Genomic DNA, 56456 nt, shown 5'->3' on the forward strand with positions numbered 1-56456 from the left:
CCCAGGCGAAACACCCCCCCGTGTGCGGGCCATCGTCGGGGACCAGTCCCCGAACCCCTGCGCCTCAAACGCCGGCGAGGCTGGATTTTGCCGGGTAATCGTCGGCGAGGCTGGATTTGTGCGGCCTGTCCCGGGTGCGGGTGTGGTGCGGGTTGGCGGGGGCCTCCGGGCTCACCTCCTCGGGGTCGGCGGACCGAAGGCCTGCGGTCAGCGCGAGCGGGACTTACCGCCGATCCCCTGCGGGGGCGACCCTGCACCCCCCACCCACGCAGCCAGCCAAGGCGGCCGGTACCCCGAGCCGGGGGAAAAGAAGGGTGCGGGACCCCGTACCGACACGGGTGGGCCACCGGAACCCCGGGCGAGCGCACCGCACACGTACCGACGCTGGCGGACTGCGCAAGGCCGAACCCGTACCCGGCCCGGGTGGGGAGGGGTCAGCCCGCCTGGCCCACCAGTTCCGAGAGGACGTCCTCCATCGTCGCGAACCCGATCACGCCACTCTTCTCCCCGGTCACGGCCGCCAAATGCGTCCCATGCGCCCGCATCGCGGTCAGCGCGTCGTCGAGCGGCGTGTCGATGCGTACGGGCACCACCCGGTGCAGTGCCGAACGCGGGTAGGGGGTGTCCCGTTCCGCGATGCCGAGGGCGTCCTTGATGTGCAGGTAGCCGAGGACGGCGCCGCCGGAGCCGAGGACGGGCAGCCGGGAGTATCCGGCGGCGGTCGCGGTCCGCTCCAGCAGGGCGGGGGTGACGTCCTCACCGACGGTGACCATCCGGTCGAGCGGAACCAGGATCTCGCCGACCGGCCGCGTACCGAGTTCCAGGGCGTCCCGCAGCCGTTCCCCGTCGGCGGGGTCGAGCAGCCCGGCCTGGCTGGAGTCGGCGACGAGCCGGACCAGTTGGTCGTCGGTGAAGACGGACGCGACCTCGTTCTTGGGTTCGACGCGCAGCAGCCGCAGCAGCACGTTGGCGATGGCGTTGAGGCCGAAGACCACCGGCCGCATCGCGCGCGTGAGCGCGACCATGGGCGGGCCGAGCAGCAGCGCGGTCGGCACGGGCGCGGCGAGCGCGATGTTCTTGGGGATCATCTCGCCGAAGAGCATGTGGAGATAGGTGGCGAGGGTCAGGGCGATGACGAAGGCGATGGGGTGGATCAGCGCGCCGGGCACGCCGATGGCCTCGAAAGGGGGCTCCAGCAGATGCGCGATGGCCGGTTCGGCGACCGCGCCGAGCACCAGGGAGGAGACGGTGATGCCGAGCTGGGCGGTGGCCATCGTCGCCGACAGGTGCTCGATGCCCCACAGGGTGAGCCGGGCGCGCTTGTCGCCGCGCTGGGCGAGGGGTTCGACCTGGCTGCGGCGTACGGAGATGAGGGCGAACTCGCCGCCGACGAAGAACGCGTTGGTGAGCAGGGTGAGGGCACCGATGAGGAGTTGAACGGTGGTCATCGCGCGGTCTCCCGCTCGGCGGTGGCCACCGTGGTGGTGGCGGGCGCGGTCAGGTTGACGCGTTCGGCTCGGTGGTGGCCGACGTCGAGGACGGTGATGTCCCAGCCGTCGAGGTGCACGGTGTCTCCGGGTTCGGGGATGCGTTCGAGGCGGTTGGCGACGAGGCCGGCGAGGGTCTCGTAGGGGCCGTGGGGCGCGGGCAGGCCGATGACGGCGAGCTGGTCGAGCCGGATGCCGCCGTCGGCCTCCCAGCAGGCGCGGCCGTCGTCGGTGGCGGGGGCGGCGAGGAGGTCGGGGATGGCGTGCGGGTCGTGCTCGTCGCGGACCTCGCCGACGACTTCCTCCACGATGTCCTCGACGGTGGCGACGCCGGCGGTGCCGCCGTACTCGTCGATGACGACGGCCATGGTCCGCGCGGCGCGCAGCCGTGCGAGGAGGGTGTCGACGGGCAGGCTGTCGGGCACCAGCAGCGGCGCGGTGATCAGCTCGGTGACGGGGGTGCGGGGCCGGGCGTCCGCGTCGAGGGCGAGGACGTCACGGATGTGGACGGTGCCGATGACCGCGTCGAGGGAGTCGCGGTAGACGGGGAACCGGGAGAGCCCGGTGGCGTAGGTGAGGTTCGCCGCGTCGGCGGCGGTGGCGCGCGCCTCCAGGGCCCGGACGTCGACCCGGGGGGTCATGACGTTCTCGGCGGTCAGCTCGCCGAGGTGCAGGGTACGGACGAACAGCTCGGCGGAGTCCGCGTCGATCGCGCCCTCGGCGGCGGAGTGGCGGGCGAGGGCCACCAGCTCCTCGGGGGTGCGGGCGTGCGCCAGCTCCTCGGCGGGCTCCAGGCCGAAGCGGTGCACGAACCGGTTGGCGGTGGAGTTGAGGTGCCGGATGAAGGGGCCGAAGACGGCGGTGAAGCCGCGCTGCGGGCCGGCGACGACCTTGGCGACGGCCAGCGGGCGGGAGATCGCCCAGTTCTTGGGGACCAGCTCGCCGATGACCATGAGGACGACGGTGGAGAGGGCCACGCCGAGCACGGTGGCGATCGTGCCGGTCGCGCCGCCGAGGCCCGCGAGCTCCAGCGGTCCGCGCAGGAGCGAGGCGAGGGAGGGTTCGGCGAGCATGCCGATGACGAGCGAGGTCACGGTGATGCCGAGCTGGGCGCCGGAGAGCTGGAAGGTCAGCTTGCGGACGGCGGCCAGCGCGCTGTCGGCGCCGCGCTCGCCCGCTTCGGCGGCCCGCTCCAGCTCGCCGCGCTCGACGGTGGTCAGCGAGAACTCGGCGGCCACGAAGATCGCGCAGGCGAGGGTGAGGGCGAGGGCGAGGAGCAGAAGGAGAGTCTCGGTCACCGTGCCACCCCCGTCCCCGTGGTGATCGTCGGGCGGGTCATGGCACGGCTGGTACTGGGAGGTTCACCCATGGCGGGCCTGCTGCTCCTTGTCCGGTCGGGGGGCCGTGCGGGCCCCGGGGGGTGGGCGGGAAGACGATTGTCCCCGGACCCATCGTAAAGGGATCGTAAAGTCACCTCGATCGGGTGGTGTTGGTATGCCCGGTCGAGGTTGGTTTTCGGACTTTTGCCCCGGGTGTGCCGTCAAGCGACTCCGGTGCGTGGGCCCGCCCCTATGCTTCTACATGCGTGTAGAAAACGCGAGGGGCGTGCCGGATATTCCCGGTCGTCCCCGCGCACGGCCATGCCCGCGCCGGGGGGAGCGGGCGACGTGCGCGCCTCGCACTACGTGACTTCCGGGAGGACACACATGGCTTCGATCGACCTGGACAAGGTGCTGGACAAGGCATGGGCGGACAGGAGCGTGCCGGACATCCTGGCCGCGCCCGTCTCCGCGCTGAAGGGCGTCTCCGACCGCGACGGGGAGCTGCTGAAGGAGGCGTTCGGCGTCACCACCGTCCGTGAACTGGCCGGACTGAAGTACGTGCGGTGGGCCCAGGGCCTGGCCGCCCTGGACACCGCGAGGTAGCCGCACCCTCGTCATCCGCCCGGCCGGCCGCCGCGCCGGCCGGGCCCTTCGGATCTCCAGAATTCACAGCGACAAAGCGACAGCGACAAGGAGTGAACGTCCATGGTGTTCAAACGACTGCTCGGCTCGCTCGGTGTGGGCGGGCCCACGGTGGACACGGTCCTCGACCCCGGCCCCGTGCTGCCCGGCGGCACCCTGTCCGGACAGGTCCGGCTCCGGGGCGGCGGCACCGACGCCGACATCGAGAACATCACCCTCGAACTCGTCGCCCGGGTCGAGACCGAGTACGGCGACGGGGAGGGCGAGGGGACGGTGTCCTTCGCCCGCTTCACCGTCGGCGGCGGTTTCCGGCTCGCGGCCGGTGAACACCGCGATGTCCCGTTCGGCGTCACCCTGCCGTGGGAGACCCCGGTCACCGAGCTGCACGGGCAGCCGCTGGGCATCGGGCTCGGCGTCCGTACGGAACTGGCGGTGTCGGGTGCGAGGGACAAGGGCGACCTCGACCCCCTCGCCGTGGCGCCGCTGCCCGTACAGGAAGCGGTCCTGGAGGCCCTGGGGCGGCACGGCTTCGGCTTCCGCTCCGCCGACCTGGAACACGGCCGTATCCACGGCACCGGCCAGCGGCTGCCCTTCTACCAGGAGATCGAACTGACCGCCGGGCCCCGGTACGCGCACGTCCTGAACGAGCTGGAGGTGACGTTCCTCGCCCACCCGGACGAGACCGAGGTGATCCTGGAGGCGGACAAGCCCGCCGGGTTCTTCGCCGCCGGTCAGGACGTGGTCAATCGGCAGGTCGTCGGCCACGAGGGGGTGGCGCACCGCGACTGGACGGAGGTGGTGGGCGCCTGGCTGGACCAGGTCACCGCCGGACGCGGTCACGCCTCGGACGGCCACGCCTCGGACGGTCACGTTCCGCACGGGCATGCGTCCCACGGCCACGGCCACGGCCACGGCCACGGTTCCGGTCCCGGGATGGGGGCGGTCGTCGCGGCGGGAGCCGTAGGTGTCGCGGTGGGTGTGGCCGGGGGACTGGTGGCGGCGGAGGTCGTGGACGAGGTCGGCGACTTCTTCGAGGGGGAGGGCGAGGACGACGAGGGCTGACCCGGGGGCCGGGGGCTTCGGGCGTGGATCGCCGACGGCGGGGCAGCCGAGGGTCATGGAGATCTCGGGAATCATCAGCGCCCTCCTGATCGGCCTCGTCGTCGGGGCACTCGGCCGCCTCGCCCTGCCCGGCCGGCAGCGAGTCGGCCTGCTGTGGACGATCGCCGTGGGCATCGTGGCCGCCCTCGTCGGCAGCGTGATCGCCGCCGCACTCGGCGTCGCGGACACCGGCGGCGTCGACTGGATCCAGTGGCTCATCCAGATCGCCCTGGCGGCGGTGGGTGTCGCGGCGCTGGACCGCTCGCGGTCACGGACCCGCGCCTGAGCCCGACGTACCGGATGTACCGGTCATACGGGGGTGGCGGCCTTGAGGATGAGGAAGAGGGTGACCGCCGAGTTCGCGGAGGAGAGCGCGGAGGCGGTCGTACCGGCGGCCGCGCCCCACACCGCGAGCCCCACGGTGGTGAAGACCGGCGGCCAGGTCCCCCCGGCCGGGGCGGGCCGCAGCAGGGCGGCGACCCGGCGCGGCACGGGCCCGGCCGCCGCGAAACCCGCGAAGCCCGCGAGCGTGGCGACCGGGGCGCCCCGGGACACCAGGGCGGACCTGCCGATCGCGCGCGCGACCGTACGGCGGCTGCCGACCGCGCGGGCGGCCTCCTCGTCGGCCCACCGCTCCGCCGTGTAGGTGACGGCGGTCCGCAGCGGCCGCAGAAACGGATTGGCACGCGCGGCCACCTGCACGACCAGCAGAAACCGGTGGTGGCGGCCGGTGAGATGGGCCCGCTCGTGCGCGAAGACGGCCCGCCGCTCCGCCGGGCCCAGCGCCGCCAGCAGCCCGGTGGACACCACGACCCGGTCCCGCTCGCCCGGCAGCGCGTACGCGTACGGCAGCGGGTCGGGCAGGACCGCGACGGACGTGCCCCGCAGCCCCGACAGCGCGCGCTCCGCCCGCCGCCGTATCCGGTGGTGCCGCCACACCACCCGCGCCCCCGCGACCACCACGGCGACGAGCGCCGGAATGGCGGCCTTCCCCGCCACCTCGTCGTAGGGGACCGCCGCGCGCACCTCCTCGTCCGACCAGCCGTCGGGCAGCGGATTCCCGGGCAGCTGCGCGGTGCCGACGACCATCAGCAGCGCCAGACACAGGGTGCTGCACACGGCCAGCACCCCGGCGACGGCGGACAGCAGCCAGGTCGCGGCCCGGGGGTGGAGATGCTGCTCCGCCAGCCGGGCGATCGGCCACGCCGTCAGCGGCAGCACCAGCGGCAGGAAGACGAAGACCCCCATGAGCGGCGCTACTCCTCCGATTCCCCGGCGTGCTCCAGCAGCTCCCGCAACACCTGCTCGTCACGCGGCGGCAGCCCGGTCACGAACCGGGCGAGCACGGCCTCACGGTCGCTCTCGCCGTCCAGCACCTTGCGCATCCGCAGCGCGGCGAGCCCGGCCTCGTCGGCGACGGGCGTCCAGACGAAGGACCGGCCCGCTTTCTCCCGCGTCACGACGCCCTTGGCGAGCAGCCGCGTCAGGATGGTGATGACGGTCGTATACGCGAGGGACCCACCGAGCCGCTCCTGCACCCACGCCGTCCCGACCGGCTCCCCGGCCTCCCGCAGCGCGGCCACGACCTGCGCCTCCAACTCCCCCTGCGCCCGCCGCCGCCCGCCGTCCCGCTCCCTCACCCCGTCTCCTTCCACGCCGTCTGGCCCCGAGCCGGTCACGGGGACGATTCATCCTAGCCAGCGGGCTCGCGCAAGGGCGCGCGGTCGCCCGCCCGGCCGGGTGGCCGTACGACAGTCCCCTCTTCACCCGTTCGGGTGATCGCGCGGGAGGTGGGAACGCGGTGACCCACGCGGACCGCGCCGATCGCCCGGACCGTCCCTCCGATCCGGGCGAAAGCGCCGCCAACTCGCGCGCGGGAGAGCTATGTTGCTGGCAGTCGCGGCACGTGGCCTCGTCGTCCAGCGCCGCACTCCCGCCCGCGTCGCACCGGGTGGAGGCCTGCCCTCCGCCCGGCCGGCGCGACACCCTCAGGAGCACAGCATGGTGAACGGTCGTACCCAGGACGCTCGACGGGACCACGTCGGTCCCGCGACGCGGCCCTGGGTCCCGTACCGCCCACAGCCGGCCTGACGCGCCGACGACATCGTCCGGAACGCGTACGGTCCGTCCCCGGCCCGTACGGCACATCGCAGCCTGGTGGGGGCCCAGCACAGTCATGCCGCACGCACCGAACAGCCGAGACCGTCTTCCTGCCCTTCCCGGGACTTCGTCCGGGGCGCCCTTCCCGTCGCTGTCCACCGCCGCCCGGCGGGCCTGGGGCAAGCACGACCGCCCCACCGAGCAGTGGCTGCCGCTCTGGCGGCACATGGCCGACAGCGCCGCCACCGCCGGAAAGCTGTGGGACGTGTGGCTGCCCGCCCACGTCAAGGACCTCGTCGCGGAGGCCCTCCCCGGCGGTGCGGCGGACGCGCGGCTCCTGACCGTCTTCCTCGCCGCCTCCCACGACACCGGGAAGGCCACCCCCGCGTTCGCCTGCCAGGTCGACGGCCTCGCGGACCGGATGCGCGCCGCCGGGCTCGACATGCCGTACCAGAAGCAGTTCGGCACGGATCGCCGGATGGCGCCCCACGGCCTGGCCGGACACCTCCTGATCCAGGAGTGGCTGTCCCAGCGGTTCGGCTGGAGTGCGCGCGCCTGCGGACAGTTCGCGGTCGTGGCCGGCGGCCACCACGGCACGCCCCCGGACCACCAGCAGATCAACGACCTCCGGTTGCATCCCCGGCTGCTCCGCACCCCCGGCCCCGCCGAGGAGGTCTGGCGTTCCGTCCAGTACGAGCTGCTGGACTTCTGCGCCCGGACGGCCGGCGTGGAGGAGCGGCTGCCGCACTGGGAAGGAGTCCGGCTGCCGCAGACGGCGCAGGTCGTCCTCACCGCCGTGGTGATCGTCTCCGACTGGATCGCGAGCTCGTCCGAGCTGTTCCCGTACGACCCGTCCTCCTGGTCGCCCCCCGGCCCGGCGGGCGAGGCGCGGCGGCTCGCGGCCGCCTGGGCCGGTCTCGACCTGCCCGGGCCGTGGACACCGGAGGAACCCGCCGGTTCGGCGGCCGAGTTGTTCGCGGCGCGCTTCGACCTGCCGGCCGGTGCCCGGATCCGGCCGGTGCAGGAGGAAGCCGTACGGACGGCCCGGCGGATGCCCGCCGCCGGGCTGCTGATCATCGAGGCGCCGATGGGCGAGGGCAAGACGGAAGCGGCCTTCGCGGCGGCGGAGATCCTGGCCGCCCGGACCGGCGCCGGCGGCGTTCTGCTGGCGCTGCCGACCCGGGCCACGGCGGACGCCATGTTCCCCCGCCTGACCGGCTGGCTCGACCGCATGCCGGCGGACGGCCCCCGGTCGATCGTCCTGGCCCATGCGAAGGCGGCGCTCAACCAGGTCTGGGCGGGGCTGCTGCGCATCGGCCACCGCACGATCGCGGCCGTCGAACCGGACAGTCCCGACTCGATGGCGGACACGGGCGCGGCAGCGACCCGGCGGGCAGCCCCCTCGGGACTCCACGCCCACCAGTGGCTGCGCGGCCGGAAGAAGGCCCTGCTGGCGTCGTTCGCGGTGGGAACCGTCGACCAGGTGCTCTTCGCCGGGCTCAAGAGCCGCCATCTGGCCCTGCGGCATCTGGCGGTCGCGGGCAAGGTCGTCATCATCGACGAGGTCCACGCCTACGACGCCTATATGAACGCCTACCTCGACCGCGTCCTGGAATGGCTGTCGGCGTACCGGGTCCCCGTGGTGCTGCTCTCCGCGACCCTGCCCGCCGCCCGCAGACGCGAGCTGGCCGCCGCGTACGCGGGCGCGGACGCCGGGGAGGTCGGCGACGCCCTGGACCTGCCCGACGACGCGTATCCGCTGATCACCGCCGCCGCCCCCGGCCCGGAGATCTCGACGGCGCGCCCGGCACCCGCCTCCGGCCGCCGCACCGAAGTGGCCCTGGAACGCGTGGACGACGATCCCGCTGTCCTCGCCGACCGTTTGGAGCGGGAGCTGCGCCACGGCGGCTGCGCGCTGGTCGTCCGCAACACCGTCGACCGGGTCCTCGCGACGGCGGCGGCACTGCGGGAGCGCTTCGGCGCGGACGCGGTGACCGTGGCGCACTCCCGGTTCCTGGCGGCCGACCGGGCCGCCAACGACGTCCGGCTGCGGGAGCGCTTCGGGCCCGGCGGGGACCGCCCCACCGGACCGCACGTCGTCGTGGCCAGCCAGGTGGTCGAACAGTCCCTGGACATCGACTTCGATCTCCTGGTGACGGACCTCGCCCCCGTGGACCTGATGCTCCAGCGCATCGGCAGGCTGCACCGCCATCCGCGCAAGCGCCCACGCGGGCTGGCGCGGGCCCGCTGCCTGGTCACCGGTACCGACTGGCGGGCCGACCCGCCCGAGCCGGTACGCGGGTCGGTCGGCGTCTACCAGGGGCCGCACACCCTGCTGAGGGCGCTCGCCGTCCTCGGCCCGCATCTCGACGGCGTACCGCTCGTCCTGCCGGACCACATCAGTCCGCTGGTCCAGGCCGCGTACGGGGACGCTCCGGTCGGCCCGGAGCACTGGGCGGCCGCGCTGGACGACGCCCGCCGCCACTACCTCACCGGACTCGCGGAGAAACGGGAACGGGCGGACACCTTCCGGCTGGGACCGGTCCGCAGGGCGGGACGTGCGGTGATCGGCTGGCTGGACGCGCAGGTGGGCGACGCCGACGACACCCCCGCCGGCCGGGCCCAGGTGCGGGACAGCGACGAGAGCCTGGAGGTACTGGTCGTCCAGCGGCAGCGGGACGGCCGGCTGACCACCGTCGAATGGCTTGACGGCGGCAGGGGCGGGCTGGAACTGCCGGAGCACACGCCTCCGGCACGGTGGGCCGCCGAGGCCGTCGCCGCGAGCGCGCTGACCCTGCCCTGGCAGTTCTGTAAACCCTGGGTGATCGAACGGACCATCGCCGAGCTGGAGCGATTCGTCGTCCCGGCCTGGCAGGTCAAGGAATGCCCTTGGCTGGCGGGCGAGTTGCTGCTCGTGCTCGACACGGATTGTCAGACCCGTCTGTCAGGCTTTGAACTCCACTACAGCCGTGCCGACGGACTGCGGGTGATGTCCGAAGGCGCACCGGAAGCGAAGGTGGCCGATCCCGTGCCGCACTCTTTCGACCTGATCTCCCGGCCGTGGCTGCCGGTACAGCTCCTCGACGGCACCACCGAGGAGTTGTCGATCCTGGACGTCTTCGCGCGGGCACGGGAGTCGAGACGCCTGGTGGGGGATCTCCCCACACAGGAGTTCGCGCTGATCAGGCTGCTCCTGGCGATTCTCCACGACGCCCTGGACGGCCCGGGCGAGCTGGAGGACTGGGAGGAGCTGTGGCAGGCGGAGGACCCCTTCGCGGCCGTACCGGAATATCTCGCCCGGCACCGCGACCGCTTCGACCTGCTGCACGCGAAGCACCCCTTCTTCCAAGTGGCCGGACTGCACACGGAGAAGAACGAGGTGGCCTCCCTGAACCGGATCGTCGCCGACGTACCCAACGGGGAACCGTTCTTCGCGATGCGCCGGCCCGGAGTGGACCGGCTGAGCCTCGCCGAAGCGGCCCGGTGGCTGGTGCACACCCACGCCTTCGACCCGTCGGGGATCAAATCGGGGATGGCCGGGGACGAGCGGGCCAGAGGCGGCAAGGTCTATCCGCAGGGCGTCGGCTGGGCGGGCAATCTCGGGGGCGTCCTCGCGGAGGGACAGACCCTGCGCGAGACGCTGCTGCTGAACCTGATCCCCACCGACGAGGACATCCTGACCGTCGACCGCCGCAAGGACCTGCCGGTCTGGCGCCGTGAGGAGCCGCCGGGCCCCGGCCCGGTGCCGGCGGACCCGGAGGCCGTCCGGCCGTCCGGCCCGCGCGACCTCTACACCTGGCAGTCCCGCCGGATGCTGCTGCACACCGAGGACGGCGAGGTCACGGGTGTCGTCCTCGGCTACGGCGACGCGCTCGCCGCGCACGACCGGTGGCGGAAGGAGCCCATGTCGGGCTGGCGGCGCAGCCCCGCGCAGGAGAAGAAGCAGGGCCGTCCGCTGGTCTACATGCCGCGCCAGCACGACCCCACGCGTGCCGCCTGGCGGGGGCTCGCCTCCCTGCTGTTCGCCCAGCACTCCGCGTCGGACGGCACCGGCCGGGGCACCCCGACGACCCTCCCGGCAGGCGTGGTGAAGTGGCTCGCCCTCCTGACCAGCGAGGGGGTTCTGCCCGAGCGCTCCCTCATCCGTACCCGCCTGGTCGGGGCCGTGTACGGCACCCAGCAGTCCGTGGTGGACGAGGTGATCGACGACGGGATCACGCTGCCGGTCGTCCTGCTGCACGAGGGCCGGGCCCTGCACGGGGGCGCCGCCGTCGCCGCCGTCGCCGACGCCGAGCAGGCGGTCGGAGCGCTGGGGCAGCTCGCGGGCCATCTGGCGCTGGCGGCCGGTTCGGATCCGGCACCGGCGACGGAATCCGCCCGGGACCTGGGATTCGGCGCCCTGGACGGCCCCTACCGGCAGTGGCTGAGGACCCTCGGGGAGACCGACGACCCCGTGGCCGCCCGCACCGCGTGGCAGTCGACGGTGGTACGGCCGGCCGTCCACCGGCTCGCCCGCAGACTGCTCGACTCGGCGGGCCCGGCCGCGTCGGAAGGCCGGCTCGTGGACCTCCCTCGCGTCGGCAGGCGCTGGGTGGACGACGCACGGGCGGACCTGTGGTTCAGAACCCGGATCAACAAGATCCTGCCGACGGCCGATCCGACGGCCGATCCGGCGCCCCCGGCGCCGCGCTGACGTGCCGTACCCCTCGGCGATCCCGACTCTGCGATCCCGCGACCCGCGCCCCGCGACCCGCGACTCGCGACCATCACGTGACGGAGCACACGGTATGACCACCACTGACCAGCCGCCCGAGCCGACCGGACCCGCTGCCGCGCCCCCCACCGCCTACCGGCGCCCTCTGGAGCAGCCCGGACGGGCCGCCGACCGCTGCGTCTCACGGCTCCAACTCGGCTACCGCCAGGACAATCCGGCCGCCGTCGCCGAGCTGGCCCGGCTGCGGCGCGGAGCCGGCCGTACCGCGCACACGCTCCAGGACCACTGGGGCATGGGCGGCCTGGACGAACTGGCCGACATCCTGGGCGACGACACGACGGGCGTACGCCGCGAACACGCCGAGGAGGCCGTCTACCTCGCCGTCACCCTCTGGTCCCTGCACCAGCGCTCCCTGCGCGACAGCGGCATGCACCAGCGCGGAGCGACCCTGGGCGGCGCGGTCCGCACCCTCATGCAGAAGAAGGGGAGCCCCGGGGGCGGGAGCGAGGAACGGCCGGACGACCCCCTCCGCAAGCGGCTCGTCCGCGTGGGCACGGCCGACACCATCGCCTCGGTGGCGGTCCGGCTCCGGGAGATCGTGCTGCTGCTCCGCGACGGGCAGGTCCCCCTCGACTACGGGCGGCTCGCGGATCAGCTCTACCGCTGGCAGGTGCCGTCGGGGCGCGCCGTGGTGCGCCGGGAATGGGGACGGGAGTTCCACCTCGCCGCTCCCCGGCGCGGGAGCGCGTCCCGCGCCGGAGACGCCGGTGGAGCGGACGCCTTCGACAGGGATATCGGCCCCGACGACCCGGACGACGACAGGTCCGGCGAGTAGCCACGTCCCGCCTGCCCGCGTCACCGGCCGCCCTGCGACTTCACCCCGTACCGCCTGTACCGCCCATGCAGCCCATGCAGCCCATGAAAAGGAACTGAGCGTTCATGACCCGGACCATCCTCGACATCCACATCCTCCAGACCGTCCCGCCGAGCAATCTCAACCGGGACGACACGGGGACGCCCAAGACGGCCGTCTACGGGGGGAAGACGCGGGCGCGCGTCTCCAGCCAGGCGTGGAAGCGCGCCACGCGCCAGGCGTTCTCCGAACTGCTCGACCCCTCCGAGCTGGGCGTCCGGACGAAGAGGGTGGCGGAGGTGGTGGCGGAGCGCATGGCCGCCCTCGATCCGTCGGTGTCGCCGGAGGACGCGCTGAAGCTGGCGGCGGACACCGTCGAGACGGCGACGGGGTCCAAGATGACGGTGCCCAAGCGCAACGCGAAGGACGCCGACGCCGCTCCGGAGTCGTCCTATCTGATGTTCCTGAGCAGGCGTCAGCTCGACGCGCTCGCGGCTCTCGCCATCGAAGGCGGGGCGGAGGGCGGCCCGGCCGCGCTCAAGACGTTCTTCCAGAACAAGGAGAACAAGGCCCGCGCCCGCCAGGCCGTCGACACCCGGCACTCCGTCGACATCGCCCTCTTCGGCCGGATGGTCGCGAACTCGACCGATCTCAACGTGGACGCGGCCGTGCAGGTGGCGCACGCGCTGAGCGTGCACGCGGTCGAGATCGAGTCGGACTACTACACCGCCGTCGACGACCGGAACGCGGACGACGAGATGGGCGCCGGGATGATCGGCTCCGTCGACTTCAACTCGGCGACCCTCTACCGCTACGCGGCGGTCGACGTGGACCGGCTCCGGGAGAACCTGGGCAGTGTGGACGAGGCCGGGTCCGCCGAGCCCATCCGGCGGGCGGTGACGGCCTTCCTCGAAGGGTTCGTCTCCTCGCTGCCCACCGGAAAGATCAACACCTTCGGCAACCACACGCTGCCGGCGGCGGTCGTGGTCAAGCTCCGCACCCGGCGGCCGATCAGCTTCGTCGCGGCCTTCGAGCGGCCCGTGGGTGTCGGCGAGGAGGGCGGCTTTGTGCGGAAGAGCTGCGACCGGCTCGCCGCCTACGTCCCCGGACTGGAGCGGGCGTACGGGCTCACCGACACCGGGCAGAGCTGGGTGCTCCGGTTCGGCGAGGAGACCGAGGCACTTGCCGCGCTCGGGACCGAAGTGGCGCTTCCGGAACTCCTGGACGCGGTGGGGAGCGCGGTGGCCGCCAGGCTGGAGGTCAAGGAAGTGGAAGAGGCCGGGGAGTCCGCGCAGCCGGTGGCCACGGCATGAGCGTGCTGCTGCTGCGGCTCGCGGGTCCCCTTCAGGCCTGGGGCTCGACCTCCCGTTTCACCCGCCGCACCACGGAGAACGCGCCCACCAAGAGCGGCGTTCTGGGACTGCTCGCCGCAGCCCAGGGCCGTTCCCGGGACGCCGACCTCGCCGACCTCGCCGCGCTGGAGTTCGGCGTACGGATCGACCAGCCCGGGACCCGCCTGCGGGACTTCCAGACCGCCCACCACGGCGACACGGACAAGGCGATGCCGCTCTCCGAACGCTTCTACCTCGCCGACGCGGTGTTCGTGGCGGGTGTGGCGGGCACGCCCGGACTGATCGACGCCCTGTACGAAGCGCTGCTGGACCCGGTCTTCCTGCCCTACCTCGGCCGCCGCTCCTGTCCGCCGTCCCGGCCGATCCCGCTGGGGCCGCCGCAGGCGGACATCCGGCTCGAAGACGCCCTGCGCGAGGCCGCGTGGGAGGCGTCCGACTGGTACCGCGCGGAGGGTTCCCAGTCGGCTCCCGGCCGGCTGGAAGTGCTGCTCGACTGCCCGGCGGGCCAAGCCCCGGACATCGCGCTGCGGGACCTGCCGTTGAGCTTCGACCCCCGCCATCGGCGCTACGGCCTGCGGGGGCTGCGGGGCTCTCACGTACCCCTGCCCGGGACCAGGGCCGCCGCCCCGCCCCATGACCCGACCGATGGGCTCTTCCCCGCCGCACCGAGGACCGACTGATGTACCTGACCCGCTTCCGCGTCAACACCGCGCGCTCCGAGGCCCGTCGGCTCCTCGGCTCACCGCACCGCATGCACGGCGCGGTGAACATGTCCTTCCCCGTGCCTCCCACCCGGGACGGCACGGGCCCCCGTGTCCTGTGGCGCGTCGACCGCGACACCCCCGCCCAAACGCTCCTGTTCATCGTCAGCCCCACCCGCCCCGATCTGACCGGTCTGGTCGACCAGGCCGGATGGCCGGCGGCCGACGAGCCCGGCTGGACGACGTACGGGTACGAGAAGTTCCTCGCCGGGCTCGCGCAGGGGGACACCTGGGGTTTCCGGCTCACTGCGAACCCCGTGCACAACATCCACCACCAGTACAGCAAGCCGGGCGACCCGACCAAGCGCGCAGCGCACCGCACTCCGCGCCATCAGATCGGCTGGCTGCTGGAACGGCAGGAACGGGCGGGCTTCGCCATCGTCGAAAAGCCGCTGGACCGACGGCTCCTGCCGGAGGGCGACGAGCACGAGCTGATCGTCCGCGATCAGCAACCGCTCCAGTTCCGCCGGCCCCCGGCGAAATCCGGCCGTGACGACGTCCGCATCACCAGGGTGACCTTCGACGGACGCCTCCGGGTCACGGACCCGGACCTCCTGCGCCGCACCCTGACGCAGGGCCTCGGCAAGGCCAAGGCGTACGGCTGCGGTCTCCTGACACTCGCCCCGGTGCGGTGAGGCGATGACGACCGTCAGCCGCAGGGGCGCGTCCTCGCCCCGTGAACTCACCCGGGTGGGCGACCGCACCTCCTTCGTCTACCTGGAGCGGTGCACCGTCCACCGGGAATCCAACGCCATCACGGCGGAGGACGCGGACGGAGTGACCCACATTCCGTCCGCCACCATCGGCACCCTTCTCCTGGGCCCGGGGACGCGCGTCACCCACCAGGCCATGACCGTCCTCGGCGAGTCCGGCGCGGGCGTCGCCTGGGTCGGCGAGCACGGAGTGCGCTACTACGCGGGCGGCCGAGCCCTCACCCGCTCCTCCGCCCTCATCGAGGCCCAGGCCACCGCCTGGGCCAACCGTCGAACCCGCCTGGACGTGGCCCGCGCCATGTACCGCCTGCGCTTCCCCGACGAGGACCCCGCCGACCGCACCCGCAGGGAACTCCTCAGCATGGAGGGGCACCGCCTGAAGGTCTTCTACCGCAAGGAGTCGGCCCGAACCGGCGTCCCCTGGCACCGACGCGAGTACCACCGCGACGACTTCTCCGCCGGCGACGCCCCCAACCAGGCCATCACCGCTGCGGCGCAGTGCCTGTACGGCATCGCCCACGCCGTCGTCGTCGCCCTGGGCTGCTCACCGGGCCTCGGCTTCGTCCACTCCGGCCACGAACGCTCGTTCGTCCTGGACGTGGCCGACCTCTACAAGACCGACATCGGCATCCCGATCGCCTTCGACGCGGCAACGGAGGGCGAGGAGGACATCGCCGCCCGGACCCGCCGCCTGCTGCGCGACCGCATCCACGAAACCGGCCTGCTGGACCGCTGTGTGCGGGACATCAAGGACCTCCTGGGCTACGACGGCACCCGGGACACGGGCGAATCCGACGCGGACCGTGTCACCCTCCAGTCCGACGGAGACGTGTACGTCGAGGGCGGCCGCAACTACGGCGACGAGGTCATCTGGTGACCGTCATCGTCCTGACCAACTGCCCGGTGGGCCTGAGGGGCTTCCTCACCCGCTGGCTCCTGGAGATTTCCCCGGGCGTCTTCCTCGGCAACCCGTCCACCCGCGTACGCGAGGCCCTCTGGGCGGAGGTCCGCCAGTACGCGGGCCAGGGCCGGGCCCTGCTCGCCTACCAGACGAACAACGAGCAGGGCTACACGTTCGAGACCCACGACCATGGCTGGCACCCGTCCGACCACGAGGGCCTGACGCTGATCCGCCGCCCGAACCCGAAGGCTCAGCAGAAGGGGGAGCGGGAGCAGCGAGTGCCGCAGGTGGCCCGTCAGGGCTGGAGCAAGGCGTCGAAGCGGAGGAGGTTCGGCGGTGGGTAGAAATACACCAACAGGCCAAAGGTCTGCGATGTCCGAATTTTGGGAAGTGGGTAAAAACAGGGAGTCCGCCGGCTAAAGGGCCAGGTCAGCTCCTCTGGTCCCCGCGCACGCGGGGATGGACCCTACTGGGCGACGCGCAGGGTCTGGGCGGCCAGCTGGTCCCCGCGCACGCGGGGATGGACCCCCGCGCTTCGATGCCTCGCTGCCCGGCTCCTGCTGGTCCCCGCGCACGCGGGGATGGACCCTCCTCGGCACCGATCTGGTCGCCGCAGCGGGCCTGGTCCCCGCGCACGCGGGGATGGACCCGGGATGAGCGCTTTGGGGTCTCTGCCGCCTTTCTGGTCCCCGCGCACGCGGGGATGGACCCTCGGCCCCGGCCGGGGTCGGGCTCACCCTGGCCTGGTCCCCGCGCACGCGGGGATGGACCCGCTGGCCTCCATCAGAAAGGCCTCACCGCCCCGCTGGTCCCCGCGCACGCGGGGCCGGAGTAGGCTCCGGTCCGTCCATGACTGCGGCGTGGACGGACCGGAGCTGGTCAGTGGGGTGCTTCAGGGCTGTTGCCGGTGGTGATGGTCTGGGCGGCTTGGTGGACGTGGTCTCCGAGGATGAGGGTGGGGTCGGCGGGTCCGATGAGTGTCAGGGCGGTGAGGGCGAGGGCCGTGCCGTCGCGCTGGCGCGGTTGGGGTTCCGGGTTGCTGTTGGTGGTGGTCATTACGCGACCGGGTTGCCGTGGACGAGGAGGGGTTGTGCTTCGCTGCGGTGGTGGGCGAGGAGGGCGGCGCGGATGCGGCGCTCTTGATACGGCCGGGTGTGCTCGCCGAGCTGGCCGAGGGGTACCCAGCGGAGTTCGGTGAGTTCGTGGCGTGCGGTGTCGGGGATGGTGGCGGTGTCGGCGTCGGGGCCGGTGAGGGTGCCGCCGTCGCAGATGAAGTTGAAGCCTTCGGCTGCGCCGGTGTCGGGGTTGGCGGGGACGTGGTCGACGGCGAGGAAGTGGCTGATCCGCAGATGCAGTCCGGTTTCCTCGGCGAGTTCCCGGGCGGCGGCGTCGGCGATGTGCTCGCCTTCGTGGGCGCCGCCGCCAGGGAGTTGCCAGGCGCCGTCCTTGTAGCGGGGCTGTACGAGGAGGATGCGGCCGGTGGTGTCCTGGATGAGGACGACGGCGCCGATGCGGCGGCGGGGCGGGCAGGTGGGGTCGATGTCGGCGTGAGCCACGGTCTTCTCCTCGGTTGGTGGTGGGTGGGGGTCGCGGCCGGCACCTGTACGAGCGGCGGCGACCCGCTTGCCGTCCCGGGAGCGGCTCGGGTGGGGGCCGTTGTGTGCCCGGGTCGGCGGTGTGGGGTTGCCCGCCCCCGGCCGGGCCGGGGGAAGATCCGGCGCGGGGGCGGGCTCTTCCCGCCCGTGCGGTCGGCGGGGGAAAGGGTGCGGTCGGCGGGGCAGCCGGCCGCACCCCGGCCTCGGCCCGGAGGCGTGGTCGGGCCGAGGAGCCGCCCACCCGGCGTACTCGTTCACCGGGCGGACGGGGCTTGTTCAGTCAGGCGGTCCGGGTATCGGCACGGCTCGGAGGGCTGCCGCGATCAGCTCCGCCACCTCGGCGGGCAGACAGCCCACCTCCACCTGCGCGGTACCGAACCGGGACACCTTCGGGCCGACGCCCCGCCACACGTCCTGGCCGATTCCGGCTGCGGCCAGGGCCTCGCGGAGCGCGGTGGCGGCGGTCGTGGCGCGGTCCTGGCAGGTACGCCAGGTCTCCATCTCCATCAGGACATCGCCGAAGCGGCGGCGAGGGATGCGGTCGACGGTTCTGCGTCGGCCTGCCGGAAGTCCCGGTGGCCGGTGGCCACGGCGTGGTGGAGAGCCCAGCGGGCGAAGGCGTCGAGCGGCGGAGCGAGGGGCGATCGCGCGTCGCACCGAGTGCACTGGATCATCCGGGCGATCGGTGCCTCGGCCGCCACCGAGAGGGCCGGGCCGCCGCTGCACGCGCCCGGTTCGGATGAGGTGACCTGGCTGTTCGTGGTGGTCATCAGGGCCCTTCGGAATCTGCGCGAGGCGGGACAGGCACAGGCGTCACTCGCCGTGCACAGTCAGACTCACACAGTCCCTGAGGGGCAGTGTTCCCGGAAAAGGAACAATCCCCGACCCCCTGCGTCACATGCCGACCCACGCGGCGAGGGCAGCCAGACCGTCCGGCGCGCGTCGGCGGCGGCGCACCAGGACAGCGATGGTCTCGCGCACCAACGGGTGGTATCGAGCCTGTTGGGGAGCGACCCGGCGGGCTTGGTGCAGGGCGTCCTCCGCAGCCTCGGCCTTACCCATTTGGGCATACGCCTGCGCCATCTCGATGTGGTAGCGGCCGATCCGCATCCGAGGGTGATCGGCGGGGAAGCGCAGCGTCCGGGCCGTCTTCATCGCCTGCCCGAGGTGCCCCAGTTGCACAGACGAAGCCACCTCGAAGTGCCGCACGTTGGTGTCACCGAAAGATGCCCAGTACACCGTGGGTACATCCCGACCGATCTGCTTCGCGGTCTGCCGGGCAAGGCTCAGGTACCCCTCAACGGCATCGCCGTCAGCAGCCTGCGCGGCGGCGATGGCGCCGGCCAGGTGCAGTGTCCCGGTCACAGCAAGCGCGTCGACGGAACGTGGGGCACTGTGCTGGCCCACCAGGTGGTGCGCGCGGTCCAGCACTCGCAGTGCCAGTTCGCTCTTGCCACGACGCAGGAGCATGGCGCTGCGGTGCCGGTACCGGAGCGCCAGCAGCAGTGGATCCTGGGCTTGCTCGGCCATCCAGCCCATCCGCTCCAGGGCGATGGTGGCGAGGTCGTGGTAGCCAAGGCGGTACGCGAACTCGTAGGCGGTCCAGTACGCCCAGCCGAGGGTGGCCGCCGTCCGGTGGCGGTGGGAGTTGGGCAAGACGCAGAAAGCCGTGGTGAGTTCCCCGAGCAGTCCAGGGAGGCGGGCGCCGATGTCCCGATACTCCGTGGCGCACGCATGCGCGCACAGCCGGTCGACATCGTCGGCGATCTGCTGTATCGGCCGGGGAATGATCTCCGGGTCTGGGCCGAGGTCGTAGAGGTCGAGCGCGTCGGACAGCGGAGCGATCAGTCGGTCCAGGTGGTCCGCCTGGAGTTCGCTGACGTACGGCTGCCCGTTGAGGATGGCTACGTCCACTTCGAGGACGCGCGCGACGGCAGCGACTATGGGTGGCGTGGCGGGGGACAAGCCTGCCTCGATCTTCGCGACCGTCCCGCGAGAGATACTGGCTCGTTGTGCGAGTCCCGCCTGCGTCAGGTGCCGTAGTTTCCTGTAGTCGGCGATACGGGCACCGATGTGGTCGTCCTGGGGATGGGGCATGCTGAGGCTCCGTTCTGACCCTCGACAGAGCAAAACGTACCCCTGCTCAGGGAGCGGATACGCCCCCAGCTGATGGAGGCGTTCTCGTTCACAGCGAGCCGCCGCTGTTCCTTGATGTGTTCACCGGTGTGGTCGTCATCAGGGAAGGCCCTATCGATGTCTCCGTTCCTGACCCGTTGTCCGGAACGGTACTCACGCCAGAGGCCGTTGGCCCCGGGCTTCACTCTTGACCCGTCAGGGCCGAGGGCGAAGGCATGTGGTCAGATGGGACATGGCGACGCTGTACCTGTTCGCAAGTGCCGCACCACCTGTACTCCATGTGGGTGACGTGATCCGCGAGGCCCAGCAGCTGGGCTGGGACGTTTGCCTTGGGCTGACACCGACGGCGGCGGACCGGCTGGACGGTGATCTGGCCGGGCTGGAAGAGCTGACCGCACACGCGGTGCGGTCACGGTACAAGCGGCCGGGTGAGCCGGACGTGTGGCCCCAGGCGGATGTGATCCTCTTCGCCCCGGTGACGGCGAACAGTCTGAATTCGTGGGCGCTCTGCTCACGGTGGACTTCGTCGTCGGGGTGGTTGCCGAGGGGATGGGGAAGGGCATCCGGACAGTGGCGATGCCGTGCGTCAACGGCGCCTATGCGGCTCACCCACAGGTGAGCCGGTCCATCCGGATCCTCCGTGACACTGGGGCAACCGTGCTCTACGGACCCGGCGGGTTCACCCCCAACCCTCCTGGCGAGAAGCAGCCGTATCCCTGGCGGCTGGCTCTCGCCGGGCTACCGACACCGGCCTGATCGGGAGCCATCTCCTCTACGGGTGGTGCTGGTGTCGAGCAGGGATGGACCTGAGCCCGACGCCGCAGACTTCTACTACGGCGACTGCTCCCCGCGCACGCGGGGTTGTACGAGGAGGATGCGGCCGGTGGTGTCCTGGACGAGGACGACGGCGCCGATGCGGCGGCGGGACGGGGGCGTCGTTCCGGGGCCGGCTCCGGTGGGGGTCGTCGTGTGCCCGGGTCGGCGGTGTGGGGTTGCCCGCCCCCGGCCGGGCCGGGGGAAGATCCGGCGCGGGGGCGGGCTCTCCCCGCGCCCGTGCGGTGGGCGGGGATGGAGGTACGGCCGACGGGGCAGTGCGGCCGCACCCCGGCCTCGGCCCGGAGGCGTGGTCGGGCCGAGGAGCCGTCCGGCCGCGCGCTCGTTCGCCGGAGGACGGGGGCCTGTTCAGTCAGGCGGGCCAGGTATCGGCACGGCTCGGAGGGCTGCCGCGATCAGCTCCGCCACCTCAGCGGGCAGACAACCCACCTCCACCTGCGCGGTACCGAACCGGGACACCTTCGGGCCGACGCCCCGCCAGACGTCCGCGCCGACCCCAGCGGCGGCCAGGGCCTCGCGGAGCGCGGTGGCTGCGGCCGTGGCGTGGTCCTGGCACTGGCGGTAGATGGTCATGTCCACCACGTCCCCGCCGGATCCGTGTCAACGGTGAACACCTGCCGGAAGTCCCGGTGCCCGGTGTCGAGCGCATGGTCGAGAGCCCAGCGGGCGAAGGCCTCAAGCGGCGCAAGCGACGACTGTGCATCGCACCGGGTGCACTGAATCACCCGAAGCGTCCGCGCCTCACCCACTTGGGTCATCGTGTGCACAGCAGCCCACAGACGCTTCGAGGTCCCATGAGTTCCGGTTGCACCAGGTGACTCTGTCATTGCCCCAGAGTCCACGACACTGCGTGGCTGCTCGATACCCGAAAGGCAATCTCACGGTGAGAACCCGAGAGCGGGAGATAAAGCATGAGTGCATTCGCGTCACTGGAGCTACCCGACTGGGCATGGGATCGGACTGAAGTTCGATATGCCCTTCGAGACCGGGACGTGGGCGAGGTGTTCCGGCGGGTTCAGCAGTACAGCGGGGCGAGTCAAGCTCAGATCGCAGCTGCGGTCGGCATGACTGCGGCCCGCGTCAGTGAGATTGTCAACGGCCGTCGAGAAGTCTCCCGGTTGGACGTCTACGAGCGGATTGCGGACGGGCTGTCCATGCCTGATCGAGCCCGCCACCTCGTAGGGCTGGCTTTGAGACGGGAACCGCGTGATGCTCCGTTCGATTTGGCGGCATTCCCTGAGATCGTTCGGGTGTACGAGGCTCAGCATGCCGCAGCATCGGAGATACAGCAGCAGGCCCGAGACGCGGAAGAACTGGACGTACTCGCGGTACGAGGCCTTGGGCTCCTGGGCCTGAACGACAGCCTGCTCCGCTCCTGTCTCCACGAGGGCGCGCATCCCCAGGTGCGTGTCCTCCTGCTCGATCCGGACAGCGACGCCTTGGCCCTACGGGCGACCGAGATCGGGGAATCCGCCGAATCCCTGGCATCCGGAGTACGCCTGACCGAGGGCCGCTTGAGAGAGCTGCCGGAGTCCTGCAACGTCAAAGTGTGGCGCTATGGAATCCTGCCAACCTGGCGGATTATTCGGACAGACTCCACCATGTTCATCGGCACCTTCGACCCTGGGTGGGAGGGCCACGAATCGGCGACGTACAAGGTGATGAAGTCTCCGCATGGGCCGCTCTTTCGTGGCTTTCAGCGCGCGTTCGAAGCGATGCTCGACGATGCCAGGAGAACTGTGTGAGCGTGAGGAGTTGTGATGATCGAGGCAGAGCTGAAAGCAAGGGTCCACGCGCCGACAGAGGTGGTGCGGATGCTGGATGATCGTGCAGTCGGCATGGCCGAGATCTATGAGGACACCTATTACGACCTGCCCGGCGGGGTACTCGACCGCAAGGACGCCGAACTGCGCGTCCGGACGGTGTATGGGCCAACGGGAACCCGCACGGTCCTGACGTACAAGGGTGCCCAAGTGGACGAAGCGTCCGGCTCGAAGCCTGAGCAGGAGACGGTAGTCGGCGACGCCGAGGCCACGCATGCCATTCTGCGGGGCCTCGGGTACGAGCCCGTCATCGCCTTCCGGAAGAAGTGCCGGAACTACGCTTTCACTGAGCGAGGGCGAGACCTGCTCGCGACGCTCGTACGGGTACCGGAGGTCGACGGCACCTTCCTGGAAGTAGAGACTCTGGTGGACGCCGATCAGGTGACTCCCGCCCTGGACGACATCCGTGCGGTCCTGGCCGCCCTGGGCATTGGCGAGGCCGATCTCACGCGAGAGCTGTACACCGACGCGGTCCGCGCGCGACGGTCCACGTTGCTGTGACACCGGGCGGGGTTGCTCGCACGGCGGAAGGAGGTTGCCGCGGCCGCGCTGCTGTCAGCGGACTCGATCGCGCCGGACGAGGTCCAGAGCCGTCCAGCATCGTTGCGGCTGGTGGAGGATGTCGTCCGGGCCCATGCCCAGCCAGGCGGGGACTTGTGTGCGCTGGCCGATCGCTGTGGACTGCGCGCATGACGAAGCGAGTGCTCTATCTGATCGCCTGCGCCGCCGGGCCCACCGAGTACGTCGACACGGGGGTCCGAGAGGCCCAAGCCGCAGGGTGGGACGTGTGCCTGATCCTCACCCCGTCCGCAGCCCGCTGGTGGGACGGTCGGCGCGGGGAGTTGGAGGAGCTGACCGGACATCTGGTGCGATCGCAATACAAGTTGCCCAGCCAGGGGGACGCGCTGCCGAAGGCGGACGCGATGCTCGTGGCACCGCTGTCGTGCACGTCGTTGAACAAGTGGGGTGCCGGCATCGCGGACACGTTGGCGATCGGGCTCGTCTCGGAAGGGGCGAACATGGGTGTGCCGGTGCTGGCGATGCCGTACTTCAACCGAGCCCAAGGCGCCCAGCCTGCCGTGAAGCGGAGCATCGCGGATCTGCGCGCCCAAGGGGTGGTGTACCTGGACGGGCCGGCCGGGTACGAGCCGCATCCGCCGAAGCAGGGGCAGGCCCAGGCGTTTCCGTGGGGGCGGGCGCTTGCGGCGGCTGCGGCGGTGGTGCCCCGGGCGGCGACTGCGCCGGGCACTCCCGGGGTGGCTCTGGGGGGCGGCAGGTCCGGCACGTCAGACTTGCGCAGTCCCTGAGGGGTAGTGATCCCGGACGGTCCCCGGGCCCTTGCGTTGCATGCTGACCTACGCTGCGAGGGCGGCCAGTCCGTCCGCTCCAGGGCGATGGTGGCGAGGTCGTGGCAGCCAAGGCGGTACGCGAATCGGAAGTGGTTGGGGGAGTGTGGGGTGTGGGAGTCGGTGGCTTGTACGAGAGGACGGTGAGCGCGCCTGTGGGTCAAAAGTGCGTGATGTCTGAATCTTGGGAAGTGGGTAAAAACAGGGAGTCCGCCGAGTAAAGGGCCAGGTCAGCTCCTCTGCTCCCCGCGCACGCGGGGATGGACCCCGCCGGGCGCCGACGGGGTTGTGGAACTGCTCCTGCTCCCCGCGCACGCGGGGATGGACCCCGCTTGAAAATCGGTCGACACCATCACGTGACCTGCTCCCCGCGCACGCGGGGATGGACCCGTCTGGAGGGTTGTGTCCCACCAGAGCTGGCCGCTGCTCCCCGCGCACGCGGGGATGGACCCCTGTTGGGAGCCCTCATGGAATCTGGACAGATCTGCTCCCCGCGCACGCGGGGATGGACCCGGCGCCGTGCCGACCGCGCCGCCGCCCGGGCACTGCTCCCCGCGCACGCGGGGATGGACCCTGGCGACGATCGCAACGGCCCCGGCCGCGATCCTGCTCCCCGCGCACGCGGGGATGGACCCCTGGCCGGGTGGTCGGGGGAGCGGATGGGTCCCTGCTCCCCGCGCACGCGGGGATGGACCCGCGGAGGCGTGGCACTGCCTCGCGGACCGGCGCTGCTCCCCGCGCACGCGGGGATGGACCCAGCCGCTGGCAGCACACGGCTTGCCATAATGCCTGCTCCCCGCGCACGCGGGGATGGACCCATGTTGCTCATGCGGCGCCGCCGAACTTGGCGCTGCTCCCCGCGCACGCGGGGATGGACCCTTCGGCAACGGCGGCGACGAGGACGACGGCGACTGCTCCCCGCGCACGCGGGGATGGACCCGAGTTCCCACGCCACTCCAGGTACGGCACGACCTGCTCCCCGCGCACGCGGGGATGGACCCTTCCGCTTCGCGTCCTGAGCGATGGCGCGGTTCCTGCTCCCCGCGCACGCGGGGATGGACCCGAAGGCCGGACCGGACAGCCCGCCCAGGGAGACTGCTCCCCGCGCACGCCGGGCCGCGAGATAGTGTCCCCCACCCGCTGTCGAGTTGAGGAGTGGACATGGTGTCACTCGCTGTTACCGGGCACATGGATCTCACCGAGGAGAGCGTCCCCCTGGTCCGGGCCGCCCTGCGGGACCTGTTGGCCCAGCACGGCCCCGAGTTGACCGGGGTGTCGTGCATCGCCGCCGGGGCGGACGCGATCTTCGCGGAGGAGGTGGTGGAGGCGGGCGGGCGGCTGGTTGTCGTACTTCCGTCCCAGGACTACCGGGAGGCGAAGGTGAAGCCCGGTCACGTGGCCGTCTTCGACCGGCTCATCGAGGCGGCGGCCGAAGTGGTGACCCTGGCGCATCCGACGGCGAACCGTGCCGCCTATGAGGCTGCCAACACCGAGCTGCTGCGGCGGGCGGACCGTCTGGTCGCGGTCTGGGACAGTTCTCCGCCGGCGGGGAAGGGCGGGACCGCCGACACGGTCGCCGAGGCGCGCGCCGCCGGGCTGCCCGTTGACGTGGTCTGGCCAAAGGGCGCTGCCCGCAAGGGTTGAGCACCCAGGCACCACTCCCTACCGCCGCAAGTCCCCGATCACACTGTCCACCACATGCTCCGCCAGCCTGTCCACCGTCGCCCGGTCCTGGCGGCGCAAAGGCCCCCGGGTGGCCAGGTCCGCGAAGCCGTGGACCGCCGACCAGCAGACCCATTGGGCGTCGGTGCGGCGCTGCGGGGTCAGCGCGCCCGCCGTCACCGCCTCGTCGAGGGTGTCGAGCAGGAGTTGGTAGGGGGGTGCCAGGCGTGGTCCGGTGGGGCCGGACAGGGTGAGGATGGCCAGGTCGAACCAGCCCGGTTCGGCGAGGGCGAAGTGGATGTAGCCGAGGCCGACTCCGCGCAGGCGGCGCAGGGCGCGTTCGGCGGGGTCCGGCGGGGCGGTGGCCGGGTCGGGGGGTGGGGTGGCCTCCTCCATGCGGTCGCGCATGGCACGGGCGGCCAGGTCCTGGGCCTCGGCGGCGACGGCGAGGACCAGGGCCTGCCAGTCGGCGAAGTGGCGGTAGGCCGCGTTCGGGGTCACGCCGACGGAGCGGGTGACCGACCGCAGGCCGAGTGCGTCGGAGCCGCCGTCGCGCGCGAGCCGGAGGCCCGCTTCGACCAGCGCCGAGCGCAGGTCGCCGTGGTGGTACGAGCGCGTGTCACTGACCATGTCTGGCGGTACCTCCCGAGGCAGTGTACAGCGTGAACATAGGGGGATGGCGGCCTTGTCACCGGTGCCCCACCCGTCCCGTGAGCGACAGAGCACGCCGGGAGAAGACGCGCGGAGGACGGCATGGAAGCGTGGGAAGGCGACGCCGGTCGTCCCCGGGACCGGCCGTACGCGCCCCGGTGGCGCGGCAGGACCCGGGGGCCGGGGCCACACGTGTGGCGCGTGAACGGGGGAGTGCTGTCCCATGGAGCTGGTCGAGGCGGCCGCCGGCCCGGCGGCCCAGGTGCTGACGCTGCGGGTGACGGCCAAGGAGTACGTCGCCGACGGGGTGGTCGCCCTCGGGCTCGCCCACGCGGACGGGGCCCGGCTCCCGGACTGGACGCCGGGCGCGCACCTCGATCTCGTCCTGCCCGGCGGCCTGGTCCGCCCGTACTCCCTGTGCGGGGACCGCTGGGACGCCCACCACTACCGCGTCGCCGTACTGCGCGAGGACGCCGGCCGGGGCGGCTCGGCCCGGATCCACGACCGGATCGCGGTGGGCGACCGCATCGGCGCCAAACGGCCCCGTAACAACTTCCCGCTGGTGCCCTCGGACCGCTACCTCTTCCTCGCGGGCGGCATCGGCATCACCCCGCTGCTCCCGATGATCCAACAGGCGGAGCTGGTCGGCGCCGACTGGCAGCTCGTGTACGGCGGGCGCCGCCGCGCCTCGATGGCGTTCCTCGACCAACTCGCCCTCCACGGCGACCGCGTGACCGTCGTCCCCGAGGACGAGTGCGGCAGACCCGATCTGAACGCCTGGCTCGGCGAGGTCCGCGCGGGGGTACGGGTCTACTGCTGCGGCCCGGCCGGGCTGCTGGACGCCGTCGCCGCCGCCTGCGCGCACTGGCCCCCGTACACCCTGCGGACCGAGCGGTTCGCCGCTCGCGCGCGGGACGCGCCCGTGCGGGACGCCCCGTTCGAGGTGGTGATGGCCCGCAGCGGTACGAGCGTCACCGTCCGGCCCGGCGCCACCGTGCTGGACGCCGTGCGCTCCGCCGGGGCGGATCTGCTCTCCTCCTGCGGGGAAGGCACCTGCGGCACCTGCGAGACCGCCGTCGTCGCGGGGGAGGTGGACCACCGTGACGCCCTGCTCACCGACGAGGAACGCGCCACCGGCGACCGGATGTACCCCTGCGTCTCCCGTTCGCGCGGCGAGCGGCTGGTGTTGGACCTGTGAAGCGCGGGCCGCATCCCATGATCGGCGACCTCGCCCCCAGCCCCGTTCAGGAGGCCCCGCCCGATGACCCGTGAACCCCGTTCGCTGCCCGTCCTCGATCTCGACCCCTTCGGCCACGACGTCCTGACCGACCCCCTGCCCTTCGACGCGGCGCTGCGCGACGCCGGACCGCTGGTGTACCTCCCCGCCCACGACGTGTACGCCACCGGCCGCTACGCCGAGGTCCACGCCGCCCTGCGGAACTGGCAGGGCCTCGGCTCCGGCGCCGGGGTCGGGCTGTCGAACTTCCGTACCGAGAAGCCGTGGCGCTCGCTGAGCGTGCTCCTGGAGGCGGACCCGCCCCACCACGACGCCCCCCGCCGGGTCCTCGCCGGCCTGCTCGGACCCGGCGCGCAGCGGCGGCTGCGGGCCGAGTGGACCGGTGTCGCGGAGGAGTTGGTCGACCGGCTGCTCCCGGGCCCCGACGGCACGGACGTCGAGTTCGACGCCGTCGCCGCGCTCGCGGAGGCGTATCCGCTGCGGGTCTTCCCCGACGCCCTCGGCATTCCCCGCGAGGGCCGCGAACACCTCCTGCCCTTCAGCGACTTCCTGCTGAACGCCTTCGGCCCGCGCAACGACCTCGTCGCCGCGGGCGCTCCGCGCGCCCGGGAGCTGTCGGCCTGGGTGAGTGCCCGCTGCACGCGCGAGACCTATGGCGGGGGCGGGTTCGGGGCGTTGATCTGGGAGGCCGCCGACCGGGGCGAGATCACCCCGGCCCAGGCCCCCCTGGTCGTCCGGTCCCTCTTCGCCGCCGGGGTCAACACCACGGTGCACGCGCTCGCCGGTCTGCTCCAGGCGTTCGCGACCCACCCCGGGCAGTGGGCGCGGCTGCGCGCCGAACCGGCGCTGGCGCGGGCGGCGTTCGACGAGGGGGTGCGCTGGGCCTCGCCGGTGCAGACGTTCTTCCGGACCGCCACCGGCGATGTGCGGATCGGGGGCGCGGTGGTGCCCGACGGGGCGAAGCTCCTGCTCTTCCTCGGGGCGGCCAACCGCGATCCGCGCCGGTGGCCCGACCCCGACACGTTCGACATCACCCGGGACCCCTCCGGCCATCTTGGGTTCGGCTTCGGGCTCCACCAGTGCGTCGGCCAGGGGCTCGCGCGGCTGGAGGTCGAGTGCCTGCTGACCGCGCTGGTGCGGCGGGTGGGGGCGCTGGAGCCCGCGGGCCCGGCCCGACGCCGCCTCAACAACACGCTGAGGTCCTGGGATTCGGTGCCGGTCCGGGCGCGGATCGCTCGTACGGAGCGGACGGAGAGGGCCGTCACACCGATTCCGTCCAGGCGTTTGCCTCGCACTGCCCGGGAGTATACGGTGTGAACACGGCCGATGTGAACAGTGTAAACTCCGGCGCGGTTCGGCAGCGGGACAGCCGCGACAGCCGGGGCGGCATGCCCGGAACACCGGGCAACCGCCCCCGGAGGAACGGCCGTCGGGCGATCCGCCGGAGACGGTGGAATGGGCGGCTCCGGCGGCCCCCGCCCCCGTGATCGCGCCGGGCCGACGGACCGCCGGACCGCCGGGCGATCCGGTGCGTGTGTGTGCCATCGATGACCAAGGGAGAAATCGCGTGACCACGGTGGATTCGGGTACGTCGAAGGGTGCCGAGGTCCCACAGCCGGAGCCGGACCCCCGGCGCTGGCAGATACTCGCCCTGCTGTCGAGCCTCCAGTTCATGATCCTGCTGGACATGACCGTCGTGAACGTGGCACTGCCCCGTATCCAGGACGGACTGGACTTCTCGGACTCCGGCCTGGCCTGGGTCGTCAACGGCTATGTGCTCGCCGCCGGCGGCCTGTTGATGCTCGGCGGCCGGCTGGCCGACGTCTTCGGACGCCGCCGGCTGCTGATGGCCGGCGTGGTCGTCTTCGCGCTCTCCTCCGCCGTGTCCGGCGCCGCCGTCGATCCCTGGATGATGGTCCTGGGCCGGTTCGGCCAGGGCGCGTCCGAGGCGCTCGCCGCGCCCGCCTCGCTCGGCCTGATCGCCCTGCTCTTCACCGACCCGAAGGAGCGGACCAAGGCCCTCGGCATCTGGGGCGGGATCATCGGACTCGGCGGCACGCTGGGCTATGTCATCTCCGGCCTCCTGACCGACCTGGCGTCCTGGCGCTGGATCTTCTTCATCAACCTGCCCGTCGCCCTCGTCGTGATGTTCCTCGTCCCGCGCATGGTCACCGAGAGCCGGATGGTCCGCGAGAAGGGCCAGAGCCTCGACATCGTCGGCGCCGTCGCCCTGACCCTGGGTCTGGTCGGCGTCGTCTACGGGCTCCTCCAGGCCGCCGACCACCCCTGGGGCTCCACGCAGGTGCTCCTGCCGCTGCTCGCCGGTGTCCTGCTGCTCGTGGTGATGGTCCTGATCGAACGGAAGGTGTCCGACCCGCTCGTCCCGCTCTCGTTCTTCGCCAACCGCACCCGCTCCATCGTCAACTTCACCACGCTGTTCTTCATGGCGGCCTTCATCTCCTACACCTTCATGCTGACCCTGTTCGAGCAGCGGGTACTGGACTACTCCCCGCTGGTCAGCGGGTTGGCGTGGCTGCCGCTGAGCGTCGGTATCGGCACCGGCATCGGCGTCGGGACCGCGCTCATCCCGAAGCTGGGCATCCGTGTGGTGGTGTCCATCGGCTACATCGGCGCCGGCGCGGGCCTCTTCCTCACCAGCATGATCGACGTGGACAGTTCGTACTGGGGCGGCATCATGCCGGGCATGCTCGTCTTCGGCCTGTTCGCCGGCATCACCATGCCCGCCGCGACCAACGCCGCCCTGCACGGCGTCACCGTCCAGAACTCCAGCCTCGCGTCCGGTGTGCAGACCACCATGCAGCAGATCGGTGGCGCGCTCGGCGTCGCCGTCCTGGTGACCCTCGCGATCCGGGACGCCGACGACGCGATGGGCGACGGAGTCTCCGCCGCCGTCGCCACCACCGAGGGGTACGGGCTGGCCTTCCGGGTGGGCGGCGCCCTGATGGTCCTCGGCGGCCTCCTGCTCCTCGCCCTGGTGGAGAAGGTCGACACCGAACTGCGCGACCCGATGGCCGAGACCGTCGCGGGCTCCCGCTGACGGCCGGGGGCCGACGCCCGACGCCCGACGACTGATCGACGGCTGAGCCGGAGGAACGAGGAACCCCGTGGGGAACGAACCGCCGGGAGGCACCCGCCTCCCGGCGGCCCCGTCCGCCGAACGGAAAGGCTGACCGAGATGACCGCAACGCCCACGACGTACGCGGCCCCCAACCAGACCGAACTGCTCTCCGTCGACGCCGACTACCTGTGGCACCCCTGGTCACCGAGCAGGGTCAGCCCCGACACCCTGGTCGCGGTCTATGGCGAGGGCTGCGAGGTACGGGACGCCGACGGCCGCACCTATCTCGACGCCAAGTCCTCCGGCCTCAACGCCACCCTGGGGTACGGCTGCCGGGCGGTCACCGACGCGATCAGCGCACAGCTCGCCCAGCTGATGACCTACGACATGGGCGAGGGCGCCAACGTGCCCGCCATCAGGCTCGCCCAGCGCATCGCCGGACTGGTCGGACCCCGGCTGACCCGCACCTTCTTCTGCAACAGCGGCTCCGAGGCCGTCGAGACCTCGCTGCGGATCGCCCGCTTCTACCACGCCGTGAGCGACGAGCCGGAGCGCACGCTCGTCGTGTCGCTCGACAACGCCTACCACGGCGCCACGATGGCGGCCGCCGCCTGCTCGGCGGGCTCCTCGCCCATCGCACCCGAGGTCGCCCCGGCCGGGTTCGTCACCGTCCGCGGGCCCGGTGGCGGTGGCGGCGGTACGGGTGAGGGCGGCGACAGCGACGGAGCAGGGGCCGGGGCGGGGGCCGGGGCCCTGCGGGACTTCCTCGCCGAGCACGGCCACCGCACCGCCGCCGTCGTGGTCGAACCGGTCCAGGCGCGCGGCGCCCACGTCGTCCCCGACGCCTATCTGCGGGCGGTCCGCCGGCTCTGCACCGACCACGGCGTCCTGCTGATCCTGGACGAGGTCACCACCGGTTTCGGCAGGACCGGCCGGATGTTCGGCTTCCAGCACGCGGGCGTCGAGCCCGACATCCTGGCCACCAGCAAGGGACTCGCCGCCGGCTATATGTCCCTCGCCGCGGTCACCACCACCCAGCATGTCTTCGAGGTCTTCGACCGGAACAAGGGGAAGGCGGGATTCGTCCACGGCCACACCCACTCCGGGCACGCCGCCGCCTGCGCCGCCGGCCTGGCCGTCATCGACGTCATCGAGGAGAACGACGTACTCGGCAACGTCCGCACGCGCGGCGCCCAGCTGCTGACCGCCCTCGAACCGCTCCGCGCCCTGCCGTACGTCCGCGAGCTGCGGGGCAGAGGGCTGCTCGCCGCCGTCGAACTCGACTCCTCCCGGCGTGCCGCGCGGGTGCGGGGGCTGATGAGACAGGACGGTGTCCTGGTGCGGCGCACCGGACGGAACATCGTTCTCGCACCGCCACTGATCATCAGCGAGACCGAGACGGCCCGGCTCGCCGGCACGCTCGTGACCGCCGTGCGGGCGGCCGCCGCCCACGCCGCCGGCACGGACTGACCGGACCGGGGCCCCTCCGCCGCGGCAGGAACGGCAGGAACGGCAGGGCCCGGCAGGAAGCGATTCACGACCCGGACGCGATCCGGGGCAGAACCGAAGGACGACCCCGGCAGGATCCGGGGCAGGAAACAGAACAAGCGCACCACCAAGAGCAGAGCAAGGAGAACCCCTCATGGCAGCTGCGGCGACCCCACAGGACATCGACACCACCTTCTCGGCGGAGATCATCAAGGAGAACACCAGCGGCTGGATCTGCGTGATCATGCCGGGCTCCGGTGACTTCTTCGGCACCCGCAAGGCCGTCAAGGTGTCCGGTGTGGCGGACGGTCACGAGTTCCAGGCGACCATGCTCCCGATGGGTGACGGCACGCATATGCTCCCGCTCCGGGCGGCCCTGCGGAAGACCCTCGGAAAGGACGCCGGCGACAACGTCACCGTGCATCTCCAGAAGCGGCTCAGCTGACATCGGTTCGGCTGTCCCCGGGACGGCGGCGGGCTGATTCCCCAACTTCCGTCCCCGCATTGTCATTTCTCTTTGGAAGGCGGTAGTTTCTGCTCATGGCTGACGCAATACAGAACGACGGTGAGACGACGGTGTCCAACCCCACTCCCAGCTGGTTCGACATTTCCACGCCGGATTCCGCGCGGGCGCGTGACTTCTACCAGAAGATGTTCGGCTGGACGGTGACCGCGCTGGACGACACCTACGCCCTCGTGGGCACCGAGAACGCCCCGCCGGCGGGCGGCATCGGCCAGGCCGGCCCGGAGAGCCCGTATGTCGGGATCGTCGTCTACTTCCCCGTCGCGGACGTGGACGTGGCGCTCGCGCGCGCCGTCGAGCTGGGCGGCACCGTGGTGATGAAGCCCCAGTCCACCGGTGACGAGCGGATCGCCGCCTTCAAGGACCTCGACGGCAACACCGTCGGTGTGACCAGCCCCTGACGGATCATCCGCAGAGATGCAGGACAGCAGGGCCCGGTGCGCGCTCGCACCGGGCCCTGCCGCTCTGTCGCCCTGTGGGACCGGCCCCTCTCCGTCAGGCGGCGAAGAACTCCATCAGCAGCGGAGCCCCCGCCTTCTGGTCGAAGAGATGGTCGTAGCCGTGCATGGTCACGAGCTTCGCCCCCCGCACCTCCACGGCGATCCGGGCGCACGCGTCATGGATCTCCCGCTGCCCCTCGTCGCCGCGCAGCACCAGCGTGGGGACCGCGATGCGGTGCAGCGCGTCGTACGGGATGTCCAGATGGTCCCGGTTGATCAGCGCGTCGTAGTAGGTGGACGGGGTCATGGTCTGGAAGGCCGCCCACGCCGGGTGGGTCTTGAACTTGACGATCGACTCGTCGTCGAGGAATCCGACGATGTCCCGGGCGAAGATCGTGACCACCTCCTCGCGGCGGTCCTCGGCGATCAGCCGCTTCAACGTCTCCACCTGCTCGGCCGTGGTCGGCGACGACCAGTACGGAGGCTCGTACAGACCCAGCCTGAGCAGCGGCAGCCCATCGGCGGCGGCCAGGACGGCGATCATCCCGCCGGTGCAGTTGGCGAACACGTGGCTCGGTTCGCCCACCGCCTCAAGGACCGCCGCCAGATCCTCGACCTCCCGCTGGATCGTCCACCGGTCCGGGTCGCCGTAGCCGCTGTCGCCCCGGCCCCGGCGGTCGTAGGTGTACACCGTGAAGTGCTCGGACATGATCGTGGACAGCGGGGTGAACATGGCGCGGTCGTTCAGCCCGCCGCCGATCACGACCACCGGCGGGCCGCTGCCGTACTTCTCGTACGCGATGACGGTGCCGTCGGCGGACACCACCGTCTCCATCGGGCAGTCGCGGGTCCCGCCGTAGTCCTCGTCGAGATCGCCGAGGATCCCGCCGCCCTCGGTCCCCGGGTCGTCCCCGGCCGGGTGGATGTCCACCGTGTCGCTCGTCCCTGGTGCTGGTTCCACCGTGCTCCGTCCCTCGGGCGTGTCGTGTCGTGTGCGGCGGCGGTCAGGCCACGAGCGCGGGCTTGCCGTACAGATGGACGGGCAGGCTCTCGTGGCCGTTCACCACGAAGCTGCCCTGCCCCACGAGCCGGTCGCGCTCCACGGCCAGCGTCAGATCGGGGAAGCGCTCGAAGAGGGCGGGGATACCGCTCATCCACGCGCTCTTCGCCAGCCGCGCGCCCAGGCAGTAGTGCACGCCGAAGCCGAACGACAGGTGCGTCTTGTCGGCACGGAGGGCGTCGAACTCGCCGGCGGTCTCCCCGTGGATCGCCGGGTCGCGGCCGACGCCGGCGAAGTCCACCAGCACGACATCGCCCCGGGACATCCGCACGCCGCCGATCTCCACGTCCTCCGTGGCGAAGCGGAACGGCAGGTGCGCGACGGGCGACTCCACCCGCAGGGTCTCCTCGAACACGTTCTCCCACGGGATCTCCCCGGCCTTGACCTTCGCGAGCAGATCGCGGTCGGTCATCAGCGCGACGGAGGCGTGGGCCAGCGCGTTCACCAGCGTCTCCGAGCCGGCGCCCAGCAGCAGATGCAGGGTCCCGATCATCTCCGAGTCGCTCAGCCGGGAGCCGTCCTCGTCCATGGCCGCGATCATCCCGGTGGTCAGGTCGTCGCCCGGGTTGTCCCGCTTGTACTGGACCAGGTTGGAGATCGCTATCTGCCACTGGTCGAGGTTGGCCGAGGCGACCTCGGCGGTGATCCGGGTGTCGATGTTCTTGTGGCCGCCCTCCAGCACCTCCGCCCGGGTCTCCACCGGCACACCGAACAGGTCGCACATCAGCCGGGTGGGCAGCTCCATATGGAAGAGGCCCTTCAGGTCCACGACCCCCTCGGCGCCCGCCGTCTCCAGGCCGTCCAGCAGCTCCTTCACCGTGGCCTCGATGTACGGCTTCATCGCGTCCACGCGGCGCTGGGTGAACGCCTTCAGCAGCAGCTTGCGCAGCCGGGCGTGGTCGACGCCGTCCTGGGTGGCCATGGTGTCCATGGCCGCCCAGGTGATCAGCGGCCAGCCGTTGGAGATCTCCCCGTTCATATAGGCCGGCCAGTTGCGCCGCGGGTTCTTGGAGAACAACTGCTCGTTGCCCATGATCTCCTTGGTGACCTCGTAGTCGTGCACCGACCACGCGAGGACACCGTCCGGCAGTTCGACCCGCGCGATCGGTCCCTGTGCGCGGAGAAGAGTGGTCTCACCGTGCGTGTCGGCGCCTTGCGGGTCGAGACGGTACGGGCATACAGCGTCTGACATGGGACACGACCTCCAGCGGGGTCCGTTGTGGTGGCTCGGTCATATCGATGCTTCATGCTATTTACCCCCGCCCCCGGCCGACTTCTTTCTGATTGCCGTCATTCCCGGAACGCCGATCGGTGTTCCCCGGGACCCGGTAACTCCCGCACGCAGGAAGAAGAACGCCGCACACCGTCCGGCGTATTTTCGAGTTTCCCGACGTTTCCCGATCCGAGGAGAGCGCCATGGAATTCGTCCTGACCCCGCCCACGGCTCCGCCCGCGCCGACCCCGGACGGTCTGGCGGCCCTGCACCACGTCGGCATCACCGTCAGCGACCTGGAACGCAGTGTCCGCTGGTACGAGGAGAAGCTCGGCATGGTCCAGTGGATGAAGGAGAGCTTCCCGGGCGGGCGGACGGCGGGGATGATGCGCCCCGGCACCGGCGTCCACCTCGGGCTCACCCAGCACGACAGCGGCACGGGCGAGGAGTTCGCCCCGCAGCGCACCGGGCTCGACCACCTCACCTTCGCCGCCGGGAGCCTCGACGAACTGCACGGCTGGCGGGGGCACCTGGCCTCCCTGGGGGTGGAGTGCAGCGAGGTGCGCGAGTACAAGGAGCCGATCGTGTTCGCCCTGTTCACCTTCACCGACCCCGACGGCGTCGCGCTGGAGGTCATGCACATCGCGGGCTGAGCCCGGCGGAGAGCCCCTACGGCGCGGAACTCCGTACGGCAGGAACCCCGTACGGAGTCCGGGCCCCGCACGCCGGCGCCACTACTTGGGAGAGCGACATGAGTGACCTGTCCGATGCACCACTGGCCGTCGTGACCGGGGCGTCCTCCGGTATCGGCGCCGAGTTCACCCGGGCCCTGCTGGCCCGCGGATACCGGGTCCTGGCCGTGGCCCGGCGGGCGGACCGGCTCGACGCCCTCGCGGCCGGATCGGACGGGCGGGTGATCCCCGAGGTCCGTGATCTCACCGCCGACGGCGCGAACGCCGCCGTCGCCGCGCGCGCCGAGGAACTGGGCGGTGCCGACCTGCTCGTCTGCAACGCCGGGCGCGGCCTGCACGGCCGCTTCATCGACGCGGACCGGGCCGACACGCTCGCCATGCTGAACCTCAACGTCCTCTCCGGCGTCGACCTCACCGCCCAGGTGGTGCCCTCGATGGTCGCGCGCGGCAGGGGCGGGGTGATCGTGGTGGCGTCGACGCTGGGCTTCGTCACGACGCCGTACCTCGCCGCGTACGGCGCCAGCAAGGCGTTCCTGCTGTCGTTCGCCGAAGCGCTCTCGACGGAGCTGCGGGGCACCGGGGTACGGGCAATGGCGCTCTGCCCCGGCCCGACCGTCTCCGAGTTCAGCGAGGTCGCTGGCCTGGGGGACAAAGTGGAGAGGACGCCGGGGCACACCACGACCGCCGAGGTGGTCACGGGGGCGCTGCGGGCCTGGGACGCGGGCCGGACCGTGACCGTGCCCGGTACTGTCACCCGGCTGATGACGGCGGCGCTCGAACTCGCCCCCCGGCCCGTCTCCCGCCGGGTCATGGAACGCATCTTCCGCTGACGGGCGCGCCACGGAGGGCCGAGGGGACGGTGCTGCCACCGCCCCCTCGGCCCTCCGTGGTCGTCCGTGGTCGTCTGTGGTCGTCAGCGTGCTTCGAGTGTGCGGCGGAACGCCCGCAGTTCCGCCACGAACAGCTCCGGCTGCTCCATCGCGGCGAAGTGTCCGCCCCGCTCGGCCTCCGTCCACCGGACGATCCTCGGGTTCCTGCGCTCGGCCAGCCGCCGGATGGGCTGCGCGAGATCCGCCGGGTACACCGTGACCCCCAGCGGCCCCGGCACCGACGGCAGCGGCGGCGGCGGAGCGGACGTGATCGGCATGAACGCGGCGTTGTCGGCGTAGAGATGCCCCGCCGTCCCCGCCGTGCCGGTCAGCCAGTACAGCGACACCTGCGCCAGCAGCGTGTCCCGGTCGATGGCCTCTTCCGGGCTCTTCTCCGCGTCGCTCCACTCGTAGAACTTCTCGACGTTCCAGGCGAGCTGGCCGATCGGCGAGTCCGTCAGGCCGTACCCCAGGCTCTGCGGTCGGGTCGCCAGCAGCTTCATATAGCCGGAGCCGTCGTCGGCGAACGCGCCGAGACGCTGGAGCCTGGCCAGGTCGGCCGCGTCCAGGTCCGCCAGCTCCGCCGGGTCCCCGGACGGCGCGGTGAACAGGAAGTTCACATGCGTACCGAGGACATGCTCCGGGTCGGTCGCCCCCAGCAGGATCGCCACCGACGCCCCCAGGTCACCGCCCTGCGGCAGGTAGCGGTCATACCCCAGCGACGCCATCAGCTCCGCCCACATGCCCGCCACCCGGGGCAGGGTCCACCCGTGCTCGGTGAGCGGCCCGGAGAAGCCGAACCCCGGCAGCGACGGCACGACCACATGGAAGGCGTCCGCGGGATCGCCGCCGTGCGCCCGCGGGTCGGTCAGCGGCCCGATCACATCGAGGAATTCGATGAACGAGCCGGGCCAGCCGTGGGTGAGCAGCAGCGGGACCGCGTCCGGCTCGGGCGACCTGACATGCAGGACGTGGATGTCCGCGCCGTCGATGACGGTCATGAACTGCGGAAAGGCGTTGATACGGGCCTCGGTGGCCCGCCAGTCGTAGCCGTCGCGCCAGTACGCGGCCAGCTCCCGGAGATAGGACTGCGGCACGCCCCTGCTCCAGCCGGTGTCGGGGACCTCGGCCGGCCAGCGGGCCGAACCGAGCCGCGCGCGGAGATCGTCCAGGGCTTCCTGCGGTATGCCGACGCGGAACGGGCGCATCACGTACTCCTCATCTCTCACTGCGTCTCTCACTGCGTCTCACCGTGGGATCTGCGGGATCCGCGTGAGCTGCATGGACGGTACAAGGCCCGCGATCACCGGCCTACCGCCTGGGCGATACGGAGCACGACAGGAGAAACCGCCGCCCCGCCCGCCCCCGCAGGCCCCGGCCGGACGGGCACTGCGCAACGTCGGAGAAGAGGAGTCGACGGCCCCGGGTCTAGCGTTTCCGGCGTCCGCTCACCCGTCCGACCAGCCAGGGGAGGCGCACCGCCATGGTTACCAGGACCGGCGACCACGCCGTCGTGCTCGGGGGCAGTATCGGCGGCCTGCTCGCCGCTCGTGTGCTGTCCGAGTCCTATCACCGGGTCACCGTCATCGACCGCGACGACCTCACGGGATCGGGCATGAGCCCGCGTCCGGCGGTCTCCTGGTCCATCCACATCCACGCCCTGCTCGAACGCGGCCGGCGGATCCTGGAGGAGCTGTTCCCCGGGTTCGTGGACGATCTGCTCGCCCTCGGGGTCCCCGTCGGCGACTACGGCACCACCTGCCACTACTACTTCAACGGCCGGATGCTCGCCGAGACCGAGACCGGGATGGCGTGCGTGGGCGCCAACCGGCCCGTCCTGGAGCACGGGATCCGTACCCGGGTGGCCGCGCTGCCCGGTGTGGTGCTGCGGGAACGCACCGACATCGTGGGTCTGGTGGCCTCCGCCGACCGCGGCCGGATCACCGGTGTACGGGTCCAGCCGCGCGCCGGAGTCGACGGCGCGCCCGGCGGGGAAGAGATCGTCGAGGCCGATCTGATCGTCGACGCCACGGGGCGGGCCTCGCGCACCCCCCGCTGGCTGGAGGAGTTCGGGTACGAGCGCGCCCCCGAGGAGAAGGTCCACATGGACCTGACGTACACGACCATGGACTTCGTCGGGCCGCTGCCCCACGACCCGCTCGGCGACGACATCGCGCTGGTCCCCACCGCGACGCCCGACCGGCCGCGCGGGGCCATCTTCGCCCGGCTGTCGGACCGTTACGCGCTCACGCTCACGGGGATCCGCGGCGACCGCCCGCCGACCGACCCCGAGGGCTTCCTCGCGTACACGAGGACACTGCCGATACCCGACATCTATGAGGCGGTCCGGGACGCCGAGCAGCGCGGCCCGGCGGGCAGCTTCCGCTTCCCGGCGAGCGTGCGGCACCGGTACGAGCGCCTGCGGCGCTTCCCCGCCGGGTATCTCGTCGTCGGCGACGCGGCCTGCACCTTCAACCCCGTCTACGCCCAGGGCATGACCGTCGCCGCGATGGGCGCGATCGTGCTGCGGGAGCACCTGAGGCGGGGCGCGGAGCCCCGGGCCGAGGCCTTCTTCCGCGACCTGGCCAAGGTCACCGACGCTCCGTGGAACATGTCGGCAGCCGCCGATCTGGGATATCCCGGGGTGCGGGGGCGGCGGACGCTCGCGACCCGGATGGGCAATCTGTATGTGAGGAAGGTGCAGGCGGCGGCCGCGAACGACGCGGTGGTGGCGCGGAGTTTCATCCGGGCGATCTCGCTCGTCGACCCGCCGCAGGCGCTGATGAAGCCGTCGCTGATGCGGCGGGTGTTCTTCGGGCCCGGGGCGGGGCGGCCCGTTGAGACGCCGGGCTCCGGCGCGTCCTCCTCCGGCTCCTCCACCACGGTGGGCTGAGCCGCCCCGGCCGGCCCGGACCGCGGCCCACCGCCGGTGGCGTACACGGCGTTCCGTCCCCGCCCCCGTTCCTTTCTTCCTTACTTCCTTACTTCCTTCCACCGTACGAGGAGTCCCGGTGACCCGTCCCCGGCCGGCCGGCGTCCAGCCACGCGCCGCCGCAGCCCCCGCCGCCACCCGCCTGCGATGGGCGGCACTGGTCCTGCTGTGCGTCGCCAACTTCGCCGTCCTGCTGGACTCGCAGAGCGTGATCCTCGCCCTGCCCCAGCTCGCCGGCGACCTCGGCATGTCCGCCGGGGACGCGCAGTGGGTCCTCAGCGCCAAGCTGATCACCTTCGGCGGTCTGCTGCTGCTCGGCGGCCGGACCGCCGACCGGCTCGGCCGCCGCCGGGTCTTCATGGCCGGGACGGCGGTCTTCCTCGTCAGCTCGGTGATCTGCGGACTCGCCCCGAACGGCGAGGTCATCATCGCCGCGCGGGTGCTCGGCGGCGTGTCGGCGGCGCTGATGGTCCCCACCGCGCTGTCGATCCTCCTCAACACCTTCCCGGAGGGGAAGGACCGCAACACCGCGCTCGCGGGCTGGGCGGGCATCGGGGGCATCGGCGCCACGGCGGGCCTGCTCCTGGGCGGCCTGCTCACGGAGGAGTTCGGCTGGCAGTGGGTGTTCTTCGTCAACGTGCCCGTCGCCCTGCTCGTCCTGGCGCTCTCGCCCGTCCTGCTGGGCGAGAGCCACGGCAGGGACAACCAAGGCCCGTACAACGTCACCGGCGCACTGACCAGCACACTCGCCCTCGTCGCCCTCATCCTCGCCGTCAGCAGGGCCTCCGTGAACGGCTGGACGGGCCCGCGCACCCTCGGGCTGCTCGCCGCGTTCGCCGCCCTCGTCGCGGTCTTCGCCGCCGTCGAACGGACATCCGCCTCACCGTTGCTGCCGCTGTCGCTGCTGCGGCGGGGCACGCTCGCCGGGGGCAACCTCGTCACGCTGACCATGGGGATGGCCGCGTTCGGCCTCTCGGTCACCATCTCCCAGTACGGGCAGGTCGTCCTCGGGCACGGTCCGCTGGAGTTCGGCCTGCTCCAGTCCGTGATGCCGTTCCTCGCGTTCGTCGGCGCGTACGCGGGGCAGTCCGTGGTGACCCGGATCGGCTTCCGGCCGGTGGTCGGGGCCGGCCTGGTCCTGCTCTGCGCCGGATCCCTGCTGTTGTCCCGGGTTCCGGCGGACGGCAGTTACGTCCCCGACATCCTGTGGGGCCTGGTCGTCTTCGGGCCCGGCCTGGGGGCGGGTACGGCCGCCGCGTCCGTGGCCGCGCTCGCCCGGGTCCCCGAGCGGGCCAGCGGCGTCGCCTCCGGAGTCACCGTCGCCGCCCTCCAGGTCGGGGGCGCGCTGGGCATCGCCGTCGTCACCTCGGTGGCCACCGCGTACACCACCGGTCCGGGCGCCGCCGGTATGACGGCGGGGCTGCGGGCCGCGTTCACGGCGTGCGCCGTGTTCGTCCTCATCGGCATGGTCCTGGCCGCCCTGCTGCTGCGACGCCGCCCGGAACCCGCGACGGCGGACGCGGTGGACGGGGGCACCGGGTCCCCGGAGCGGAAGGCGGACCTTCCGCTCGCCGGCTGAGACGGGCCGGCTGAGACGGGCCGGACCGGGCCGGGAAGCGCACTCTGGAATATGCGCCGGTGATCCACCGGCTGACAGGATGCAGAGGCGCCCGGGGGGAGACGATCGCGGTCCGGTCGGTGCCCGGAGAACTGTTCCGCGACACGAGGACACGCGGAAGGAGACTCCCGGTGACCGAGCCGGAGCCCGAGCCCCAGCCCCAGCCCCTGCGTGTGCCCATGACGGTGGTATCCGCCGACGGCACCCCGCTGGCCTGCGAACGGACCGGCGAGGGACCTCCTGTCGTCCTCGTCGGCGGCGGCCTCAGCCACAAGGGGATGTTCGACAGGCTCACCGACGCGCTGTCCGGCCGGTTCACGGTGGTCACCTACGACCGCCGGGGGCGCGGCGGGAGCGGCGGTGGCGGGGGCGGCGAACCCGGGCAGTACTCCATCGACCGGGAGACCGAGGACCTGACCGCCGTGGTCGGGGCCCTGGACGGCCCGGTGTCCGTCTTCGCCAACTGCACCGGCGGGATCATCACCGTCCGCGCCGCCACCCGGGGCCTGCCCCTGGCCCGGCTGGCGCTGTACGAACCCCCCTACGGCGCCCCGCCGAACCCGCCCGGCTATCTGGACCGGCTGCGGCGGCTCGTCGCGCGGGGCCGCAGGGCGGAGGCCGTCACCCTGTTCTGGCGGGAATCCGTCCGCTTCGACGAGGACGTGATCGAACGGCTCACGGCGCACCGGGCGTGGGAGACCTTCCTGGACCTCGCGCCCACCCTCGTCCACGACGGCGTCATCAGCGAGCGGCACGCGGCGATCCCCCGGGACGCACTGCACCGGATCACCGCCCCCGTGCTCGTCCTGGGCGGGTCCCTCAGCCCCCGCTGGATCCAGGACACGTGCACCACGCTCGCCCGGCGGATACCCGAGGCCCGCTACACCCGTATCCGGGGCGAGGGGCACGTCTTCCCCCAGGAGGCCGCCGCGCCCCTGCTGAGGGATTTCTTCCTTTCCTGACCCGGCTCGATCCGGCCAGCTTATTCCGGCCGGTCCATTCCGGCCTGTTCTGCGCAAGGCGCGGAACGCCGTCCCCGCGCAGAAACGGAGAGAAACACACATGTCCAAGGACACGGCATTCGTCGTTCGCTACACCATGCGCCCGGAAACCGCCGACGCCAATCAGGAGCTGGTGGAGAATGTCTTCGCCGAATTGTCCCGGAAGCGGCCCGAAGGCGTACGCTACGCCTCGCTCCGGCTCGCCGACGGGGTGACCTTCGTCCATGTCGCGATCATCGAGGAGGGCGCCATGCAACTGACCGACCTCGCCGCGTTCCAGGAGTTCCAGAAGGGATTCGCCGAGCGCGCGGACGGTACGCCGCAGGCGGGCCCCGCCACCGTCGTGGGGTCGTGGGGGTTCGCCCCGTGACCGGGCTCCGTCCCGTGACCGGGCTCCGTCCCGCGACCCTGGAGTGGACCGCCGCGCCAGGACCGGGGGTCGTTCCCGTGCCCGAGCTGCGCGGTACCCTCAGCACCGCCGCCGCCGACCTCACCGGCGCGGCCCGCGACTTCGGGAACCGGCTCCACCACCGGCCGCTCGCCGTGCTGCTCCCGGCCGACGCCGCCGACATCGCCGCCGTCGTGCGGTTCGGCCGCGCCTGCGGCATCCCGGTCGTGCCCCGGGGCGCCGGGCACTCGGTCGACGGCCAGGCCCAGGCCCGCGACGGGATCGTGGTCGACCTGACCTCGCTCGCCGCCGTCGGCCCGCCCGCCGGCGACCGGGTCGCGGCGGATGCCGGCGCCCGGTGGAGCACCGTCGTGGACGCCACCCTTCCGCATGGTCTGGCGCCCCCCGTCCTCCCCGACCACCTGGGGCTCTCCGTCGGCGGCACCCTCGCGGCCGGAGGGTTCGGCGGCGCCAGCCACCGGTACGGCTCCCAGGCCGACAACGTCCACGCGCTCGACGTCGTCACCCCCACCGGCGACCTGGTCCCCTGCTCACCCACCCGGGACGCCGACCTCTTCGACGCCGTACGCGGCAGCCAGGGGGAGTACGGGATCATCACCCGCGCCGCCCTCGCGCTGACCCCGGCCCCGGCCCTGGCGCGCGTCCACCGGCTCGTCTACCGCGACCTCTCCACCTTCCTCGCCGATCAGCTGCTCCTCATCGGCGAAGGCCGCTTCGACCACGTCTCCGGCCAGGCGCTCGCCGGGGGGCCGGCCCGGCCCGGCCCGAACCGGTCCGGCGCCGAGGGCTGGACCTTCGTCCTGGAGGCGGTGGCCGGATTCGACCCCTCGTCCGCACCCGACGACGGGGCCCTGCTCGACGGGCTCCGGTACGAGCGCGGCGCGGGCGAGAGCGGCACGGTGGCGTACGGGGACTTCCTGCGCAGGCTCGCCCCGATCGAGGCCGGGCAGCGCGCCACCGGTTCCTGGCAGGGGCATCCGCACCCGCGGCGGACCGTCCTGCTGCCGGGCCGGCACGCCGAAGGGGTCATCCAGGCCACGCTGCGCGGGCTGACCGCACGCGAACTCGGCGTGGGCGGCTCGGTGCTGCTGTATCCCTTCGCCACCGCCCGGATCGCCGCTCCGCGCGTACCGAGGGCGCGGGACGCCGTCACCGTGCTCTTCGGGCTCCAGCGCACGGCGCCGCCCGGGGAACCCGCCGCGCTGGAGGGGATGCTGCGGGGGAACGCCTCCCTCCGCTCCCTCGCCGAGAGCCTGGGCGGGGCCGGGTACTCGGGGCCCACGGCGTACCACGAGGCCCGGGTGCGGCCCCGGGCGGTCCGGCCGCCCGGCTGAGCCGCCCACGTACACCTTCGCGCACCGCCGTTCACGGCCCGTCGGGAGACTCCCGGCGGGCCGTCCGCGTTTCCGGGAGCCTCCCGGGGCGGCGGCGGGTGTCCGAAAGCATCCGAACCGCTTCTGCAAACCGTCCGGCCGACTTATAAAAAGGAGGCCGAATTCGTTCGGGCAAGATAGCGGAATTTCCCCGGAAGCGCTTCCTCCGGATTGCTCTAGTATTTCATTGACCGGCTACATCTATATCGGTAAAGTCGTGGTCGAGCGCCTTCGGAAAATGCTTTTCGGAACTCCGTGGCGTCGAAATTTCCCCCCATGAAGGAGTGATTTCATGCGAGTGAAGAACCGCGTCGCCAAGATAGTCGCCGGCTCGGTGGTCGCACTCGGAATGACGGTGGCCTTCCAGGCCCCCGCCATGGCGGCGCCGACGGTGTCGGTGACGCCCTCGTCCGGGCTGGCGGACGGTGCCGTGGTGCAGGTGGCCGGCGGCGGCCTCCAGCCCGGTGTCACCTACTCCGTCGGTCAGTGCGCCGAGGTCGAGCCCGGCGTGCTGGCGTGCAACCCGGCCAACGCCCGGGTGACCGCCGGTGCCGACGGCCGGGTCAGCACCCCGCTGAAGGTCGCCAAGAAGTACCAGGGCGTCCGCTTCGACGACACCGTCTGGGGCACCGTGGACTGCGCGGTCGTCCAGTGCGTCGTCGGTCTGTCCGACAGCACCGGGCAGGGCCCCGCGGGTGTCCCCGTCTCCTTCCTGTGAGCCGGTCGCACCGCTGAGTCGGCAGTCGGCAATTGGCAATCGGCAATCAGCGGTCAGAAATCGGTGAGCCGGCGAGTCGGTGAGCCGGTGACCGGTACCGGAAACGGGCAGCGCTGACATCGTTGTCCCCCCACCACGGCCCGTCGGGAGACTCCCGGCGGGCCGTTCCGGTGCCCGCCGCCGGACGGTGGTCACCCGTCACCCGTCACCCGGCCCGGACGAGTCCTTCGATGACCCGGTCCACGACCTGCGCGGCCAGCGGCTCCATGACCGCGTGCTCCTGCCCGTACAGCGGTCCACGGGTCGCGAGATCGGCGAAGCCGTGCACCGTCGACCAGCACAGCCACTCAGCGTTCACGCGCCGCTCGGGAGTCAGCACCCCGGCGTCGACCATCGCGTCCAACGCGTCCAGCAGCAGCTGGTACGGGGGCGGCACCCGGTCCTCCACGGTCACGGACTCGCCGGGGTCGTCGCCGCTCCCCGGGTTCTTCAGGGTGAGGATGGCCAGTTCGAACCAGCCGGGCTCGGTCAGGGCGAACCGGATGTACCCGGTCCCCACCCCGCGCAGCAGCCCCAGCGCGCGCTCCCCGGCTCCGGCGTCCGGCGCGATCGCCGCCATCTCCTCCCGCATGGCCGCGGCGAGCAGGCCCTGCGCCTCCACCGCGACGGCCAGGACGAGCGCCTGCCGGTCGGCGAAGTGGCGGTAGGCGGCGTTGGGCGAGACGCCCACGGAACGCGTCACCACGCGCAGGCCGAGCGCTTCGGCGCCGCCCTGGCGGGCGAGCCCGAGCCCGGCTTCGAGGAGGGCGGAGCGCAGATCGCCGTGATGGTACGAGCGCGCCTCGGCCATGGGTGCCCTGCCTCCCGCTCCGGTGTGTGCCGTGTGAACATGGCTGTTCAAGCCAGCACCCGACCCTACCTTGACCGGAAACAGTTCCTGTGCGGACGCGGCTTCCGGCCCCGGGGCGCCCGGGTGGTCGCCGGGAGCGGGCCGGCCGCGCGTGCGCCCCGGCGTGCGGACGCCCGGGGCGGTGTCGTACCCGCTCCGGGCGCAAGGATGGAGGACGGCGGCGCGGAGCGGAAGCCCCTGACCGCATGGTGGCCGGGCGCTCCACCGGGCCTCCACCGGGCGCTCCACCGGGCCGCCGGCGGGGCCCGGGGCGGAGGGGCCCGGGACCGGCGGGGGACTCAGCCGGAAAGCTCCGCCGGTCCGCCCGGTCCGCCCGGTCCGCCCGGTCCGCCCGGTCCGCCCGGTCCGCCCGGTCCGATCCCGCCGGCCCGGTCCGCCGGGTCCGCGTGGTCCTCTGTGACCGGTGCCGTGCCCGCCGGGTCCGCGTGGTCCTCTGTGACCGGTGCCGTGCCCGCCGGGTCCGCGGGGTCCGCCGCGCCGGGCGCCGGGCTCTCCTCCGCCGCCAGCCGCCGGGCCGCCTCCGCCCGCAGCGCCATCTTGTCGGTCTTCCCGAGGGGCGTCAGCGGCAGCGCGGCCACCTCGAAGAGCCGCTCGGGGAACTTGAACGCGGCGAGCCCGGCGCGGATCATGACCGCCCGTATCCCCGCCAACTCCACCCGGGACCCGTCGGCGGCCACGACGAACAGGCAGACCCGCTCACCGAGTTCGGCGTCCGGCATGGCCACGGCGGCGGCCTGGACCACACCCGGGATCTGGTACGCGAAGTTCTCGATCTCCTCGGCGTTGATCTTCTCGCCGCCCCGGTTGATCACATCCTTCTCCCGGCCCACCACGACCAGATTCCCGTCGGGGGTCCGCCGCACGATGTCGCCGGTGCGGTACCAGCCGTCCCCGGTGAACGACCGCGCGTCCAGGGCGGGGGAGTCGTAGTAGCCCCGCAGGGTGTACGGCCCCCGGGTGAGCAGTTCGCCCGGCTCCCCGTCGGGCACGTCCCCGCCCCGCGGGTCCACGATCCGTATCTCGTCGTCCGGGCAGATCGGCCGCCCCTGGGTGTGGTGGACCACGTCCTCCGGATCGTCGAGCCGGGTCAGGCAGAGCAGCCCCTCCGCCATCCCGAACACCTGTTGCAGCGTGCACCCCAGCTCCGTACCGACCCTGCGGGCCGCTTCGGGCGTCAGCCGCGCCGCGCCGACCTGGAGGAGTTCCAGCGACCCCAGGTCCGTGTCCGGGTGCTCCGCGCGGTGGGCGAGCCAGCGCATCGCGACCGCCGGCACCACCGACACGGCCGTCACCCGCTCCCGCTCGATCGCCTCGAACGCCGCCTCGGGCGCCGGTGAGCCGGCGATGACCACCCGTCCCCCGGAGAGCAGCGTGCCGAGCACCCCGGGGCCGGTGTTGGGGAAGCCGTGCCCGAGCGGCAGGACCGCGAGATAGACCGTGTCGGGCCCGAACGCGCACAGCTCCGCCGCCCGCTTGATCATGTAGGCGAGGTCGTTGTGGGTCCGCGGGACCAGCTTCGGCAGCCCCGTCGTCCCCCCGGACAGCTTGAGCATCGCGACCTCCGCACCGCCGGGCGCGGCGGCGTCGAGCACGGCGGCCACCGCCCCGGGGTCGGCGGCGGGCTCGCACAGCGCCCGCAGGTCGACACAGCCCGGCCGGACCTCGTCGCCCGCGACGAGGACGTGTTCCACGCCGTACACCGTCCCGGCGATCTCGCACCCCATCGCCTGGTGGTCGAAGCCCTTGAAACGGTCGGGCACCACGATCGCCCTGGCGCCCGCGTGCGCCACCACACCGGACAACTCGTGCGTCCGGTGCTGCGGCAGCGTCCACACCGGCAGGACGCCCAGCCGCAGGCAGGCCACCGTGACGACGACGTGTTCCCAGCAGTTCGGCAGCTGCACCACCACTCGGTCACCGGGCTCCAGACCGAGCGCGCCCAGCCGCCGCGCGGCGCCGTCGGCGCGCGCCAGCAGCTCCCCGTAGGTCATCCGGACCGGACCGTCGACGAGACAGACCGCGTCGGGGAACCGGCGCGCGCTCGCCGCCAGGTGCGATCCCAGCGACCTGCCCTCCCAGTAACCGAGCGCGGCATAGCGCGCGGCCGTGTCGGCGGGCCGGGGGACGGATCCGGAACGGGACGGGCTCACCGCTGTCTCGGGCATGTGGATGCTCCTGCTCCTCGATGGACGGCCGGGTCACGAAGGACGGTACGAAGGACGGTACGAAGGGCGGTACGAAGGGGGACGCGAAGGAGTGCCGGCGCGACGGCCACCGCCCTCCCGCCACGGGAAGCCTAGGGACTCCTTCCGCCCCTGACGTCTCGCCGATTGCTGACTCCCACCGCACTCCGGAGGGTCCCCGGCACGCCGCACGACAGAAGTTGTCACACAGCAGGCGCCGGACAGAACCTTTCGCTCAGCGGGGCCGCTCGCCGTCGCGCGGCCGACCCCCGTGGACCGAGCGGTGCGGCGCGGCACGTTCACAAGCGGCCGCCACGCGGCTACGACGCCATGACGCCGCAGCCACCGCACGACAACGAGGCGGCGCAGAACGGTACGGAGCGGTACAGGGCGGCAGCGCTGTGCGCAACAGCGCCGCCGTACACGAGTTGACGGACCGGGCCCCGTGGCCCGGCTCCCCAGACAGGACAGACAGAGGGCCCGCGCCCCACCGCGCACGGAATCCGGCCGCGGTGGACGCCCGTGCCCCGGTGCGGCGTGTCCGTTCGGTGAATTGAACAGGAGCGAGGACTTGACGGAGAAAGCAACGTCCGACGAAGCCATAGCCATCATCGGCATGAGTTGCAGGTTTGCCCCGGACCTCGACTCGCCGCGGAAGTTCTGGGAGTTTCTCGCGGACGGCCGCAGCACGGTCGGCGACATGCCGGACAAGCGCTGGAAGCCGTACGCGGCGGGCAGCCCGCAGGCGACCGCCATCATGCGGGAGACCGTGCGCCGGGGAGCCTTCCTCGACGACATCGAGGGGTTCGACGCCGACTTCTTCGGCATCTCCCCCCGGGAGGCCGATTTCCTCGACCCGCAGCAGCGGTTCATGCTCGAACTCACCTGGGAGGCCCTCGCCGACGCGGGCATCCCCCCGCTCTCCCTGCGCGGGACCGACACCGCCGTGTACGCCGCCGCCAACTCCAACGACTACGGGCGCCGCCTGCTGGAGGACATCCCCCGCACCGGCGCGTACGCCGTCAACGGCACCACCTTCTACGGCATCGCCAACCGGGTCTCCTACTTCCTCGACCTGCGCGGACCCAGCATGGCCGTCGACACGGCCTGCGCGGGCTCGCTGACCGCGCTGCACCTGGCCCGGCAGAGCCTGATCGCCGGTGAGATCCCCCTCGCCGTGGTCGGGGGCCTCAACATCATGGCGACCCCCGCGCTCAACGTGGCGCTCCACGGCGCCGGGGCGATGTCCCCGGACGGCCGGAGCAAGGCGTTCGACAAGGACGCCGACGGCTACGGGCGCGGCGAGGGCGCCGGGGTCGTGGTCCTCAAACGGCTGGCGGACGCCCTCCGTGACGGCGACCCCGTCCAGGCCGTCCTGCGCGGCAGCGGCGTGTTCCAGGACGGGCGCTCCGACGGCATGATGGCGCCCAACGGCCGGGCGCAGGAACACATGCTGCGGAAGGCCTACGAACGCGCGGGCATCGCCCCCGGGGACGTCGACTACGTCGAGGCGCACGGCACGGGCACCCCCACCGGCGACGGCGAGGAGATCAGCGCGCTCGCCGGGGTCTTCGGCGCCGGCCGCGAGCCCGGCCGGCCCTGTCTGATCGGGTCGGTGAAGCCCAACATCGGCCATGTGGAGGGCGGATCGGGCATCGCCGGGGTCATCAAGACCGTACTGGCGCTGCGGCACCGGCAGCTCCCGCCCAGCCTGCACGGGGAGCCGACGCCCGGTGTCGACTGGGACACCTGCGGGCTCGCGCTCGTCAGGGAGCTGCGGCCGTGGCCCGCCGAGGGGCGGCCCCGGCGGGCCGGGGTCTCCAGCTACGGCGTCGGGGGGACGATCTCCCACGTCATCCTGGAGGAGAGCCCTGAGGAGAGGCCGGGGGAGAGCCCCGAGGGGGCTGCGCGGACGAACGCTTCCGATCACGACGCCTCCGATCACGACGCCTCCGATCACGACGCTTCCGATCACGACGCCTCCGACCACGGCGTTTCCCACCACGACGCCTCCTCCGGGGCCCGTCCCGCCGTCCTCCCCCTCTCCGCCGCGTCCGACGCCGGCCTGCGCTCCCTCGCCGGCGCCGTCGCGGACTGGCTCACCGACCACCCCGGCACCCCGCTGGACTCCGTCGGCCACACCCTGGCGCTGCGCCGCTCCCACCTCGCCCGCCGCGCCGCCGTCGTCGCCGGCTCCACCGCCGAGCTGACCGGGCGGCTGCGGGCCCTCGCCGCCGACGGTACGGACGCCACCCTCCCGGGCGTGGCCACCGGGCGGGCCGCGCCCGGCCAGGAGACCCCGGTCGTGTGGGTGTTCTCCGGCCACGGCGCGCAGTGGTCCGGCATGGGCAGGGACCTGCTCGACCACGACCCCGCGTTCACGGCGGCCGTCGACTCGCTCGCGGACGTCTTCCGCGAGGAGCTGGGCTGGACCCCCCGCGAGGCGCTGACCAGCGGCGGCCCCTGGACGGCCGCCCACATCCAGGCGCTGACGTTCGCGCTCCAGACCGGCCTGGCCGAGGCGTGGCGGGCCCGTGGCGTCGAACCCGGCGCGGTCGTCGGGCACTCCGTCGGGGAGATCGCGGCCGCCGTGGCCGCCGGTGTCCTCGGCCGTCAGGAGGCGGCCCGCTTCGCCTGCCGCCGCGCGGCCGCGCTCCAGCGGCTGGAGGGGCGGGGCGCGATGGCCATGGTGGGCCTGCCCTTCGACGAGGCCCGCCGGCAGCTCGCCGACCACCCGGGGGCCGAGGCGGCGATCTCCGCCGCGCCCGCGTCCACCGTCGTCTCCGGCGACCGGGACGCGATCGAACGGGCCGTGGCCGCCTGGCGCGACGCCGGGGTCTGGGTCCGGCCCGTCGACTCGGCCATCGCCTTCCACAGCGCGCAGGTGGACGAGGTCGCCGCCGAGGTCGCCGCCGCCGCCCGGCTGCTGCGGCCCCGCCCGGCGACGGTCCCGCTCTACAGCACCGCCCTGGCCGACCCCCGTTCGACGGCGGCCCGGGACAGCGCGTACTGGGTGACGAACCTGCGCAGCCCGGTCCGGTTCACCGAGGCCGTCGCGGCGGCCGCCGAGGACGGGCACCGGCTGTTCGCCGAGATCTCCTCGCACCCGGTCGTGGCGCACTCCGTCAGCGAGACCCTGCTCGCCCTCGGCATCGAGGACACGGCCGTCACCGGCACCCTCCGGCGGGACACCCCCGGCCCGGCGGGCCTGCTCGGCAACCTCGCCACCCTGCACTGCCACGGCGCCGCCGTCGACTGGTCCCGCGACCACGGCGCGGGAGCCCCGCTGCCCCTGCCCCCGGCGGTGTGGCAGCACCGCCCGTACTGGATCTTCCCCGAGTCCGCCGCCGACAGCGGCCTCGGCAGCGGGCACGACCCCGCGCGCCACAGCCTCCTCGGCGGACGGATGACCGTCAGCGGCTCCCCGTCCCGGCAGGTGTGGCAGACCCGGCTCGACATGACCACCCGGCCCTATCCGCAGAGCCACGGCCTGGTCGGCGTGGAGGTGACCCCGGCGGCCTCGATCATCAACACCTTCGCCGAGGCAGCGGGCGGGACGGGCGGGAACGGCACCGGCGCGCTCCGGGACATCGTGCTGCGGACACCGCTCGCCGTCGAACCGCCCCGGGTGGTGCAGGTGGTACGGGAGGGCAGGTCGCTCTCGCTCGCCACCCGGCTCGCCGATGACAGTGCCGGGGCCACCAGTTCCGGTTCCGGGGGCTACGACGGCGCCGAGAGCGACGACGGCGACGAGTGGATCACCCACACCACGGCGAGCCTCGCCCCCGGCGCCCCCGCGCCCACCGGCCGGATCGACCGCGCCGCCCTCCGCTCCCGGCTCCCCGAGGGCTCGCTCACCCGCGCCGACGAGATGTTCGCCCGGATGGGCGTCGAGGGCTACGCCTTCCCCTGGACCCTGGACGAACTCCGCTACGACGAACGGGAACAGCTCGCCGTCCTGGACATCGTGCCCCCGCCCGCGCGCACGGCCGCCAGCTGGGCGCACGTCATCGACGGCGCGCTCACCATCAGCGCCATGGTGGTCTCGCCCGGCGATGCCACCGTGCTCTGGATGTCCCGCTCGATCGAGTCCGTCGGCTGGCGCGGCGAACCGCCCGCCCGCATCGTCGTCCACGCGATCCGCTCCCCCCGCTCGCCCCACGACACCGTCGACGTCCAGGTCGCCGACGAGAGCGGGGAGGTCGTCTGCGAGGTGACCGGCCTCCGGTTCGCGGCCGTCGAACACCTGGGCACCGCCGTCCTGCCGAGAGACCTCGTCCACGAGATCGTCTGGCGCCCGGTGCCGCTCGACGGGCCCGGCGCGGCCCCCGCCACCGCCGTCGAACAACTCGTCCTCATCGGCGACCCCGCCGTCACCGGCCCGCTGGCGCAGCAGTGCGCGGCCGCCGGAGTGCCCTGCGTCCTGGCCGGTACGGGACCGGACGCCGTGCTCGGCCCGGAGCTGTTCACCCGGCCCGGCGCCATCGTCGTCGCCCCCGCCCCCGGGGCCGGTGACGAAGGTGACGGAGGTGACGAGGGCGACGAGCCCGTGGAACGGTCCGCCGAACGCGTCACCTGGACCCTGATCCGTACCGTCCAGCGCGTCGCCGAGATCCACGCCAACACCGCCGGCGGGCTCGCCCCCCAGCGGGTGTGGTGCCTGACCAGCGGCGTACGGGACGCCCACGACGAACGGTCGGTCGCCCACGGGCCGCTGTGGGGCGTGTCCCGCATCATCGCCGGCGACCACCCCGGACTGTGGGGCGGAGCCGTCGACCTGCCCGCCGCGGGACTGCCCGCCGTGGACGGCACCACCGGTACGCGGCTGCTCGCCGTCCTGCGCGGCCTCGCCGGCCAGGAGGACGTCGTCGCCCTCACCGGGGACGGCCCCCTGGCCGCCCGGCTCGCCCGGATCGAGCGCAGCGCCGACGGCACCCCGCTCCAGTGCTCGCCCTCCGGCACCGTACTGATCACCGGCGGGCTCGGGGCGCTCGGCCTGGAAGTGGCCCGCTGGCTCGTGGACCGGGGCGCCCGCCGCCTCCTGCTCGCCGGCCGGCGCGGCCTGCCGCCGCGCGCCGCCTGGGAGACCGTCACCGACCCGGACGTACGACGGCAGATCGACGGCGTGCTCGCCCTGGAGGCGCTGGGCGTGACCGTGGGCGTGCTGGTGCTCGACATCACGGACGCCGACCAGGTCGCCGCCGCACTCGCGCCCGGCGCGCTCGGACTGCCCCCGGTGCGCGGCATCGTCCACGCGGCGGGCGTCGTCAACAACGCCCTGGTCGACAAGGTGGAACCGGACGGGCTGCGGGAGGTGCTCGCGCCCAAGGCCACCGGGGCGATGGTGCTGCACCGGCTCTTCCCGCCGGGCACGCTCGACTTCTTCGTCCTCTTCTCGTCCTGCGGCCAGTTCGCCCGGCTGTCGGGACAGGCCGGGTACGCGGCGGCCAACTCCTTCCTCGACGCGCTCGCCGCGCACCGCAACGCGGGCGGGCACACCGAGACCGTCAGCATCGGCTGGACCGCGTGGCGCGGCCTCGGTCTCTCGGCCGACATCGCGACCACCATGTTCGAGGCCAACTCGCGGGGCCTGGAGGCCGTCTCGGTCTCGGAGGCGTTCCGGGCGTGGGCGTTCGGCGACCGTTTCCAGGCCGCCTACCAGGCCGTCCTGCGGGTGGTCCCGACACCGCCGCACACCCCGCGGCTGCCGATGTTCCGGGAGCTGACCGTCTCCGACGAGGGTGACGGCACCGCCGGCGGCCAGTCCTTCGCGGCCGAGATCGAGGGCCTGTCCGCCGAGGAGGCCCGGGAACGGGTCACGGACGACGTACGGGCGCAGGTCGCCGCCGAACTCAACCTCGGCGCCGACGAGATCGACATGAAGCGCCCGCTGGTGGAACTGGGCGTCGACTCCGTGATGACCGTCGCACTGCGGGTACGGCTGCACCGCCGGTACGGGCTGGACCTGCCGCCGACGATCCTGTGGGCGCGGCCGACGGTGGCCGCGCTGTCGGAGCACGTGGTCGACGGCCTGCGACCGGCGGGCGGCGCGGAGCCCGGGGAGGAAACGGAGCCGCGGGCGGAGAAGGAGACGGTGGCCGTCCCAGCCTGACACCTGACGCCTGCTGCCTGGCATTTGCTGCCTGGCGCCTGCCGCCGTCGCGCCGTGCACGGGCCGTCCCCGGGGAGGGGGCGGCCCGTGTGGTCGTCACGGCCGGGTGCGGGAACCCTGCTCCGAGCGGGCGGACAGCACCCGGGCCAGCGCGACCACGCTCAGGCCGAACATGAGGATCCCCAGCGGGACATGGAGCCGGGTCACTTGCGCGATGCCCAGCGCCACCTGCGCCGACGCGAGTACGAGAAAGCCGGACGCGTACAGGACGGGACGGAACGGCCCGCCGCCCGGCCGCCACGCCAGGATCGCGGCGAGCACGTACACCATCGACGCGCCGTACATCACGGGCGATCCGATGTCGTGCGGCGCACGGCCGTGGGACGAGGACATCAGCAGCCCGGCGGTGACCGTCTGGAAGAGGAGGGCCGAGGTCTGGAGGGCGATCGCGACCCGCAGGAAGGTGAGCTTGTGGTGTTCCGCCGTCGTCCGTCGGGCCATGGCGCGGTCCCCTCTTCTGCCTCGCGGCAGGGCATCGGTAGTGTCTCGTTACTCCGACGACGTGGGCCCGCGACATGTGAGGCGCGGCGCCGAAACCGCTCTCCGCCGGGGGCTCCCGCTCCCGCCGGGGGGAGTGGGCGGAGGCGGCCGGGAGGAACCGGGGAGAGGCCGAGACCATGAGCATCCCGTCCGAGCCGGATCACGACCGGTACGAGCCGGGCCCCGGGGCGGTCGTCGGCGAGCGGAGCCGACTGGTCAACATCACCTACCGGCTGCTCGGTTCACGGGCCGAGGCCGAGGACGCCGTTCAGGAGGCCTACGCCCGCTGGTACGCGATGCCGAGGCGGCGGCAGGAGGCGATCGCGTCGCCAGGGGCCTGGCTGACGACGGTGGCCACCCGGGTCTGCCTGGACCTGCTCGGCTCGGCGCGGGTCCGGCGCGAGCGGTACGTCGGCGCGTGGATCCCCGAGCCGCTGCCCGACCGTACGGAGTGGACCGGCGGGCCGGCGGGCGACGGGGGCGACCCGGCCGACCGGGTCACCCTGGACGAGTCGGTGAGCATGGCCTTCCTCGTCGTCCTGGAGTCGATGACGCCGGCCGAACGGGTGGCGTTCGTGCTGCACGACGTCTTCCGGTACCCCTTCGCGGAGATCGGCGGGATCGTCGGCCGGACGCCGGCGGCCTGCCGGCAGCTGGCGTCCTCGGCCCGCCGGCGGATGCGCGCCGCGCGGGCTCCGGAAGGTCCGGTGGCCGGGCAGGCCGGTGTGGTGCGGCGTTTCCGGGAGGCGTGGGAGGCGGGGGACATCGAAGCCCTCGTCGGTCTCCTCGACCCCGACGCCACGATGACCGCCGACGGCGGTGGACTGGCCGGGGCCGCCCTCCGCCCGGTCGAGGGCGGCGGGCGCATCGCCGCGTATCTCATCCACATCGCCGGCCGCGCCCCCGGCCTGACGCTGCTGGAGCGGACCGTGAACGGGCGGCCCGGCCTGGTGGCCCGGCAGGCCGGCGTCACCGTGACCGTGGCGGCGTTCGGTGTCGACGGCGGTCGCGTCACCCGTATCTGGGCGGTCCGCAACCCGGAGAAGCTCCGGCTGTGGAACGGCCGGAGCCGACCCGCCGCCCAGGACCCCGCGGCCGGACCGGGCACACGGGAGGGGTGAGGGAGGACGCCCACGGCATCCGCCCCCACCCCTGTTCAGGTGCCTCGGACAAGGCTGTCAGCGGCTGACAGCCGAGTCCTTGCCCCGGTCCTGGTCGGGTACGGAGCCGGGGCCGGGGCCGGGATCGCGATCACGGTCGGGGCCGCGTACACCGTCGTCCGCGCCCGTCCGGGGCCCCACCAGCTCCTTGCCGTAGCGGGCGATCGACGCCGTGGCGAGGGCCATCGGGATCGCGATGACCGTGGCCACCCGCCCGATCGACAGCCAGCTCATCATCCAGCCCACCAGCGGCGGCCCGAAGATGCCGCCCGACTTGCTGCACGCCGCCGACAGCCCGCTGCCCAGCCCCCGGAACGCCGTCGGATAGACCTGCGCGGTGTACGGGCCGAGGACCGCGACGACGCCGCTGGTCCCGGTGAGCAGCCCGATGAGGACGGGAACCGCGACCTTGGCGTCGTTCAGCGGCACCGTGGTCAGCGCCGCCAGCGACAGCGCGGTGATCGCCCCGTACAGGGTCATCGTCCGCCGGGACGACCAGCGGCTGTAGAGCCAGGCGGCGAGGACCGTGCCCGGGATCGACAGCAGGGACGACCCGAAGAGGATGCGGGACGGCGGTATCGACGTCCCGGTCTCCGCGAGCACCGTCGGCAGGAAGGTGACGAAGCCCCAGTGCACGAAGCCCCAGGAGAGGGCGAAGCCGGAGATGATCAGTGTCTGGCGGCGGTGGTCCGGGCCGAGGAGGGCGCCGACGCCCCGGTCGGTACGGGGCTCGGGCGGTGCCGTGGAGAGCCCGAAGAGGTCCGCCATCCGCCGGGATTCGGCCATCCTGCCCTGGGAGGCGAGGAAGCTGGGGGACTCCGGGATCCACCGGTTCAGCGCCAGCAGGGCCAGCGCCAGGGGAAGTTGCAGGAACCACAGCACGCGCCAGCTGTAGAGGGGTTCGAA

The 56456-nt window shown here is 72.6% G+C and carries 49 protein-coding genes, 1 pseudogene and 2 CRISPR repeat arrays (1 of these 52 running past the window's edge); of the genes and pseudogenes, 31 read left to right on the forward strand and 19 right to left on the reverse strand.

Annotated features, from left to right (window positions below; genetic code table 11):
- Positions 1–434: 434 nt before the first annotated feature.
- Both SYYSPA8_RS30905 and SYYSPA8_RS30910 read right to left on the reverse strand, forming a co-directional pair.
- A complete protein-coding gene (locus SYYSPA8_RS30905; RefSeq protein ID WP_323450710.1) occupies positions 435–1448 on the reverse strand; it encodes a hemolysin family protein in 1014 nt (337 codons plus the stop codon).
- Positions 1445–2785, reverse strand: a complete 1341-nt coding sequence (locus SYYSPA8_RS30910; protein WP_323450711.1) for a hemolysin family protein — start codon at positions 2783–2785, stop codon at positions 1445–1447. The genes SYYSPA8_RS30905 and SYYSPA8_RS30910 overlap by 4 nt, the downstream gene beginning before the upstream one ends.
- Before the next feature lie 408 nt (positions 2786–3193).
- On the opposite strand from SYYSPA8_RS30910, the gene SYYSPA8_RS30915 reads away from it, so the two are divergent.
- From SYYSPA8_RS30915 to SYYSPA8_RS30925, 3 genes are all read left to right on the forward strand, one after another.
- On the forward strand, positions 3194–3412 hold the full coding sequence (locus SYYSPA8_RS30915; RefSeq protein ID WP_323450712.1) for a hypothetical protein: 219 nt from the start codon (positions 3194–3196) through the stop codon (positions 3410–3412).
- A gap of 102 nt (positions 3413–3514) precedes the next feature.
- On the forward strand, positions 3515–4513 hold the full coding sequence (locus SYYSPA8_RS30920) for a sporulation protein (protein ID WP_323450713.1): 999 nt from the start codon (positions 3515–3517) through the stop codon (positions 4511–4513).
- Positions 4514–4568: 55 nt separating this feature from the next.
- Positions 4569–4838: a GlsB/YeaQ/YmgE family stress response membrane protein gene (locus SYYSPA8_RS30925; protein WP_323450714.1), complete on the forward strand. Its 270-nt coding sequence runs from the start codon at positions 4569–4571 to the stop codon at positions 4836–4838.
- Between the two features lie 23 nt (positions 4839–4861).
- On the opposite strand, the gene SYYSPA8_RS30930 is transcribed toward SYYSPA8_RS30925, so the two are convergent.
- Positions 4862–5800: a M56 family metallopeptidase gene (locus SYYSPA8_RS30930; RefSeq protein ID WP_323450715.1), complete on the reverse strand. Its 939-nt coding sequence runs from the start codon at positions 5798–5800 to the stop codon at positions 4862–4864.
- 8 nt (positions 5801–5808) lie between these two features.
- Complete coding sequence (locus SYYSPA8_RS30935; RefSeq protein ID WP_323450716.1) at positions 5809–6192, reverse strand: BlaI/MecI/CopY family transcriptional regulator; 384 nt, start codon at positions 6190–6192, stop codon at positions 5809–5811.
- Between the two features lie 536 nt (positions 6193–6728).
- On the opposite strand from SYYSPA8_RS30935, the gene casA reads away from it, so the two are divergent.
- From casA to cas2e, 7 genes are all read left to right on the forward strand, one after another.
- Entirely contained in the window at positions 6729–11345 is a 4617-nt protein-coding gene (gene casA / locus SYYSPA8_RS30940) for a type I-E CRISPR-associated protein Cse1/CasA (RefSeq protein ID WP_323450717.1), read from the forward strand.
- A 94-nt stretch (positions 11346–11439) separates the two neighbouring features.
- The gene (gene casB, locus SYYSPA8_RS30945) at positions 11440–12201 is read left to right on the forward strand and encodes a type I-E CRISPR-associated protein Cse2/CasB (RefSeq protein WP_323450718.1); all 762 of its coding nucleotides are present in this window, start codon (positions 11440–11442) and stop codon (positions 12199–12201) included.
- Positions 12202–12305: 104 nt separating this feature from the next.
- On the forward strand, positions 12306–13532 hold the full coding sequence (cas7e, locus tag SYYSPA8_RS30950) for a type I-E CRISPR-associated protein Cas7/Cse4/CasC (RefSeq protein WP_323450719.1): 1227 nt from the start codon (positions 12306–12308) through the stop codon (positions 13530–13532).
- Complete coding sequence (gene cas5e, locus SYYSPA8_RS30955) at positions 13529–14251, forward strand: type I-E CRISPR-associated protein Cas5/CasD (RefSeq protein WP_323450720.1); 723 nt, start codon at positions 13529–13531, stop codon at positions 14249–14251. The genes cas7e and cas5e overlap by 4 nt, the downstream gene beginning before the upstream one ends.
- Complete coding sequence (gene cas6e, locus SYYSPA8_RS30960) at positions 14251–14967, forward strand: type I-E CRISPR-associated protein Cas6/Cse3/CasE (RefSeq protein ID WP_323450721.1); 717 nt, start codon at positions 14251–14253, stop codon at positions 14965–14967. Before cas5e ends, cas6e begins: the two co-directional genes overlap by 1 nt.
- Before the next feature lie 4 nt (positions 14968–14971).
- On the forward strand, positions 14972–15922 hold the full coding sequence (gene cas1e, locus SYYSPA8_RS30965) for a type I-E CRISPR-associated endonuclease Cas1e (protein ID WP_323450722.1): 951 nt from the start codon (positions 14972–14974) through the stop codon (positions 15920–15922).
- Positions 15919–16290: a type I-E CRISPR-associated endoribonuclease Cas2e gene (gene cas2e, locus SYYSPA8_RS30970; RefSeq protein WP_323450723.1), complete on the forward strand. Its 372-nt coding sequence runs from the start codon at positions 15919–15921 to the stop codon at positions 16288–16290. The genes cas1e and cas2e overlap by 4 nt, the downstream gene beginning before the upstream one ends.
- Positions 16291–16384: 94 nt before the next feature.
- A CRISPR array of direct repeats spans positions 16385–16780; the repeat unit is 29 nt; unit sequence CTGGTCCCCGCGCACGCGGGGATGGACCC.
- A 45-nt stretch (positions 16781–16825) separates the two neighbouring features.
- Here the strand turns inward: cas2e and SYYSPA8_RS30975 are convergent.
- The 5 genes from SYYSPA8_RS30975 to SYYSPA8_RS30995 form a co-directional block, all read right to left on the reverse strand.
- Positions 16826–17002: a hypothetical protein gene (locus SYYSPA8_RS30975; RefSeq protein WP_323450724.1), complete on the reverse strand. Its 177-nt coding sequence runs from the start codon at positions 17000–17002 to the stop codon at positions 16826–16828.
- Positions 17002–17502, reverse strand: a complete 501-nt coding sequence (locus SYYSPA8_RS30980) for an NUDIX hydrolase (RefSeq protein ID WP_323450725.1) — start codon at positions 17500–17502, stop codon at positions 17002–17004. The genes SYYSPA8_RS30975 and SYYSPA8_RS30980 overlap by 1 nt, the downstream gene beginning before the upstream one ends.
- Positions 17503–17817: 315 nt before the next feature.
- On the reverse strand, positions 17818–18042 hold the full coding sequence (locus SYYSPA8_RS30985) for a hypothetical protein (protein ID WP_323450726.1): 225 nt from the start codon (positions 18040–18042) through the stop codon (positions 17818–17820).
- Between the two features lie 5 nt (positions 18043–18047).
- On the reverse strand, positions 18048–18311 hold the full coding sequence (locus SYYSPA8_RS30990; RefSeq protein WP_323450727.1) for a DUF7848 domain-containing protein: 264 nt from the start codon (positions 18309–18311) through the stop codon (positions 18048–18050).
- A gap of 124 nt (positions 18312–18435) precedes the next feature.
- Positions 18436–19638 carry a helix-turn-helix domain-containing protein gene (locus SYYSPA8_RS30995; protein ID WP_323450728.1) on the reverse strand — a complete coding sequence of 401 codons (1203 nt, stop codon included), beginning with the start codon at positions 19636–19638 and terminating at the stop codon, positions 18436–18438.
- A 271-nt stretch (positions 19639–19909) separates the two neighbouring features.
- Here SYYSPA8_RS30995 and SYYSPA8_RS31000 point away from each other — a divergent pair.
- Positions 19910–20433, forward strand: a pseudogene (locus tag SYYSPA8_RS31000) (flavoprotein).
- Between the two features lie 426 nt (positions 20434–20859).
- Here SYYSPA8_RS31000 and SYYSPA8_RS31005 read toward each other — a convergent pair.
- Both SYYSPA8_RS31005 and SYYSPA8_RS38510 read right to left on the reverse strand, forming a co-directional pair.
- Complete coding sequence (locus tag SYYSPA8_RS31005) at positions 20860–21084, reverse strand: hypothetical protein (RefSeq protein ID WP_323450729.1); 225 nt, start codon at positions 21082–21084, stop codon at positions 20860–20862.
- Positions 21081–21338: a DUF7848 domain-containing protein gene (locus tag SYYSPA8_RS38510; protein ID WP_456115173.1), complete on the reverse strand. Its 258-nt coding sequence runs from the start codon at positions 21336–21338 to the stop codon at positions 21081–21083. The genes SYYSPA8_RS31005 and SYYSPA8_RS38510 overlap by 4 nt, the downstream gene beginning before the upstream one ends.
- Before the next feature lie 84 nt (positions 21339–21422).
- Here SYYSPA8_RS38510 and SYYSPA8_RS31010 point away from each other — a divergent pair, with 84 nt between their 5' ends.
- The 4 genes from SYYSPA8_RS31010 to SYYSPA8_RS31025 all read left to right on the forward strand — a co-directional run bounded on the left by SYYSPA8_RS31010 (position 21423) and on the right by SYYSPA8_RS31025 (position 25324).
- On the forward strand, positions 21423–22256 hold the full coding sequence (locus SYYSPA8_RS31010) for a helix-turn-helix domain-containing protein (protein WP_323450730.1): 834 nt from the start codon (positions 21423–21425) through the stop codon (positions 22254–22256).
- Positions 22257–22271: 15 nt separating this feature from the next.
- Positions 22272–22835: a class IV adenylate cyclase gene (gene cyaB, locus SYYSPA8_RS31015; RefSeq protein WP_323450731.1), complete on the forward strand. Its 564-nt coding sequence runs from the start codon at positions 22272–22274 to the stop codon at positions 22833–22835.
- Positions 22836–23023: 188 nt separating this feature from the next.
- Entirely contained in the window at positions 23024–23641 is a 618-nt protein-coding gene (locus SYYSPA8_RS31020) for a flavoprotein (protein ID WP_323450732.1), read from the forward strand.
- A 278-nt stretch (positions 23642–23919) separates the two neighbouring features.
- Positions 23920–24743: a CRISPR direct-repeat array (repeat unit 29 nt; unit sequence CTGCTCCCCGCGCACGCGGGGATGGACCC).
- A gap of 98 nt (positions 24744–24841) precedes the next feature.
- A complete protein-coding gene (locus tag SYYSPA8_RS31025) occupies positions 24842–25324 on the forward strand; it encodes a hypothetical protein (RefSeq protein ID WP_323450733.1) in 483 nt (160 codons plus the stop codon).
- 18 nt (positions 25325–25342) lie between these two features.
- On the opposite strand, the gene SYYSPA8_RS31030 is transcribed toward SYYSPA8_RS31025, so the two are convergent.
- Positions 25343–25972: a TetR/AcrR family transcriptional regulator gene (locus tag SYYSPA8_RS31030; RefSeq protein ID WP_323450734.1), complete on the reverse strand. Its 630-nt coding sequence runs from the start codon at positions 25970–25972 to the stop codon at positions 25343–25345.
- A 244-nt stretch (positions 25973–26216) separates the two neighbouring features.
- Here SYYSPA8_RS31030 and SYYSPA8_RS31035 point away from each other — a divergent pair, with 244 nt between their 5' ends.
- The 6 genes from SYYSPA8_RS31035 (at position 26217) to SYYSPA8_RS31060 (ending at position 32721) form a co-directional block, all read left to right on the forward strand.
- Positions 26217–27191 carry a PDR/VanB family oxidoreductase gene (locus SYYSPA8_RS31035; protein WP_323450735.1) on the forward strand — a complete coding sequence of 325 codons (975 nt, stop codon included), beginning with the start codon at positions 26217–26219 and terminating at the stop codon, positions 27189–27191.
- A gap of 63 nt (positions 27192–27254) precedes the next feature.
- Entirely contained in the window at positions 27255–28547 is a 1293-nt protein-coding gene (locus SYYSPA8_RS31040) for a cytochrome P450 (protein WP_323450736.1), read from the forward strand.
- Positions 28548–28797: 250 nt separating this feature from the next.
- The gene (locus tag SYYSPA8_RS31045; RefSeq protein WP_323450737.1) at positions 28798–30288 is read left to right on the forward strand and encodes an MFS transporter; all 1491 of its coding nucleotides are present in this window, start codon (positions 28798–28800) and stop codon (positions 30286–30288) included.
- A gap of 138 nt (positions 30289–30426) precedes the next feature.
- Entirely contained in the window at positions 30427–31779 is a 1353-nt protein-coding gene (locus tag SYYSPA8_RS31050) for an aminotransferase family protein (RefSeq protein ID WP_323450738.1), read from the forward strand.
- A gap of 172 nt (positions 31780–31951) precedes the next feature.
- A complete protein-coding gene (locus SYYSPA8_RS31055; RefSeq protein ID WP_323450739.1) occupies positions 31952–32242 on the forward strand; it encodes a DUF1905 domain-containing protein in 291 nt (96 codons plus the stop codon).
- Positions 32243–32337: 95 nt separating this feature from the next.
- Positions 32338–32721, forward strand: a complete 384-nt coding sequence (locus SYYSPA8_RS31060; RefSeq protein WP_323450740.1) for a VOC family protein — start codon at positions 32338–32340, stop codon at positions 32719–32721.
- A gap of 94 nt (positions 32722–32815) precedes the next feature.
- Here the strand turns inward: SYYSPA8_RS31060 and SYYSPA8_RS31065 are convergent, their stop codons facing one another.
- Positions 32816–33721 carry an alpha/beta fold hydrolase gene (locus SYYSPA8_RS31065; RefSeq protein WP_323450741.1) on the reverse strand — a complete coding sequence of 302 codons (906 nt, stop codon included), beginning with the start codon at positions 33719–33721 and terminating at the stop codon, positions 32816–32818.
- Positions 33722–33764: 43 nt separating this feature from the next.
- Positions 33765–35012, reverse strand: coding sequence for a cytochrome P450 family protein (locus tag SYYSPA8_RS31070; RefSeq protein WP_323450742.1), 1248 nt, complete (start codon positions 35010–35012; stop codon positions 33765–33767).
- 224 nt (positions 35013–35236) lie between these two features.
- On the opposite strand from SYYSPA8_RS31070, the gene SYYSPA8_RS31075 reads away from it, so the two are divergent.
- Together SYYSPA8_RS31075 and SYYSPA8_RS31080 are read left to right on the forward strand one after the other, a co-directional pair.
- Entirely contained in the window at positions 35237–35686 is a 450-nt protein-coding gene (locus tag SYYSPA8_RS31075) for a VOC family protein (RefSeq protein ID WP_323450743.1), read from the forward strand.
- Between the two features lie 98 nt (positions 35687–35784).
- Complete coding sequence (locus SYYSPA8_RS31080; RefSeq protein WP_323450744.1) at positions 35785–36555, forward strand: SDR family NAD(P)-dependent oxidoreductase; 771 nt, start codon at positions 35785–35787, stop codon at positions 36553–36555.
- Positions 36556–36638: 83 nt separating this feature from the next.
- Here the strand turns inward: SYYSPA8_RS31080 and SYYSPA8_RS31085 are convergent, their stop codons facing one another.
- Positions 36639–37802, reverse strand: coding sequence for an epoxide hydrolase family protein (locus SYYSPA8_RS31085; RefSeq protein ID WP_323450745.1), 1164 nt, complete (start codon positions 37800–37802; stop codon positions 36639–36641).
- 275 nt (positions 37803–38077) lie between these two features.
- Here SYYSPA8_RS31085 and SYYSPA8_RS31090 point away from each other — a divergent pair, with 275 nt between their 5' ends.
- The 6 genes from SYYSPA8_RS31090 (at position 38078) to SYYSPA8_RS31115 (ending at position 44645) form a co-directional block, all read left to right on the forward strand.
- On the forward strand, positions 38078–39487 hold the full coding sequence (locus SYYSPA8_RS31090) for an FAD-dependent oxidoreductase (protein WP_323450746.1): 1410 nt from the start codon (positions 38078–38080) through the stop codon (positions 39485–39487).
- A 118-nt stretch (positions 39488–39605) separates the two neighbouring features.
- Positions 39606–41105 (forward strand): MFS transporter, encoded by a 1500-nt coding sequence (locus tag SYYSPA8_RS31095; protein WP_323450747.1) that lies wholly within the window; start codon positions 39606–39608, stop codon positions 41103–41105.
- A 170-nt stretch (positions 41106–41275) separates the two neighbouring features.
- Positions 41276–42106 (forward strand): alpha/beta fold hydrolase, encoded by an 831-nt coding sequence (locus SYYSPA8_RS31100; RefSeq protein WP_323450748.1) that lies wholly within the window; start codon positions 41276–41278, stop codon positions 42104–42106.
- 100 nt (positions 42107–42206) lie between these two features.
- Positions 42207–42515 (forward strand): hypothetical protein, encoded by a 309-nt coding sequence (locus tag SYYSPA8_RS31105; RefSeq protein ID WP_323450749.1) that lies wholly within the window; start codon positions 42207–42209, stop codon positions 42513–42515.
- 14 nt (positions 42516–42529) lie between these two features.
- Positions 42530–43888, forward strand: a complete 1359-nt coding sequence (locus tag SYYSPA8_RS31110) for an FAD-binding protein (protein WP_323450750.1) — start codon at positions 42530–42532, stop codon at positions 43886–43888.
- A gap of 331 nt (positions 43889–44219) precedes the next feature.
- Positions 44220–44645 (forward strand): enediyne antibiotic chromoprotein, encoded by a 426-nt coding sequence (locus tag SYYSPA8_RS31115; protein WP_323450751.1) that lies wholly within the window; start codon positions 44220–44222, stop codon positions 44643–44645.
- A 205-nt stretch (positions 44646–44850) separates the two neighbouring features.
- Here the strand turns inward: SYYSPA8_RS31115 and SYYSPA8_RS31120 are convergent, their stop codons facing one another.
- On the reverse strand, positions 44851–45495 hold the full coding sequence (locus SYYSPA8_RS31120; protein ID WP_323450752.1) for a TetR/AcrR family transcriptional regulator: 645 nt from the start codon (positions 45493–45495) through the stop codon (positions 44851–44853).
- Between the two features lie 338 nt (positions 45496–45833).
- Positions 45834–47720 carry a (2,3-dihydroxybenzoyl)adenylate synthase gene (locus SYYSPA8_RS31125; RefSeq protein ID WP_323450753.1) on the reverse strand — a complete coding sequence of 629 codons (1887 nt, stop codon included), beginning with the start codon at positions 47718–47720 and terminating at the stop codon, positions 45834–45836.
- Positions 47721–48309: 589 nt separating this feature from the next.
- Here SYYSPA8_RS31125 and SYYSPA8_RS31130 point away from each other — a divergent pair.
- Complete coding sequence (locus tag SYYSPA8_RS31130) at positions 48310–53850, forward strand: type I polyketide synthase (RefSeq protein WP_323450754.1); 5541 nt, start codon at positions 48310–48312, stop codon at positions 53848–53850.
- 96 nt (positions 53851–53946) lie between these two features.
- On the opposite strand, the gene SYYSPA8_RS31135 is transcribed toward SYYSPA8_RS31130, so the two are convergent.
- The gene (locus SYYSPA8_RS31135) at positions 53947–54351 is read right to left on the reverse strand and encodes a hypothetical protein (RefSeq protein ID WP_323450755.1); all 405 of its coding nucleotides are present in this window, start codon (positions 54349–54351) and stop codon (positions 53947–53949) included.
- 176 nt (positions 54352–54527) lie between these two features.
- Between SYYSPA8_RS31135 and sigJ the strand changes: the two genes are divergently transcribed.
- Positions 54528–55511: an RNA polymerase sigma factor SigJ gene (gene sigJ, locus SYYSPA8_RS31140; RefSeq protein WP_323450756.1), complete on the forward strand. Its 984-nt coding sequence runs from the start codon at positions 54528–54530 to the stop codon at positions 55509–55511.
- A gap of 57 nt (positions 55512–55568) precedes the next feature.
- Here sigJ and SYYSPA8_RS31145 read toward each other — a convergent pair whose 3' ends face one another.
- Positions 55569–56456, reverse strand: partial view of an MFS transporter gene (locus tag SYYSPA8_RS31145; RefSeq protein ID WP_323450757.1) — the 3' portion only. It continues 798 nt past the right edge of the window; the window shows 888 of its 1686 coding nt (coding positions 799–1686); its start codon lies off the right edge, out of view; the stop codon is at positions 55569–55571.

Origin of the sequence: Streptomyces yaizuensis, from assembly GCF_034961445.1 — a bacterium.
Taxonomy (GTDB): domain Bacteria; phylum Actinomycetota; class Actinomycetes; order Streptomycetales; family Streptomycetaceae; genus Streptomyces; species Streptomyces yaizuensis.

Excerpts from the sequence above, each read along its gene's own strand:
- SYYSPA8_RS31080 (WP_323450744.1), top strand. The coding sequence starts at position 35,785 with ATGAGTGACCTGTCCGATGCACCACTGGCCGTCGTGACCGGGGCGTCC.
- SYYSPA8_RS38510 (WP_456115173.1), bottom strand. The coding sequence starts at position 21,338 with ATGACAGAGTCACCTGGTGCAACCGGAACTCATGGGACCTCGAAGCGT.
- SYYSPA8_RS31070 (WP_323450742.1), bottom strand. The coding sequence starts at position 35,012 with ATGTCAGACGCTGTATGCCCGTACCGTCTCGACCCGCAAGGCGCCGAC.
- cyaB (WP_323450731.1), top strand. The coding sequence starts at position 22,272 with ATGATCGAGGCAGAGCTGAAAGCAAGGGTCCACGCGCCGACAGAGGTG.
- SYYSPA8_RS31085 (WP_323450745.1), bottom strand. The coding sequence starts at position 37,802 with ATGCGCCCGTTCCGCGTCGGCATACCGCAGGAAGCCCTGGACGATCTC.
- SYYSPA8_RS31115 (WP_323450751.1), top strand. The coding sequence starts at position 44,220 with ATGCGAGTGAAGAACCGCGTCGCCAAGATAGTCGCCGGCTCGGTGGTC.
- SYYSPA8_RS30905 (WP_323450710.1), bottom strand. The coding sequence starts at position 1,448 with ATGACCACCGTTCAACTCCTCATCGGTGCCCTCACCCTGCTCACCAAC.
- SYYSPA8_RS31090 (WP_323450746.1), top strand. The coding sequence starts at position 38,078 with ATGGTTACCAGGACCGGCGACCACGCCGTCGTGCTCGGGGGCAGTATC.
- SYYSPA8_RS30985 (WP_323450726.1), bottom strand. The coding sequence starts at position 18,042 with ATGGAGACCTGGCGTACCTGCCAGGACCGCGCCACGACCGCCGCCACC.
- cas6e (WP_323450721.1), top strand. The coding sequence starts at position 14,251 with ATGTACCTGACCCGCTTCCGCGTCAACACCGCGCGCTCCGAGGCCCGT.
- SYYSPA8_RS31020 (WP_323450732.1), top strand. The coding sequence starts at position 23,024 with ATGACGAAGCGAGTGCTCTATCTGATCGCCTGCGCCGCCGGGCCCACC.
- SYYSPA8_RS31005 (WP_323450729.1), bottom strand. The coding sequence starts at position 21,084 with ATGACCATCTACCGCCAGTGCCAGGACCACGCCACGGCCGCAGCCACC.
- SYYSPA8_RS31050 (WP_323450738.1), top strand. The coding sequence starts at position 30,427 with ATGACCGCAACGCCCACGACGTACGCGGCCCCCAACCAGACCGAACTG.
- SYYSPA8_RS30925 (WP_323450714.1), top strand. The coding sequence starts at position 4,569 with ATGGAGATCTCGGGAATCATCAGCGCCCTCCTGATCGGCCTCGTCGTC.
- sigJ (WP_323450756.1), top strand. The coding sequence starts at position 54,528 with ATGAGCATCCCGTCCGAGCCGGATCACGACCGGTACGAGCCGGGCCCC.
- SYYSPA8_RS31010 (WP_323450730.1), top strand. The coding sequence starts at position 21,423 with ATGAGTGCATTCGCGTCACTGGAGCTACCCGACTGGGCATGGGATCGG.
- cas7e (WP_323450719.1), top strand. The coding sequence starts at position 12,306 with ATGACCCGGACCATCCTCGACATCCACATCCTCCAGACCGTCCCGCCG.
- SYYSPA8_RS31040 (WP_323450736.1), top strand. The coding sequence starts at position 27,255 with ATGACCCGTGAACCCCGTTCGCTGCCCGTCCTCGATCTCGACCCCTTC.
- SYYSPA8_RS31125 (WP_323450753.1), bottom strand. The coding sequence starts at position 47,720 with ATGCCCGAGACAGCGGTGAGCCCGTCCCGTTCCGGATCCGTCCCCCGG.
- SYYSPA8_RS30990 (WP_323450727.1), bottom strand. The coding sequence starts at position 18,311 with ATGACCACCACGAACAGCCAGGTCACCTCATCCGAACCGGGCGCGTGC.
- SYYSPA8_RS30995 (WP_323450728.1), bottom strand. The coding sequence starts at position 19,638 with ATGCCCCATCCCCAGGACGACCACATCGGTGCCCGTATCGCCGACTAC.
- SYYSPA8_RS31030 (WP_323450734.1), bottom strand. The coding sequence starts at position 25,972 with ATGGTCAGTGACACGCGCTCGTACCACCACGGCGACCTGCGCTCGGCG.
- SYYSPA8_RS30915 (WP_323450712.1), top strand. The coding sequence starts at position 3,194 with ATGGCTTCGATCGACCTGGACAAGGTGCTGGACAAGGCATGGGCGGAC.
- casB (WP_323450718.1), top strand. The coding sequence starts at position 11,440 with ATGACCACCACTGACCAGCCGCCCGAGCCGACCGGACCCGCTGCCGCG.
- SYYSPA8_RS31135 (WP_323450755.1), bottom strand. The coding sequence starts at position 54,351 with ATGGCCCGACGGACGACGGCGGAACACCACAAGCTCACCTTCCTGCGG.
- cas1e (WP_323450722.1), top strand. The coding sequence starts at position 14,972 with ATGACGACCGTCAGCCGCAGGGGCGCGTCCTCGCCCCGTGAACTCACC.
- SYYSPA8_RS31055 (WP_323450739.1), top strand. The coding sequence starts at position 31,952 with ATGGCAGCTGCGGCGACCCCACAGGACATCGACACCACCTTCTCGGCG.
- cas5e (WP_323450720.1), top strand. The coding sequence starts at position 13,529 with ATGAGCGTGCTGCTGCTGCGGCTCGCGGGTCCCCTTCAGGCCTGGGGC.
- SYYSPA8_RS30920 (WP_323450713.1), top strand. The coding sequence starts at position 3,515 with ATGGTGTTCAAACGACTGCTCGGCTCGCTCGGTGTGGGCGGGCCCACG.
- SYYSPA8_RS31075 (WP_323450743.1), top strand. The coding sequence starts at position 35,237 with ATGGAATTCGTCCTGACCCCGCCCACGGCTCCGCCCGCGCCGACCCCG.
- SYYSPA8_RS31105 (WP_323450749.1), top strand. The coding sequence starts at position 42,207 with ATGTCCAAGGACACGGCATTCGTCGTTCGCTACACCATGCGCCCGGAA.
- SYYSPA8_RS31120 (WP_323450752.1), bottom strand. The coding sequence starts at position 45,495 with ATGGCCGAGGCGCGCTCGTACCATCACGGCGATCTGCGCTCCGCCCTC.
- SYYSPA8_RS30930 (WP_323450715.1), bottom strand. The coding sequence starts at position 5,800 with ATGGGGGTCTTCGTCTTCCTGCCGCTGGTGCTGCCGCTGACGGCGTGG.
- SYYSPA8_RS31035 (WP_323450735.1), top strand. The coding sequence starts at position 26,217 with ATGGAGCTGGTCGAGGCGGCCGCCGGCCCGGCGGCCCAGGTGCTGACG.
- casA (WP_323450717.1), top strand. The coding sequence starts at position 6,729 with ATGCCGCACGCACCGAACAGCCGAGACCGTCTTCCTGCCCTTCCCGGG.
- SYYSPA8_RS31060 (WP_323450740.1), top strand. The coding sequence starts at position 32,338 with ATGGCTGACGCAATACAGAACGACGGTGAGACGACGGTGTCCAACCCC.
- SYYSPA8_RS31025 (WP_323450733.1), top strand. The coding sequence starts at position 24,842 with ATGGTGTCACTCGCTGTTACCGGGCACATGGATCTCACCGAGGAGAGC.
- SYYSPA8_RS30975 (WP_323450724.1), bottom strand. The coding sequence starts at position 17,002 with ATGACCACCACCAACAGCAACCCGGAACCCCAACCGCGCCAGCGCGAC.